The organism is Tenacibaculum crassostreae (genome assembly GCF_964512405.1).
In the GTDB taxonomy this organism is placed as follows: domain Bacteria; phylum Bacteroidota; class Bacteroidia; order Flavobacteriales; family Flavobacteriaceae; genus Polaribacter; species Polaribacter crassostreae.
This window is the reverse complement of record NZ_CAZELE010000003.1, coordinates 1-57,671: the sequence shown is the minus strand read 5'-3', so window position 1 is coordinate 57,671 and position 57,671 is coordinate 1. Positions and strand designations below refer to the sequence as shown.

General features: G+C 31.9%; 55 protein-coding genes and 2 tRNA genes (1 of these 57 running past the window's edge). 33 read left to right on the top strand and 24 right to left on the bottom strand.

Annotation, left to right across the window (positions count from 1 at the left end):
* Together pckA and ACKTST_RS02490 are read right to left on the bottom strand one after the other, a co-directional pair.
* Positions 1 to 161, bottom strand: partial view of a phosphoenolpyruvate carboxykinase (ATP) gene (gene pckA / locus ACKTST_RS02495; protein WP_408046220.1) — the start only. Its footprint begins 1,444 nt before the window's first position; only the first 161 of its 1,605 coding nucleotides appear in the window; the start codon lies at positions 159 to 161; the stop codon falls past the left edge of the window.
* A gap of 86 nt (positions 162 to 247) precedes the next feature.
* The gene (locus ACKTST_RS02490) at positions 248 to 628 is read right to left on the bottom strand and encodes a DUF423 domain-containing protein (protein ID WP_408046219.1); all 381 of its coding nucleotides are present in this window, start codon (positions 626 to 628) and stop codon (positions 248 to 250) included.
* A gap of 80 nt (positions 629 to 708) precedes the next feature.
* Between ACKTST_RS02490 and ACKTST_RS02485 the strand changes: the two genes are divergently transcribed.
* Both ACKTST_RS02485 and ACKTST_RS02480 read left to right on the top strand, forming a co-directional pair.
* Positions 709 to 2,079: a saccharopine dehydrogenase family protein gene (locus ACKTST_RS02485; protein ID WP_408046218.1), complete on the top strand. Its 1,371-nt coding sequence runs from the start codon at positions 709 to 711 to the stop codon at positions 2,077 to 2,079.
* A gap of 121 nt (positions 2,080 to 2,200) precedes the next feature.
* Complete coding sequence (locus tag ACKTST_RS02480; RefSeq protein ID WP_408046217.1) at positions 2,201 to 2,671, top strand: hypothetical protein; 471 nt, start codon at positions 2,201 to 2,203, stop codon at positions 2,669 to 2,671.
* 21 nt (positions 2,672 to 2,692) lie between these two features.
* Here ACKTST_RS02480 and ACKTST_RS02475 read toward each other — a convergent pair whose 3' ends face one another.
* From ACKTST_RS02475 to ACKTST_RS02465, 3 genes are all read right to left on the bottom strand, one after another.
* The gene (locus ACKTST_RS02475) at positions 2,693 to 3,412 is read right to left on the bottom strand and encodes a tRNA1(Val) (adenine(37)-N6)-methyltransferase (RefSeq protein WP_408046216.1); all 720 of its coding nucleotides are present in this window, start codon (positions 3,410 to 3,412) and stop codon (positions 2,693 to 2,695) included.
* Between the two features lie 180 nt (positions 3,413 to 3,592).
* On the bottom strand, positions 3,593 to 4,252 hold the full coding sequence (mnmD, locus tag ACKTST_RS02470; RefSeq protein ID WP_408046590.1) for a tRNA (5-methylaminomethyl-2-thiouridine)(34)-methyltransferase MnmD: 660 nt from the start codon (positions 4,250 to 4,252) through the stop codon (positions 3,593 to 3,595).
* A gap of 12 nt (positions 4,253 to 4,264) precedes the next feature.
* Positions 4,265 to 4,768 carry a DUF4920 domain-containing protein gene (locus ACKTST_RS02465; RefSeq protein WP_408046215.1) on the bottom strand — a complete coding sequence of 168 codons (504 nt, stop codon included), beginning with the start codon at positions 4,766 to 4,768 and terminating at the stop codon, positions 4,265 to 4,267.
* 121 nt (positions 4,769 to 4,889) lie between these two features.
* Here ACKTST_RS02465 and ACKTST_RS02460 point away from each other — a divergent pair, with 121 nt between their 5' ends.
* Together ACKTST_RS02460 and ACKTST_RS02455 are read left to right on the top strand one after the other, a co-directional pair.
* Entirely contained in the window at positions 4,890 to 5,939 is a 1,050-nt protein-coding gene (locus ACKTST_RS02460; RefSeq protein WP_408046214.1) for a branched-chain amino acid aminotransferase, read from the top strand.
* A 66-nt stretch (positions 5,940 to 6,005) separates the two neighbouring features.
* Positions 6,006 to 6,977 carry a TlpA family protein disulfide reductase gene (locus tag ACKTST_RS02455; RefSeq protein ID WP_408046213.1) on the top strand — a complete coding sequence of 324 codons (972 nt, stop codon included), beginning with the start codon at positions 6,006 to 6,008 and terminating at the stop codon, positions 6,975 to 6,977.
* A 49-nt stretch (positions 6,978 to 7,026) separates the two neighbouring features.
* Here the strand turns inward: ACKTST_RS02455 and ACKTST_RS02450 are convergent, their stop codons facing one another.
* Genes ACKTST_RS02450 through ACKTST_RS02440 form a run of 3 tightly spaced genes read right to left on the bottom strand, consistent with a single transcriptional unit; the run spans position 7,027 to position 8,832 of the window.
* Positions 7,027 to 7,413, bottom strand: a complete 387-nt coding sequence (locus tag ACKTST_RS02450) for a pyrophosphohydrolase domain-containing protein (protein ID WP_408046212.1) — start codon at positions 7,411 to 7,413, stop codon at positions 7,027 to 7,029.
* Positions 7,414 to 7,426: 13 nt separating this feature from the next.
* Positions 7,427 to 8,107, bottom strand: coding sequence for an HAD family hydrolase (locus ACKTST_RS02445; protein ID WP_408046211.1), 681 nt, complete (start codon positions 8,105 to 8,107; stop codon positions 7,427 to 7,429).
* On the bottom strand, positions 8,107 to 8,832 hold the full coding sequence (locus ACKTST_RS02440) for an SDR family NAD(P)-dependent oxidoreductase (protein ID WP_408046210.1): 726 nt from the start codon (positions 8,830 to 8,832) through the stop codon (positions 8,107 to 8,109). Before ACKTST_RS02440 ends, ACKTST_RS02445 begins: the two co-directional genes overlap by 1 nt.
* Positions 8,833 to 8,873: 41 nt before the next feature.
* Between ACKTST_RS02440 and ACKTST_RS02435 the strand changes: the two genes are divergently transcribed.
* Positions 8,874 to 9,089 carry a hypothetical protein gene (locus tag ACKTST_RS02435; protein ID WP_408046209.1) on the top strand — a complete coding sequence of 72 codons (216 nt, stop codon included), beginning with the start codon at positions 8,874 to 8,876 and terminating at the stop codon, positions 9,087 to 9,089.
* Here the strand turns inward: ACKTST_RS02435 and ACKTST_RS02430 are convergent.
* The 3 genes from ACKTST_RS02430 to ACKTST_RS02420 form a co-directional block, all read right to left on the bottom strand.
* Positions 9,086 to 10,006 carry an ion channel gene (locus ACKTST_RS02430; protein WP_408046208.1) on the bottom strand — a complete coding sequence of 307 codons (921 nt, stop codon included), beginning with the start codon at positions 10,004 to 10,006 and terminating at the stop codon, positions 9,086 to 9,088. The genes ACKTST_RS02435 and ACKTST_RS02430 overlap by 4 nt on opposite strands.
* Positions 10,007 to 10,125: 119 nt before the next feature.
* Positions 10,126 to 12,162, bottom strand: coding sequence for a dipeptidyl-peptidase 3 family protein (locus ACKTST_RS02425; RefSeq protein ID WP_408046207.1), 2,037 nt, complete (start codon positions 12,160 to 12,162; stop codon positions 10,126 to 10,128).
* 43 nt (positions 12,163 to 12,205) lie between these two features.
* On the bottom strand, positions 12,206 to 12,766 hold the full coding sequence (locus ACKTST_RS02420; RefSeq protein ID WP_408046206.1) for a DNA-3-methyladenine glycosylase I: 561 nt from the start codon (positions 12,764 to 12,766) through the stop codon (positions 12,206 to 12,208).
* A 100-nt stretch (positions 12,767 to 12,866) separates the two neighbouring features.
* Here ACKTST_RS02420 and ACKTST_RS02415 point away from each other — a divergent pair, with 100 nt between their 5' ends.
* The gene (locus tag ACKTST_RS02415) at positions 12,867 to 13,295 is read left to right on the top strand and encodes a DUF6146 family protein (RefSeq protein WP_408046205.1); all 429 of its coding nucleotides are present in this window, start codon (positions 12,867 to 12,869) and stop codon (positions 13,293 to 13,295) included.
* A gap of 63 nt (positions 13,296 to 13,358) precedes the next feature.
* A complete protein-coding gene (sppA, locus tag ACKTST_RS02410; RefSeq protein WP_408046204.1) occupies positions 13,359 to 15,104 on the top strand; it encodes a signal peptide peptidase SppA in 1,746 nt (581 codons plus the stop codon).
* A 60-nt stretch (positions 15,105 to 15,164) separates the two neighbouring features.
* Here the strand turns inward: sppA and metK are convergent, their stop codons facing one another.
* Positions 15,165 to 16,418 (bottom strand): methionine adenosyltransferase, encoded by a 1,254-nt coding sequence (gene metK / locus ACKTST_RS02405; protein WP_408046203.1) that lies wholly within the window; start codon positions 16,416 to 16,418, stop codon positions 15,165 to 15,167.
* 321 nt (positions 16,419 to 16,739) lie between these two features.
* On the opposite strand from metK, the gene trxA reads away from it, so the two are divergent.
* From trxA to ACKTST_RS02335, 14 genes are all read left to right on the top strand, one after another.
* Positions 16,740 to 17,057, top strand: coding sequence for a thioredoxin (trxA, locus tag ACKTST_RS02400; protein WP_408046202.1), 318 nt, complete (start codon positions 16,740 to 16,742; stop codon positions 17,055 to 17,057).
* 69 nt (positions 17,058 to 17,126) lie between these two features.
* Positions 17,127 to 18,050 carry a DUF58 domain-containing protein gene (locus ACKTST_RS02395; protein WP_408046201.1) on the top strand — a complete coding sequence of 308 codons (924 nt, stop codon included), beginning with the start codon at positions 17,127 to 17,129 and terminating at the stop codon, positions 18,048 to 18,050.
* A gap of 55 nt (positions 18,051 to 18,105) precedes the next feature.
* Positions 18,106 to 18,179: transfer RNA gene (locus ACKTST_RS02390), tRNA-Asp, on the top strand.
* 42 nt (positions 18,180 to 18,221) lie between these two features.
* Positions 18,222 to 18,295, top strand: a tRNA-Asp gene (locus ACKTST_RS02385).
* Between the two features lie 264 nt (positions 18,296 to 18,559).
* Positions 18,560 to 19,384 (top strand): prephenate dehydratase, encoded by an 825-nt coding sequence (locus ACKTST_RS02380; RefSeq protein ID WP_408046200.1) that lies wholly within the window; start codon positions 18,560 to 18,562, stop codon positions 19,382 to 19,384.
* Positions 19,381 to 20,523, top strand: coding sequence for a pyridoxal phosphate-dependent aminotransferase (locus ACKTST_RS02375; RefSeq protein WP_408046199.1), 1,143 nt, complete (start codon positions 19,381 to 19,383; stop codon positions 20,521 to 20,523). The genes ACKTST_RS02380 and ACKTST_RS02375 overlap by 4 nt, the downstream gene beginning before the upstream one ends.
* The gene (locus ACKTST_RS02370; RefSeq protein ID WP_408046198.1) at positions 20,523 to 21,389 is read left to right on the top strand and encodes a prephenate dehydrogenase; all 867 of its coding nucleotides are present in this window, start codon (positions 20,523 to 20,525) and stop codon (positions 21,387 to 21,389) included. The genes ACKTST_RS02375 and ACKTST_RS02370 overlap by 1 nt, the downstream gene beginning before the upstream one ends.
* Before the next feature lie 8 nt (positions 21,390 to 21,397).
* Complete coding sequence (locus ACKTST_RS02365) at positions 21,398 to 22,480, top strand: chorismate mutase (protein ID WP_408046197.1); 1,083 nt, start codon at positions 21,398 to 21,400, stop codon at positions 22,478 to 22,480.
* A 67-nt stretch (positions 22,481 to 22,547) separates the two neighbouring features.
* Complete coding sequence (locus ACKTST_RS02360; RefSeq protein ID WP_408046196.1) at positions 22,548 to 23,300, top strand: DUF5995 family protein; 753 nt, start codon at positions 22,548 to 22,550, stop codon at positions 23,298 to 23,300.
* A gap of 41 nt (positions 23,301 to 23,341) precedes the next feature.
* Positions 23,342 to 24,283 carry a ribosome small subunit-dependent GTPase A gene (rsgA, locus tag ACKTST_RS02355; RefSeq protein WP_408046195.1) on the top strand — a complete coding sequence of 314 codons (942 nt, stop codon included), beginning with the start codon at positions 23,342 to 23,344 and terminating at the stop codon, positions 24,281 to 24,283.
* A 44-nt stretch (positions 24,284 to 24,327) separates the two neighbouring features.
* Positions 24,328 to 24,780 carry a D-aminoacyl-tRNA deacylase gene (dtd, locus tag ACKTST_RS02350; protein WP_408046194.1) on the top strand — a complete coding sequence of 151 codons (453 nt, stop codon included), beginning with the start codon at positions 24,328 to 24,330 and terminating at the stop codon, positions 24,778 to 24,780.
* The gene (locus ACKTST_RS02345) at positions 24,781 to 25,425 is read left to right on the top strand and encodes a TatD family hydrolase (protein WP_408046193.1); all 645 of its coding nucleotides are present in this window, start codon (positions 24,781 to 24,783) and stop codon (positions 25,423 to 25,425) included.
* Positions 25,422 to 26,138: a tRNA threonylcarbamoyladenosine dehydratase gene (locus tag ACKTST_RS02340; RefSeq protein WP_408046192.1), complete on the top strand. Its 717-nt coding sequence runs from the start codon at positions 25,422 to 25,424 to the stop codon at positions 26,136 to 26,138. The genes ACKTST_RS02345 and ACKTST_RS02340 overlap by 4 nt, the downstream gene beginning before the upstream one ends.
* Before the next feature lie 56 nt (positions 26,139 to 26,194).
* Positions 26,195 to 26,839, top strand: a complete 645-nt coding sequence (locus tag ACKTST_RS02335) for a YceI family protein (protein WP_408046191.1) — start codon at positions 26,195 to 26,197, stop codon at positions 26,837 to 26,839.
* Between the two features lie 46 nt (positions 26,840 to 26,885).
* Here ACKTST_RS02335 and lipB read toward each other — a convergent pair whose 3' ends face one another.
* Positions 26,886 to 27,590, bottom strand: coding sequence for a lipoyl(octanoyl) transferase LipB (gene lipB, locus ACKTST_RS02330; RefSeq protein WP_408046190.1), 705 nt, complete (start codon positions 27,588 to 27,590; stop codon positions 26,886 to 26,888).
* An 83-nt stretch (positions 27,591 to 27,673) separates the two neighbouring features.
* On the opposite strand from lipB, the gene ACKTST_RS02325 reads away from it, so the two are divergent.
* Positions 27,674 to 30,613: a zinc-dependent metalloprotease gene (locus tag ACKTST_RS02325; RefSeq protein ID WP_408046189.1), complete on the top strand. Its 2,940-nt coding sequence runs from the start codon at positions 27,674 to 27,676 to the stop codon at positions 30,611 to 30,613.
* A gap of 58 nt (positions 30,614 to 30,671) precedes the next feature.
* Here ACKTST_RS02325 and ACKTST_RS02320 read toward each other — a convergent pair whose 3' ends face one another.
* The 3 genes from ACKTST_RS02320 to ACKTST_RS02310 form a co-directional block, all read right to left on the bottom strand.
* On the bottom strand, positions 30,672 to 33,458 hold the full coding sequence (locus ACKTST_RS02320) for a carboxypeptidase regulatory-like domain-containing protein (protein ID WP_408046188.1): 2,787 nt from the start codon (positions 33,456 to 33,458) through the stop codon (positions 30,672 to 30,674).
* Between the two features lie 34 nt (positions 33,459 to 33,492).
* Positions 33,493 to 34,353, bottom strand: coding sequence for a GLPGLI family protein (locus tag ACKTST_RS02315; RefSeq protein WP_408046187.1), 861 nt, complete (start codon positions 34,351 to 34,353; stop codon positions 33,493 to 33,495).
* 83 nt (positions 34,354 to 34,436) lie between these two features.
* On the bottom strand, positions 34,437 to 35,273 hold the full coding sequence (locus tag ACKTST_RS02310; protein ID WP_408046186.1) for a GLPGLI family protein: 837 nt from the start codon (positions 35,271 to 35,273) through the stop codon (positions 34,437 to 34,439).
* A gap of 121 nt (positions 35,274 to 35,394) precedes the next feature.
* Between ACKTST_RS02310 and ACKTST_RS02305 the strand changes: the two genes are divergently transcribed.
* From ACKTST_RS02305 to ACKTST_RS02295, 3 genes are all read left to right on the top strand, one after another.
* On the top strand, positions 35,395 to 36,990 hold the full coding sequence (locus ACKTST_RS02305) for a sensor histidine kinase (RefSeq protein ID WP_408046185.1): 1,596 nt from the start codon (positions 35,395 to 35,397) through the stop codon (positions 36,988 to 36,990).
* Positions 36,983 to 37,660 carry a response regulator transcription factor gene (locus tag ACKTST_RS02300; RefSeq protein ID WP_408046184.1) on the top strand — a complete coding sequence of 226 codons (678 nt, stop codon included), beginning with the start codon at positions 36,983 to 36,985 and terminating at the stop codon, positions 37,658 to 37,660. Before ACKTST_RS02305 ends, ACKTST_RS02300 begins: the two co-directional genes overlap by 8 nt.
* Positions 37,661 to 37,751: 91 nt before the next feature.
* Positions 37,752 to 38,366, top strand: a complete 615-nt coding sequence (locus ACKTST_RS02295) for a deoxynucleoside kinase (RefSeq protein ID WP_408046183.1) — start codon at positions 37,752 to 37,754, stop codon at positions 38,364 to 38,366.
* Here ACKTST_RS02295 and ACKTST_RS02290 read toward each other — a convergent pair.
* Positions 38,358 to 39,092 carry a TrmH family RNA methyltransferase gene (locus ACKTST_RS02290; protein WP_408046182.1) on the bottom strand — a complete coding sequence of 245 codons (735 nt, stop codon included), beginning with the start codon at positions 39,090 to 39,092 and terminating at the stop codon, positions 38,358 to 38,360. The genes ACKTST_RS02295 and ACKTST_RS02290 overlap by 9 nt on opposite strands.
* A gap of 71 nt (positions 39,093 to 39,163) precedes the next feature.
* Between ACKTST_RS02290 and tamL the strand changes: the two genes are divergently transcribed.
* The 6 genes from tamL to folK all read left to right on the top strand — a co-directional run bounded on the left by tamL (position 39,164) and on the right by folK (position 48,002).
* Positions 39,164 to 41,617 carry a translocation and assembly module lipoprotein TamL gene (tamL, locus tag ACKTST_RS02285; protein WP_408046181.1) on the top strand — a complete coding sequence of 818 codons (2,454 nt, stop codon included), beginning with the start codon at positions 39,164 to 39,166 and terminating at the stop codon, positions 41,615 to 41,617.
* Between the two features lie 72 nt (positions 41,618 to 41,689).
* On the top strand, positions 41,690 to 42,748 hold the full coding sequence (gene fbaA, locus ACKTST_RS02280) for a class II fructose-bisphosphate aldolase (protein ID WP_408046180.1): 1,059 nt from the start codon (positions 41,690 to 41,692) through the stop codon (positions 42,746 to 42,748).
* Between the two features lie 50 nt (positions 42,749 to 42,798).
* Positions 42,799 to 43,656 carry an acetyl-CoA carboxylase, carboxyltransferase subunit beta gene (gene accD, locus ACKTST_RS02275; protein WP_408046179.1) on the top strand — a complete coding sequence of 286 codons (858 nt, stop codon included), beginning with the start codon at positions 42,799 to 42,801 and terminating at the stop codon, positions 43,654 to 43,656.
* Between the two features lie 141 nt (positions 43,657 to 43,797).
* Entirely contained in the window at positions 43,798 to 44,067 is a 270-nt protein-coding gene (gene rpsO, locus ACKTST_RS02270; RefSeq protein WP_028892389.1) for a 30S ribosomal protein S15, read from the top strand.
* A gap of 186 nt (positions 44,068 to 44,253) precedes the next feature.
* On the top strand, positions 44,254 to 46,494 hold the full coding sequence (locus ACKTST_RS02265) for a polyribonucleotide nucleotidyltransferase (protein ID WP_408046178.1): 2,241 nt from the start codon (positions 44,254 to 44,256) through the stop codon (positions 46,492 to 46,494).
* A gap of 377 nt (positions 46,495 to 46,871) precedes the next feature.
* Entirely contained in the window at positions 46,872 to 48,002 is a 1,131-nt protein-coding gene (gene folK / locus ACKTST_RS02260) for a 2-amino-4-hydroxy-6-hydroxymethyldihydropteridine diphosphokinase (RefSeq protein WP_408046177.1), read from the top strand.
* 26 nt (positions 48,003 to 48,028) lie between these two features.
* On the opposite strand, the gene gldC is transcribed toward folK, so the two are convergent.
* Positions 48,029 to 48,367 (bottom strand): gliding motility protein GldC, encoded by a 339-nt coding sequence (gene gldC, locus ACKTST_RS02255; RefSeq protein WP_408046176.1) that lies wholly within the window; start codon positions 48,365 to 48,367, stop codon positions 48,029 to 48,031.
* Positions 48,367 to 49,329: a gliding motility lipoprotein GldB gene (gene gldB, locus ACKTST_RS02250; RefSeq protein ID WP_408046175.1), complete on the bottom strand. Its 963-nt coding sequence runs from the start codon at positions 49,327 to 49,329 to the stop codon at positions 48,367 to 48,369. Before gldB ends, gldC begins: the two co-directional genes overlap by 1 nt.
* Before the next feature lie 92 nt (positions 49,330 to 49,421).
* Here gldB and nadE point away from each other — a divergent pair, with 92 nt between their 5' ends.
* Positions 49,422 to 50,210 carry an NAD(+) synthase gene (gene nadE / locus ACKTST_RS02245; RefSeq protein WP_408046174.1) on the top strand — a complete coding sequence of 263 codons (789 nt, stop codon included), beginning with the start codon at positions 49,422 to 49,424 and terminating at the stop codon, positions 50,208 to 50,210.
* Positions 50,211 to 50,426: 216 nt separating this feature from the next.
* Here nadE and dnaG read toward each other — a convergent pair whose 3' ends face one another.
* Positions 50,427 to 52,436 (bottom strand): DNA primase, encoded by a 2,010-nt coding sequence (gene dnaG, locus ACKTST_RS02240; RefSeq protein WP_408046173.1) that lies wholly within the window; start codon positions 52,434 to 52,436, stop codon positions 50,427 to 50,429.
* A 131-nt stretch (positions 52,437 to 52,567) separates the two neighbouring features.
* Here dnaG and ACKTST_RS02235 point away from each other — a divergent pair, with 131 nt between their 5' ends.
* Entirely contained in the window at positions 52,568 to 53,419 is an 852-nt protein-coding gene (locus ACKTST_RS02235; protein ID WP_408046172.1) for a leucine-rich repeat domain-containing protein, read from the top strand.
* Between the two features lie 72 nt (positions 53,420 to 53,491).
* Here ACKTST_RS02235 and clpX read toward each other — a convergent pair whose 3' ends face one another.
* The 4 genes from clpX to ACKTST_RS02215 all read right to left on the bottom strand — a co-directional run bounded on the left by clpX (position 53,492) and on the right by ACKTST_RS02215 (position 57,366).
* Complete coding sequence (clpX, locus tag ACKTST_RS02230) at positions 53,492 to 54,730, bottom strand: ATP-dependent Clp protease ATP-binding subunit ClpX (RefSeq protein ID WP_408046171.1); 1,239 nt, start codon at positions 54,728 to 54,730, stop codon at positions 53,492 to 53,494.
* A 93-nt stretch (positions 54,731 to 54,823) separates the two neighbouring features.
* Positions 54,824 to 55,483, bottom strand: coding sequence for an ATP-dependent Clp endopeptidase proteolytic subunit ClpP (gene clpP, locus ACKTST_RS02225; RefSeq protein ID WP_408046170.1), 660 nt, complete (start codon positions 55,481 to 55,483; stop codon positions 54,824 to 54,826).
* 127 nt (positions 55,484 to 55,610) lie between these two features.
* A complete protein-coding gene (gene tig, locus ACKTST_RS02220) occupies positions 55,611 to 56,933 on the bottom strand; it encodes a trigger factor (protein WP_408046169.1) in 1,323 nt (440 codons plus the stop codon).
* Between the two features lie 85 nt (positions 56,934 to 57,018).
* Positions 57,019 to 57,366, bottom strand: coding sequence for a phage holin family protein (locus ACKTST_RS02215; RefSeq protein ID WP_408046168.1), 348 nt, complete (start codon positions 57,364 to 57,366; stop codon positions 57,019 to 57,021).
* Positions 57,367 to 57,671 lie beyond the last annotated feature (305 nt).

Sequence of the window (57,671 nt, the reverse complement as noted above, 5' to 3'; positions counted from 1 at the left end):
TCACCTGTATTAACAGCTAAAGCTCCGAAACTTGATTCTTTTCCTTGTCCCTTTTCAATAGTGATGTCGTGTAACTCGTCTGAAGTTAATTGATAACGAACCGTAGCGTCTTTTATGCCTAAGTTATCTAACGATATCGTTTTCGTATCAAGATTTGTCATCTTAAAAGATTTTAGTTGTGTTTAATTTTGGACAAAAATAGTTCTTTTTGATTAAACTGCTGCTGCATTAAAAGATTTTATCCCGTTTAATTTTTAACAATTCTTTTAAGAAAACTATACACTAACAAGCTCCATCCCACTATTAAGAGCACACCTCCTAACGGAGTTAAAAACCAAATAGACTTTACTGGTACTTGCACCAAATAAATTAAATAAATAGAACCTGAAAACATTAAAATACCTGTTATTAAAAAATAACTGATGCGATTTTTCTCTTTTATTGTTAGTTCTGAAAACATATTTACAAACAACAATAACAATACATGTATAAACTGATATCGTACAGCAGTTTGAAAACTCTCTAAGGCTTCTGGAGTTAATTTTGCTTTTAAAGCATGTGCCCCAAAGGCTCCTAAAATCACAGCTATTGCTCCTAAAACTGCTGTTATTGTTAAATTTTTATACATTTAATTGATTTTTGTTTAAATTTAAACTTTTTTAGCGATATTGTCGCCTGAAATTTAATAGACACAAAAATACATTATAAATGAGAAATATATTGATTATTGGTGCTGGTAGATCGAGCTCTTCACTTATAAAATATTTATTAGATAAATCTTCGCAAGAGAACTTACATATAACAATTGGTGATGTTTCGTTAGAAAGCGCACAATCAAAAGTTAACAATCATACAAACGCTTCGGCTATTCAATTAGATGTTTTTAATGCTGATGAACGCGCCAGCGCAATTCAAAAAGCTGACATTGTTATTTCAATGTTGCCTGCTAGTTTTCATATTGAAGTAGCGAAAGATTGTATTTCTTATGGTAAACACATGGTTACTGCTTCTTATATTTCAAATGAAATGAAAGCTTTAGACGAACAAGCTAAAGCTAAAGGACTGGTGTTTATGAATGAGATTGGTTTAGACCCAGGCATTGACCACATGAGTGCAATGCAAATTATTGACAGAATTAAAGATCAAGGTGGAAAAATGTTGTTGTTTGAATCTTTTTGTGGCGGATTGGTTGCTCCTGAAAGCGATACGAATTTATGGAACTACAAATTCACTTGGAATCCAAGAAATGTAGTATTAGCGGGTCAAGGTGGTGCTTCAATGTTTATACAAGAAGGAACGTATAAATACATTCCGTATCATAAATTATTTAGAAGAACTGAGTTTTTAACTATTAACGGTAGTGGTAAATTTGAAGCCTACGCAAACCGTGATTCTTTAAAATATCGCAGTATTTACGGTTTAGAAGATATTGACACTATGTACCGAGGAACCATTAGAAAAGTTGGTTTTTCTCGTGCTTGGAATGTTTTTGTTCAACTAGGAATGACAGACGACACCTATACTATTGAAGATTCTGAAAACATGAGCTACCGCGATTTTACCAATCTTTTCTTGGCATATTCTCCGTCTGATTCGGTTGAATTGAAATTCCGTTCGTACTTAAAAATAGACCAAGATGATTTGATGTGGGACAAATTTGTTGAGTTAGACATTTTTAATCCGAACAAAAAAGTAGGGTTGAAAAATGCTACTCCTGCTCAAATCTTACAAAAAATATTGATGGATTCTTGGACCTTAGAAAAAGACGATAAAGATATGATTGTAATGCATCATATTTTTGGTTATCAATACAAAGAAGAAAAACATCAAATAGAAAGTAGTATGGTTATTAATGGTGATGACCAAACTTTTACTGCGATGGCTAAAACCGTTGGTTTACCAGTAGCTATGGCAACTGTTCGTATTTTAAATGGAGAAATTACCACTCCTGGTGTACAATTACCTATTAACAAAGAAGTGTACGAGCCAATTTTAAAAGAATTAGAAGACTACGGAATTAATTTTATTGAAAAGGAAGTACCGTATTTAGGATATAACCCTGAAAGTGTGAAGGGATAAATTATATTAAACCTTTATTATAATATAATTATGAGGATGTTACATTTTTTTCTAGTAATATCCTCATTTTAACTTATAAAACTTACCAATTAGAGAACAAACATCTTCTTCGTGCAATGCTATGAATAAAAAAACTGAAATCAGAGAAGACTCAATAAAAAGAGTAATTATTAGAACCATAGGCTTAATCATTTCTATTTATCTAATTATAAATTTTAATGAAAACCCTAGTATTTATGGCATCTCTTTATTTATTGTTTCTTTTTATTTACTTGTAAAAGACGAGGTGTATACAATAAAATATGATAGCAGAGGTATTGAAATATCACATTCAAACCTTCTTAAAATATCAGCCTCAAAAAAATATATTCGACACTCTGAAATAAGTAACATTCTATTTATTCCTAGTAAATTCTCATTCACGATTTTTCTTCTCAACTCTATAATAAGATCAGGAGTAACTCCTAATAAAGACTCCCTACTAGTGATTCACAAAAAAAATGGTGAAACAATTGAAATGAAAGGTATAGGCACTCAGGAAGAAATAAATATTTTACAAAAACAGATTGACACAACTATCAATACGAATTAACAATAATTATCTAGCAAGACTTTACATCTTTAAATAAAAATCTTTGGTAAGATTAATATAGACATCAGTATACTGGTGCCTTTTTGTTTCAATAATTAATTCTTCTTCTTGAAGTGAAGTTTTAGTAAAAGAAAACTCCAACAAAATACGCTTAATCTCAGTAGTAGGTGTTCCTTTAACTCTACAAATTCTGTTTGGATATAACTGATAACTTTTAGCTAACTCAATAAAAGTTTCTTCTTCTTTAAACGGAATGATAGTAGAGAATTTTCCGTTTTTAGCTAAGATTTTACTTACGCCTTCTAACAATTCTTTAAAAGACAATGAAGAAGTAAATCGTGCTTTGTTACGAGCTTCATCGTTCGACTCAAAGGCATCGGTATAAAACGGTGGATTAGATACAATCACATCGTACTCTTCTTCCTCCTCTGCCATTTCTTCAGCAAATTCTACAAAAGAAGCATTATAACAAAACAATCGATCACCCCAATCGGATTGCTCAAAGTTTTCAACGGTTTGCTCATAGGCATTTTCATCAATCTCAACCGCATCAACAGTCATTGCATCACTGCGCTGCGCTAACATCAAAGCAATAACCCCTGTACCAGAACCCACATCTAACAAAGTATCAGGGTATTCTCCTAAATCACACCAAGCGCCTAACAAAACACCATCAGTACCAACTTTCATCGCTGTTTTATCTTGATGCACCGTAAATTCTTTAAACTGAAATGGCTTCATTTATAGAAATCTTTCTAAGATACTTTCTGCATTAAAAAACAAATACAGCACAATAATTAGCAAAACAACCAAGAACAATCCTTTTTTCGGATTTCCTTTTTTTCTATTACCAAAACGTCTTTTAAACTCCATTTACTATTTTATTTTTTTTGAATTCTTAGCTTTTAGCTATACTGAATATTACTTAGCAAGTTTCGTTGCTCGTAACATTTCTCTCTTTCCTGGAGGACCAGGTAAACGTTCCACCTCAAATCCTACCGATTGCATAGCACGTCGCACACTTCCTTTTGCCGAATATGTAACTAAAACTCCATCTACTTTTAACGCGTCAAACATAATTTTAAAAATGTCTTCTGTCCATAAATCAGGTTGAACTCTTGCGCCAAAAGCATCGAAATAAATCAAATCGAAACAATTCTTATCTGTTATTTCTGAGAAAAATTGTTTGCGTTTTGTTAATGAAAAATTAGAAGTTATTTCGTGCTTTTCTTCCCAAGAAACTTCATGAATTTTGTCAAACAAGTTTTGCTTGTTCTCAGCCTCTAATTCAACAACATAATTTAATTTTTCCACTTCTGCCTTAGCTACTGGATAGGCTTCTACCCCAACATAATCAATACTTTTATCAGCTTCTAGTAAAGTTATAAAACAATTAAGCCCAGTACCAAAACCAATCTCTAAAATAGATGCGGTTTTACCATCAACATACTTTAATCCGTTCTTAATAAATACGTGATAGGCTTCTTGTATAGCACCATGTTTAGAGTGGTATTGTTCGTTCCATTCAGGGAGATGAATGGTAGTTGAACCGTCGGAAGTTATGATTATTTCTCGTTTGATAGTCGTGCAGAATTACTTCATTAATACTCCGTGTGCAATAAAAGTATACTCTTTTTTAGATTCCGTAATTTGCTCGATTTCTTCTTTCGATTTTCCAGCATCTTCTGCATAGTGACGTAACTCTTCAACAGGAGTTTCATTAATAAAGGCTTTTCCTTCAACAATCACTTCTTTTTTATCACTGTCTAAAGGCATGAAAAATCCGTAATCTTTAAAACGCACCATTGATTCTGTTTCGTTTCCTAAATCTAACTTCATCCAACACCCTTTCTTCTTGCACACTTCATTAATTGTTGATGCAAACTTAACTGTTACTGTATCGCCAGCAGTTAAATTTTCAAATTTAGTTCGCATTTCATCTGCTGAAATTACCTCAACATCAGTAATTTCTTCTCCAAAAGAAGCATATGCTGTTTTTTGAGTTTGAACTTCTTTCTTAACAGCTTCTTTCTTTTCAGTTTTACAAGAAGTTGCAAATAAACTTACCGACACTACAAAAACTAGTATTCTTTTCATTTTCAAAAGATTAAATTTAACATACAACAAAGATAACCATAAATACCAAAGCCAGCTTATTTAACCCTAATTATCCCACTAGTTTTTGTATCTTCGTAGCACTTCTAAAAACAACAACACAATGAATATTGACATTGAACTTATACAAGATTCAAAATTAAATACAGTAGACTTTAATAACCTTGCTTTCGGTCGTATTTTTACCGACCATATGCTAGTTTGTGATTTTGCTAATGGCGAATGGAAAACTCCTAAAATTATGCCTTACGGACCAATGTTGTTCGAGCCTTCGGCAAGAGTTTTTCATTACGGACAAGCTGTTTTTGAAGGAATGAAAGCCTATAAGGATGATAACGACGATGTTTTTTTATTTCGCCCAGATGAAAACTTCAACAGAATTAACAAATCTGGAGAACGTTTAGCAATGCCTACTGTTCCTGAAGATGTATTTTTCGAAGGATTAAAAAAATTATTAGAAGTTGATAATGCTTGGATAAAAAAAGGAGAAGGAAATTCATTATACATTCGTCCGTTTATTATAGCCTCTGAAGGAGCTATTTCTGCTTCTCCTGCCGAAGAATATAAATTTATCATTATATGTTCGCCTGCTCAGTCGTATTATGCAGGTGAAGTACGTGTTATTTTCGCTGAAAAATACAGTCGTTCTGCTGATGGTGGAGTTGGTTTTGCAAAAGCAGCGGGTAATTATGCAGCACAATTTTACCCAACAAGTTTAGCGCACAAAGAAGGTTACCAACAAATTGTTTGGACCGATGCCAGCACTCACGAATTTCTTGAAGAAGCGGGTACCATGAATGTATTTTTTAGAATTGGTGATAAACTAGTTACTGCACCTACTAGCGATAGAATTTTAGACGGGGTTACTCGTAAATCAATCGTTCAGCTTGCAAAAGATTTTAATATTGATATTGAAGTTAGAAGAGTATCGGTAACCGAAATAAAAGAAGCTGCTAAAAAAGGCGAGTTAAAAGAAATGTTTGGTTCTGGTACAGCTGCGGTAATCAATCCTATTAAAGGATTCAAACATCAAAATGACACTTTTGAATTACCAGAAATAAGCGACTCTTACGCTTCATTTTTTAAAGAAAAACTATTAGGAATTCAGTATAACAAACTGGAAGACAAACACAACTGGAGAGTTAAATTATAATCATTTCGTATAAAAAAGCTATATTAGTAATTCAAAATCAAGTTTTTTAAAGAAAATCTTAACAAAATGAGAGATATTGTATCAGCATTATTATCTATTGGTATTGGTTTTGCTATTTCATTTTTTGGTTTAACAAGTTACTCGAATCCAACTTCGAACGAACCTGTTTTAACCACTAATGAAACGGTTGCTAGTCAAGAAGAAACACAAACTCCTATTGCAGAAGTTAAAGAAGAAGAAAACATACCTGAAGACACTTCTACAGAGGATGAAAACACTACTGAAGAAGAAACCAACGATACTCCTAAAGAAGAATTAACTGTAGAAGACACATCTACTACTTCAACTTCTGTTGATGCGAATAATATTCAGAAAAGTTTTGAAAACTGGGATGCTTATACAAAGGAAAATATCGATTTAATGTCGACTTTCATTCCTTTAGACGATATGGGGGCAGTTATGGAAAAAGGAATTTTCTTGATTTCATTACGTACAGGTGCTTATATTCCTGTTAAATCTGAAAAAGATGGAAAAACTCAATACCAACTTACAAGTATAGACGCTTCTTCCGATGAAAAAATAAAAAAATCTATTATTAGTAAAGCTGCTATCGCTCATCAATATTTTAAAATGGAAGGAAAAAAACTTCCTAACTATGATTTTGTTGATTTAAAAGGAAAAGCGCACAACAAAGCAGACACAAAAGGAAAGTTACTAGTTATTAAATGTTGGTTTATTACTTGTAAAGTTTGCGTAGAAGAGTTTCCTCAGTTAAACGAGTTAGTAGATAAATATAAAGACGACAAGATTGAGTTTGTGAGTTTAGCTTTTGATAAAAAAGACGAGCTTGTAAAGTTCTTAGAAACTAAAGAATTTAAATACCCAACGATTCCTGAGCAAAAAGATTATATGGCAAAAAAACTGAAAGTTAAACAGTACCCAACCCATTTAATTGTTGATGCTAACGGAATTATCATGAAAATGGTTAACAATGTTAACACACTTACTTCGGAATTAGAAAGAATTACGGGTAAATAAGAAAGAAAATAAAATGAAAAAAAGCTCCTGAATAGGAGCTTTTTTTATGTTACTTATCTAAAATTTCTTTAATGTTCGGTTTAAAATAATTTGGTCCTTTTAACACCTTACCATCTTCTCTATAAATTGGCTTTCCATCTTCACCTAACTTGCTCATGTTACTTCGCTGAATTTCATTAAAAACTTCTTCAATTTTATGTTGCATACCGTGTTCGATAATGGTTCCGCATAAAATATATAACATATCTCCTAAAGCATCAGCAACCTCAACTAAATCGTTGTTTTTAGCCGCTTCTAAATATTCTTCATTCTCTTCTTTCATTAACTCATACCTCAACACTTTTCTTTCTTCTGGGATTGATGTAGTGGGTTCATTTTGAACGTTTAGTTTAAATGCTGTATGAAATTCGTGTACTGCGTTTATCTTGTTCTTCATTTTTCTATTGTCTTTATATAATTCCTAGTTCTGTTTGTACTTTATTAAAATCAAATGAATTCCAATCTTCAATATGACTTTTAATTCCTTCTGCTTTGAAATCTGATAAATTCTTATTTCTGATTCCTAAAAAATGAATTCCTAAATTCTTAGCAGTTCGCAAATCCCAAATCCCATCGCCAACTGAAATAATATTGTCAAAATTTTCTACTCCGAAATATTTCTTCGCTTTATTCATTGCAGAAGTTACGATTTCTTCTCTTGTATAAAATTTACTTGCGGTTTCAACAACATTAGGAATAAAATTGATATTAGCTTGTTGTAATTTTATTAAAGCTGGCTCTAACAACGAACCTGTAGCAAAGCAAATAGCATAATCTGTTTTTCTCATAAAGTAATTTACAACTTCGCCTGCGCCATTTATTTCCGAAGTTTTAGGTAAACTCAGTAAATGTTCAGTCATTTTTTCTTCAAACTTTGACATAAATGAACAGTCAAACTCTTTATTAAAATTACGTTCATAGTTTTTCTTTAGAATATAACTATCTGTCATATTTTTATAAGATTTCCAGTCTTTATTTATATCAGAAATCCCTAAACTAACCATTGCTTCTACAAACGCTGTTTGATGTTGATTTTCGCTTTTTGTAAGCGTATCATCTATATCAAAAACAATTAAATTTTTCTTTTTCATTATGTCGCCATTTTTAACATCCAAGAAGGCACTAATTTTAACACCCAAGCAATGAGTCTCCATCGTTTTGATATATACGCTACTCTCCTTTTATTTTTTACTGCTGTGTAAATTTGTTTTGCTGCTTTTTCTAACGGAACCATCCAGAAAATACCGTCACCTAATGCCATCGCTGTATCAACAAAACCTGGGCGTATATCTGTTATACATACATTTTTAGCAGTTTTTGTTTTTATATACAAGCTTTCTAAATAGGCTTTTTGATATGCTTTGGAAGCAAAATACGCTGGAGCAGCTCTATTTCCTCTTAAAGAAGCGATAGAAGAAATTCCGACTAAATGCCCAAATTTTTGCTTTCTAAATAGGTTGTATGCTAAATCGTACAGTTTGGTAACTCCAACCACATTGGTTTGTATGGTTTCATTTTCTTTGTCCCAAGCAAGTTCAGAATTTACAAATCCAACTCCTGATGATTGAATAATTAAATCTATTGTTTCAAACTCTTCAACAATTTCATTAAACACTTTTTCTACCTCATCTACTTGTTGAATATCATTCTGTTTTACCACTATTTGATTTGGAAATTTTTCTTTAAGACCTTCTAATTTTTCTAATCTACGACCCGTTACTGCAACTTTATAATTGTCTTTAATTAATAATTCGGTTAAGGCTTTTCCTATCCCAGAGGTAGCTCCAAACACAATAGCAGTTTTAGTTTTCTTCATTATAAAATTGTTGTTTAACTTTGCTTAAAAATATAAAAATTATGTTTACGCTTATTGCTGCTAAAATGTTTACTACTGGCAGAATTATTTTTGCAAGTATATTTGTAATCGCTTTTATTGCTCTGATGTTTTTTAGCTATAAAAAAGATGCTAAAAACAACAAAAAACACTATCAAAACGGAGCATTGTATGTGGCTATCGGAATTTTAGCAGTTATAGGATTGTTATTTTTATCTAAATTTTTAATAAAGGGTTAACCCATTTTTTCTACTTCATTTAGTTTATCATGATCTAAAATCATATAACCTTCTTCATCAAAAGAAAAAGACGATTTATACTTAACTTCCGTTTTTAGCTGAGAGAAATTATAAGAAGTAATTTGATATACTTTTTGTCCGAAAGATTCTTCGTGATACTGAATTAACACATACAACTCTGCTTCTAGCTTTTCAATTTCTGTATTTGTATATTTAAAAAGCGGACTTTCCTTATCTATTTCATGCACAATAGTCCAAACAGTTGGTAAGTACATTATTTTATCACGTTCTAATTTTAGTCGATAAAATTCTCTTTTATATTCCCCATCTTTATTCTTTTCATTTACTGATAGTGTAACGGTAATTTCAGGCTCAATCATAACCGTTTTTCTGCTATTCATCAAACGAAACATTATTGCTCTGTGTTCTTTAAAATCTCTCAAAATTAAATTATCACTAAAATGAATAGCTGCCTTTGCTTTTGAGAATCGACCGTACAACAACCCTGTAATAAATGAAAAACTTAACAAACCTATCATAGCTTCAAAAGCTGCTATCATATTGGCTGTTATTCCTTGTGGTGCGATTCCTCCATATCCTACGGTTGTTAACGTTTGTGCACTAAAAAAGAATCCGTTTAAAAAATCATCTAAAAAATTTCCTTTTGATGGCGTAATTTCCTCGATACCTATTGCCATGTATACAAATCCGAATACAACATTTAACAAGGTATATCCTAACAAAACAAATAGAAAAAATTGCCACCAGGTTAGCTCAATAAAAAAGGTATATAAATCGTCTAGATTGAACTTTTTATTTACATGAATTACATTTGAACTTCCGTCTTTATTAACGATTCCTTTACTATTCTTTTTGGAATTGTATCCTAATCCTGGATCTTTAATTTTTTTTGCCATTGTATATACTTTCTGCCTTAAAAATACAAAAAACCGACACTTAGTAAGTATCGGTCTTCGTTTGTATTTAGTATGTGATTCTGAAATAAATTCAGAATGGCATATTTACATTTTAAAACTTAGTTCTTTGTTGGTAAGAAACTATAGTTTTTAGCGTAAAACTTCATTTGTTCTTCAAATGTTTTAGGTTGTGCAATCGTAATATCTGTAATATTACCATCAGCATCTACAACTGGCTCTAAAACTGGATTTACAAATCCGCTATAAGGTGCCGAAGTAAACTGCGCGTTACGATCTAACACTTCTTTATGAATTGCTTGATCTACTTTTACACCATAGCCTTCTACTAAAGCTTTCGCTGCTTCGAAATCACCTTCTGATTTTATTCTTTGTGTTTCTTTTAATAAACGCCCGAAAATCTCACGTAACTTCGCATAATCATTTACTACAAAATATGTTTTTCCGTCTTTAACTACTTTTTCAATTACGTTATCTTTCTTTCCTTGCTCAAAAGACCAAGCTGAAACCCACTGACGGTTCACCATGTGATCTTCTTCGATATCATCTCCTAAATTAATACGAATTAACTGTGTCATTAATCCGTTTCTAATGTACCCATCATAAGCTGCTTTACCAACTTTTTCCCAATCGTCAACTAATCCTAATTCTTGTAATTTTGGATCCATTAAATAGTACAACCCAACTAAATCTGCTCTACCTTCTTCCATAGTAGAAGCGTAGTTCTTTAAGGTTTCTTTTGGCTGACCAATTCCGTCATTAATTTTTCCTGAAGCATGCCCGATTACTTCATGTAAAGCGGTGTGCAACTTATCAGCTAACTTTCCGTATTTGATTTCTAAATCAATTTCTTCTTGATCGTGAGCAAACTCTTTTAAACGTCCTGTTCCACCTGCATTGTTATACGAACCTATAATGTTTCCTAATGATACTGACTTTGATCCGTGCTCTTGACGAATCCAGTTATTGTTTGGTAAGTTTACTCCGATTGGTGTACTTGGTGATGCATCACCCGCTTCTCCTGCAACATTTACCGTTTTATAAGAAACTCCTACCACATTTTCTTTTTTGTGTGCAGCATCTAAAGGAGAATTATCTTCGAACCATTGTGCGTTGTCTGATAATACTTTCATCTTTTTAGACATGTCAAAATCTTTAATTTCAACAATTGTCTCATAAGAACCTCTATATCCTTTAGGGTCGTTATATACTTCAATGAATCCGTTAATCCAATCGATATTTCCTTCGGTAGATTCAACCCAAGCAATTGCGTATTGATCCCACGTATCTAAACTTCCCGTTTTGTAGTATTCAATTAATAAACCTAAAGCCTTAGCTTGCTTTTCGTTTTCAGCAACTCCTTGTGCTTTTTCTAACCATTCGATAATTTTATCGATAGCTGCACCGTACATTCCTCCAGACTTCCAAACTTTTTCTACAAGTTTTCCGTCTTCTTTAACTAATTTAGAGTTCAATCCTGCTTCAACTGGCTTTCCTTCTGGACCTTTGTATGCTGTAGCATAAAATGTATCTACATCTTCACTTGTAATATCTGGCCCGTAAAAGTTCACTGCTGATGCTAATACGTTATCAACTCCTGCTTTTTTGTTTACCTTTTTGCTGTCTTCGGCATTAAAAATTACCGCTAACGCTTCAGCAGATAATTCTGTAGCGGTTTCTTTTAATAGACTTTCTAAATATTCTTTCGAAAATTCCGCTTTAATTTTATCGTTTGAATAGTGGTGGTGAATTCCGTTTGAAAACCAAACACGCTTTAAATAGGTAGTAAAGTTTTTAAAATCTTCTGAATTTCTATCTCCTTTAAACTCATCATTTACTTTTTCTAAAGCTCTTCTAATTTCTAAGTTATGACGGTAGTTTTGATCCCACATAATATCACGACCCGCTAAACCAGCTTGCGTTAAGTAGTACACTAACTTTTTTTCTTTTAGTGTTAACTCCTCAAACCCTGGAATTTGATAACGTAATACTTTAATATCAGCAAACTGTTCTACTTCGTATTCAAAAGCTTTTTCTGTTTTTGTTTCTGTAACTTGTGGTTCTTTTTTATTTTCAGTTCCACAAGAAACTAATAAGCTTGCTGCAATTGCAGTACAAAGCATATATTTTAATTTCATTGTATAAATATTTAAATTGATTTATTGAGGCTAAAGGTACAAATTATACTTCGTTATAACGGAAACAATCAGTTGTGTGGTCGTTTACCATACCCGTAGCTTGCATATGTGCATATATTACTGTTGACCCTACAAATTTAAATCCTCGCTTTTTTAAGTCTTTTGATATTTGGTCAGACAATTCGGTGGTTGCAGGCACATCTTCTCTTTTTTTAAACGAGTTTTTAATGGGTTTACCATTGGTAAAACTCCATATGTATTTAGAAAACGAGCCAAATTCTTCTTGCACTTTCATAAAAGCTTGTGCATTGGTAATGGTCGCTTTAATCTTCAATTTATTTCTGATGATTCCAGCATTTTGTAATAATTCTTCAAACTTCTCTTCGCTATACTTCGCTATTTTTTGATAATCGAAATTATCTAAAGCCTCTCTAAAGTTTTCTCGTTTTTTTAAAATGGTAATCCAACTTAATCCAGCTTGAAACGTTTCTAAAATTAAAAACTCAAACAATCTATCATCGTCATAAACAGGAACACCCCATTCATTATCGTGATACTCTATATACAGAGGATCATCACTAACCCAAAAACATCTTTTCTTCATTTTTATCTATTTAATGCTGAAAATTACTGTTAAACAAGTTAAAAATCAATGAAAAACGGAATAATTTTTGCAACTTTATAAATACTAAATTTTACTGATTATGAAAAGGTTACAATATCTATTAGCTTTATTAATTTCTGGTTTACTATTATGGGCTTGTGCTTCTTCACCAAGTAAAACAACTTCTTCAGAAAAAGAAGAACCCGTTGTAATTGCCAATGACAGTTTAGAATATGAAATCATTATCATTGACCCTGGTTTTACAGCTTATCTTAATTCGATTGCTAAACCCGAAGGATTTTATTCTCAATCCTACTTAGAAAACAAAAATCAATTATATGTAGTTAATTGGAATTATAGAGCACAAAATCCACTTCAATTCAATCCAAACATTTACGAAAATGTAATTGATTATAGTCCGCATATTAATTACGGTTACGAGGTAAACTATAAACTTTTTAATTATTTCGAATTTGCGCAGCAAAAATACCGTATGAGTTTGGGAGGAATCAATCGTTGGAGTAGGTAATTGAGCGTAAAAAACACATCTTTTTAAAAACAGTATATTTGCGCAAAAAATTAACCACTTAACATGAAGTTTTTAAGAAATTTACTTGCCTCTATACTTGGCTTTTTTATTGCCTTATTTTTAATTTTTGTATTCTTTTTTATTATTGCTGCTATTGCTGGTGATGGAGATAAAGTTGTTGTAAAAGAAAATTCTGTTTTAGAATTAGATTTATCTACTCCAATTAAGGATTACGCTCCTAAAGAAGACAACCCTATTGCTGAAGCTTTAGAATTAACGGAAGAAAAATTAGCATTGAATAAAATTATCAATGCAATAGAGAATGCTAAAACTGACACTAAAATTAAAGGAATTAGTATTAAAACTACTTTTGTAAATGCAGGTATTGCACAAACACAAGCAATTAGAAACAAATTAGAAGAATTTAAAGAAAGTGGAAAATTTGTGTATGCGTATAACGATGTATATTCTCAAAAAAACTACTACTTAAGCTCAGTTGCAGACAGTTTATTTTTAAATCCTGTTGGAGCGATTGACTTTAAAGGATTGTCAACAGAAATTTTATATTTCAAAGATTTTGAAGATAAATACGGAATTAAAATGGAAGTGATTCGCCATGGAAAATACAAAAGTGCTGTTGAACCATTTTTAGAAAACCAAATGAGTGAAGCAAATCGCGAACAAACCACCTCATTCTTAAAATCTATTTGGTCAGAAATAATTGAAGATGTAAGTAAAAGCAGAAATATTTCTATTGAAGAGTTAAATATTATTGCTGATAATTCTAACGGAAGAAATGCTGAAACTGCTTTAAAAAGCAACCTTATTGATGCTTCAATTTATGAAGATGAGTACAAAGAAAAGTTAGCTTCGGTTACCAATGATAAATTCAAAACTATCTCTCTTGAAGATTATATAAAGTCAGGAAAAGGACGTGTTTCTTCTACTTCAAAAGATAAAATTGCTGTGATTTATGCGCAAGGTGACATTATGTACGGTGAAGGAAGTGAAGATTACATCGGACAAGGAATTATCAACAAAGCAATCATAAAAGCGAAAGAAGACAACAATGTAAAGGCTATCGTTTTACGTGTAAATTCTCCAGGAGGTAGCGCCTTAGCTTCTGAATTAATTTGGAGAGAATTAGAATTAGCTAAACAAGAAAAACCTTTGGTTGTTTCTATGGGTAATTTAGCTGCTTCTGGCGGATACTATATTGCTTGTAATGCTGATAAAATTATTGCTGAACCAACAACAATTACAGGTTCAATAGGTGTTTTTGGCGCAATACCTAACTTTAGCCAATTTGCAGGTAATATTGGTATTAATGCAGAACAAGTTCACACAAACAACAGTGCAACATACAGTGTTTTTGAACCAATGAATCAGAAGTTTTACGACATAACAAAAGAAGGTGTCGAGCAAATTTACACCACCTTTGTAAATCGAGTTTCAACAGGTCGTAATATGACTTTTGAACAAGTAAACGAAGTTGCACAAGGTAGAGTTTGGACAGGTAAAGAAGCTATTGAAAAAGGATTAGTTGATCAATTAGGTAGTTTAGAAGATGCTATTAAAGTAGCAGCTGAATTAGCCGAAATTGAAACTTACAAAGTTCGTAACTTTCCTAATTACAAAACAGATTTAAAAGACGCTTTACAGCTTTCACCTTTCGGAAAAGCTTCAAAAGAAGAAATCTTGAAAGAAGCTATGGGCGATGAAAATTACCAATTATACTACAACATTAATAGAATGAAAAACCTAAAAGGAATTCAAGCTAGGATGCCTTTTACTTTTCAAATAAAGTAATTACTAAAAAAGCCTCGACAATGTCGAGGCTTTTTTTAGTTTTAATAATTATTGTTTTTATTACAAACTAAAGCTTTCTTTTACTTTAGAAACATAATCTAACTTTTCCCAAGTAAATAACTCAACATCTAATGTTTTACTCTCTCCGTTAGGTTGCGTAAATGTTTTTGTAACAACCTCGTTTGTTCTTCCCATATGCCCGTAAGCAGCAGTTTCGCTATACATTGGGTTACGTAATTTTAAACGAGTTTCAATAGCATGAGGACGCATATCAAAAATTTCAGAAACTTTTTGAGCAATTTCTCCATCAGTTAAATTAACTTTTGAAGTTCCGTACGTATCAACAAAAATTCCCATCGGCTCTACTACTCCAATCGCATACGACACTTGAACTAAAACTTCATCAGCTACACCTGCAGCCACTAAGTTTTTAGCGATATGACGTGTAGCATACGCAGCAGAACGATCTACTTTAGAAGGATCTTTTCCTGAGAAAGCTCCACCACCGTGAGCTCCTTTCCCTCCGTATGTATCTACAATAATTTTACGTCCTGTTAAACCAGTATCCCCGTGTGGGCCACCAATTACAAACTTACCCGTTGGATTGATATGGTACTTAATATCATCGTTAAACAACGCTTGAATTTCAGGAGTTAATTGTGCTTTAACTCTAGGAATTAAAATTTCAACAATGTCTTTTCTAATTTTTGCTAACATTGTTTCATCATCCGCAAAATCATCATGCTGTGTAGAAACTACAATCGCTTCAATACGTTGTGGTGTATTATCATCAGAATACTCAATTGTTACCTGACTTTTAGCATCTGGTCGCAAATACGTAATTTCCTTATTTTCTCTACGAATTACCGCCAACTCCTTTAAAATTAAGTGCGATAAATCCAACGCTAAAGGCATATAGTGCTCAGTTTCATTCGTAGCGTACCCAAACATCATTCCTTGATCACCAGCTCCTTGTTCTTCTTTACTAGCTCTATCTACACCTCTGTTAATGTCATCTGATTGTTCATGAATTGCTGATAAAACTCCACATGAATTACCATCAAACATATATTCACCTTTGGTATAACCAATTTTGTTAATTACCTCACGGGCAATTTTTTGAACATCAAGGTAGGTTGATGATTTCACCTCTCCTGCCAACACTACTTGACCAGTGGTTACTAAGGTTTCACAAGCTACTTTAGACTCTGGATCAAACGCTAAAAAATTATCTATTAAAGCATCAGAAATTTGATCTGCTACTTTATCTGGATGTCCTTCAGAAACACTTTCTGAAGTAAAAAAATATGACATAAAAACTTCTTTTATAAATTAACTGTAAGGAAAACTTGAATTGCTAAGTCGCTAAAAGGAGTAGAAATTTACTGCTTTAGCATTTTTGTTTTGAACCTTAGTTCAAATGAGGTTGCAATCAGTCAAATTTTTCCTCAAAAAAATATGCGGCAAAGTTACAATTATTTTACTTACATAAAAACAAACTAATCTTTAAATAAATAGAAAGTATTGATACTATGATAATAAAAAGTAATTTTAGTAAAATTGTATTGGTAAAATATTTGTTTACTTTTGTAAGGTACAACATAAGGTAATAACTTATATAAAAACATAAATAAAATGGCATTAGAAATTACAGATGCTTCTTTTGAGGAAGTAGTATTAAAATCTGACAAACCAGTATTAGTAGACTTTTGGGCAGCTTGGTGTGGACCATGTAGAATGGTATCTCCTATCGTTGATGAAATTAGCAACGAATATGAAGGAAAAGCTGTTGTAGGTAAAGTTGATGTTGATGCAAACCAAGAATTTGCTGCTAAATATGGTGTAAGAAACATTCCTACTGTATTAATTTTCAAAAACGGAGAAGTTGTTGATAAGCAAGTAGGTGCTGCTCCTAAAAAAGCGTATACTGATAAAATTGACGCTGCTTTATAAAAATATTTTAACTGAATATTGTAAAAAAGGTTTGGCTATCGCTAAACCTTTTTTTATTTTCGGTACTGTATGATTAATTTAAGTTCCATTTCTTCAAAAATTAACAATCTAGAATTACTTGCCAAACAAGTAGTAGAAGGTTTTATTACTGGAATGCATAAAAGTCCGTTTCACGGATTTTCGGTAGAATTTTCTGAACATAAACTTTATAATAAAGGGGAAAGTACGCGTCATATCGACTGGAAACTATTTGCTAAAACTGAAAAATTATACACCAAAAAATACGAAGAAGAAACCAATCTCCGATGTCATTTAATTATTGACAATTCTGCTTCAATGCATTACCCTATCAGTAAAAACCAAACTATTGATTCTTTAAACAAAATAGGTTTTACCACGGTAGCAGCCGCTTCTTTAATGGAAATTTTAAAGCGTCAGCGCGATGCTGTAGGATTAAGCGTTTACTCAAATACTTACGAGTATTATGCTCCAGAAAAAGGAAGCGAGCGTCATCGTAAAATGTTACTAAATAAACTTGAAGAATTATTATCTTCAGAAAAATCAACTTCAACTACAGAAACCTATCAGTATCTTCATGAAATAGCGGAGAAAATCCACAGGCGTTCTTTAATTTTTTTATTTACAGATATGTTTCAAACTTCAACAAATGAAGAAGAGCTTTTCGATGCTTTACGTCACTTAAAGTTTAATAAACATGAAGTTGTTTTGTTTCACACTTATGATAAAAAAACAGAGTTTTTGTTTGATTTTGACAATGCTCCAAAAAAATTTGTAGACGTTGAAACAGGCGAAGAAATAAATTTATATGCCGAAAATGTGCAGCAAAAATACCAAGAGTTGAGCTCCAATTTCTTCAACAATCTAAAAAACAAATGCTTACAATATAAGATAGATTATGTTCCGGTAGACATAAATGAAGGCTATGATAAAGTACTTACCTCATATCTTATCAGTAGACAGAATTTTTTATAAAATAACTCTTTTTTATTTAAAAAAAGGTTATATATTTGCATCCGCTTAGAGCAACGGTCTGGTAGTTCAGCTGGTTAGAATACATGCCTGTCACGCATGGGGTCGCGGGTTCGAGTCCCGTCCAGACCGCTAAAGTTTCTCTAAAACACATAACATATTGCTTCAAGCAACGGTCTGGTAGTTCAGCTGGTTAGAATACATGCCTGTCACGCATGGGGTCGCGGGTTCGAGTCCCGTCCAGACCGCGAAAAGCTTCTCAATTTTTGAGGAGCTTTTTTCTTTTTCACACTTTTTTAAAAAAAAGTTTGGTTTAATAAAATTTATTTCCAAGATTTGTCCCGTACAACAAACACAGATATAATGATGTTACAAAACGTATGGCAAGGTTTCTATTTTTACTTTTACTTTTTTAGTAAGAGCTGAGACTTTGTACCATATTGTTAAACTAACAAAAAATAATATAACCAATCAAAGTCTCGAATTTATCGAGGCTTTTTTTTTGATGTAAAATGAAAAAAATAGCCATTCAAGGAATACAAGGAAGCAACCATCATATTGTTGCAAACAACTACTACGGGAACAATATAACTCTAGATGAGTGCTTGTCTTTTGATGTATTGGTTGATAGTCTTATCAATTCAAGAAGTGAGCAAGCAATTATGGCTTTAGAAAACACCATCGCAGGTTCAATTATACCAAACTATGCGTTGATTGACAAACATAATTTGCATATTTCTGGTGAGTATTATTTACCAATCCACCATCATTTAATGGCATTAGCAAACCAGCAAATTAAAGACATTACCGAGGTTTGCTCCCACCCAATGGCTTTACTACAGTGTAAAGAGTTTTTTAAACAACATAAACACATCAAGTTAGTTGAAGATGTTGATACTTCAGCAGTTGCAAAAAGAATTGCAGATCAACAGTTAAAAGGAATTGCAGCAATTGCACCCAAAATGGCAGCAGATATTTTTGGACTTTCTATCATTGAAGATGAAATTCAAACGATAAAAAACAACGCTACTCGTTTTGTTATTTTACAAACAAATATTCCTGAAAATGGTAAAAATGAAATTAATAAAGCTTCATTAAAATTTGAATTAGATCATAAAAGAGGAAGTTTAGCCACTGTTTTAAATGTTATGAGTGATTGCAAACTAAACCTTACCAAAATACAATCATTACCAAAAATTGAAACTCCTTGGAAGTATGCTTTTTTTGTTGATGTAACTTTTGATGATTACAAAGACTATGATAAAGCAAAAGCTATTTTACAAATTATGGCTGAAGAATTTAAAATATTAGGCGAATACAAAAACGGAAGATTATGATACAGTTTGCCAATCGTTTACAAACCGTGCAAGAGTACTACTTCTCTAAAAAATTACAAGAAGTACGTCAATTAATTTCAGAAGGAAAACCAATTATAAATATTGGAATTGGAAGTCCAGATTTACAACCTCCAGCATCAGTTTTAAAAGCTATGCAGGATAGTCTTTTTGATACTGGAGCGCATAGTTATCAAAGTTACCAAGGGTTACCGGAATTCAGACAAGCTGTTGCAAACTTTTATCACAATAATTATGAAGTTGCCATAAATCCCAACAACGAAGTACTTCCTTTAATGGGAAGTAAGGAGGGAATTATGCATATTTCGCTAGCTTTTTTAAATGAAGGAGATCAGGTGTTAATTCCAAATCCGGGGTATCCGACTTATAGTTCAGTAACCAATTTATTAGGAGCTGAACCTATTTTTTATAATTTGGAAGAAGCTACTAATTGGCAACCAAATTTTGAAGCTTTAGAAAAACTCGACACCTCTAAAATAAAATTGATGTGGGTAAACTATCCACATATGCCAACAGGAGCTGATGCAACCAAAGAAACTTTTCAAAAATTAATTGACTTTGGGAAGAAGCACAATATTGTTATTGTGAATGACAATCCGTATAGCTTTATATTGAATGAACATCCGCAGAGTATTTTACAAATTGAAGATGCAAAAGATATCGCATTAGAATTAAATTCGGTTAGTAAATCTTTCAACATGGCAGGTTGGCGTGTTGGAATGTTATTAGGAAAACCTGAATTCTTAACAGAAGTTTTAAAAGTAAAAACTCAAATGGATTCTGGAATGTTTTATGGAATTCAAAAAGGAACTACAAAAGCTTTAGAGTTAGACAAGAATTGGTTTACACAATTAAACAACACCTATAAAAAAAGACAAAAGTTAGTGTTTCAACTAGCAGAAAAATTAGGGTGTACTTATGACAAAAACACATCAGGAATGTTTGTTTGGTGTAAGACTCCAGAAGGAAAAACATCTGAAGAAATGATTGACGAGTTATTATATAACAAGCACATTTTTGTTGCTCCTGGAAGTATTTTTGGTAGCCAAGGTGAAGGATATATTCGTTTCTCATTATGTGTGTCGGAAGAAAAAATTAACGAAGCAATTAGCAGAATATAATGAACGTATTTATCATAGGGTTAGGATTAATCGGTGGAAGCTTCTCCCTAGACATTCAGCAAGAATTTGAGAATGCTACTATCTACGGAATAGACTCCAACGAAGAGCATAATGACCTTGCTTTAGAGAAAGGGATTATCCATCAAAAAGCGACTTTTTCAGAATTGAAAAATGCAGACATTGCTATAATTGCAATTCCTGTAGATGCTTCTCAAGAAGTAATTTTAAAAACATTGGATAATATCTCTGATGATTGTTTGGTCTTCGATGTAGGCTCGACTAAAGAACTAATTTGTGATGCTGTTAAAAATCATCCGAAAAGAAGAAATTTTTTAGCAACACACCCTATTGCTGGAACAGAATTTTCAGGACCAAATGCTGCGTTGACGAATTTATTTAAAAATAAAACCAATATTATCTGCGAAGTAGAAAAAACCGCATTCAAATTACAAGAAAAAGCGTTGGGTATTTTTTCTAAATTAAGAATGCGCATTCGCTATATGGACCCTAAATCGCACGATAAACACATTGCTTATGTCTCACATTTATCACATATTAGCTCTTTTATGCTAGGTAAAACAGTGATTGAAAAAGAAAAAAACGAACGTGATATTTTTGATATGGCAGGTAGTGGATTTGCATCCACAGTACGATTGGCGAAAAGCTCACCTGCAATGTGGACACCCATTTTCAAACAAAATAAAGAAAATGTAATTGAGTCTTTAAATGAATATATCCTTAACTTACAACAATTCAAAAACTTACTAGAACAAGATGATTTTCCAGAGATCTATACCGAAATGGAAAACACCAATCATATAAAACAAATTTTAAACGGAATTTTAGAGGTTTCACCTCAACAATAAAAACTAAAATGGAGAATACAAAAGAGTTAAGAACATGGTTAGATGCTTTCGGATTAGAGCATCCCTTAGTAATAGCAGGACCTTGTAGTGCAGAAACAGAAGAACAAGTATTAAAGATTGCACACGAATTAAAAGACACCGATGCTACTGTGTTAAGAGCTGGTATATGGAAACCTCGAACCAGACCTGGCAATTTTGAGGGTGTTGGTGCTTTAGGGCTAAAATGGCTACAAAAAGCAAAACAAGAAACGGGTATGTTAATTGCTACTGAAGTTGCCAACAAAGATCACGTAAAGCTTGCAATTGAACACGACGTAGACATCTTATGGATTGGTGCCCGTACTACCGTAAGTCCTTTTATTGTTCAAGAAATTGCAGATGCTTTAGAAGGAACTGATAAAATTGTTTTAGTAAAAAACCCTGTAAACCCCGATTTACCTTTATGGTTAGGTGCGATAGAACGTTTATACGCCAAAAACATTAAAAAACTGGGGGTAATCCATAGAGGTTTCTCTACCTATGAGAAAACTAGATATAGAAATAATCCGGAATGGCAAATTCCTATTGAATTACAAAATCGCTTTCCTGATTTACCGCTAATTTGTGATCCGTCACATATTGCTGGTCGTCGCGATATTATTTTTGATATTTGTCAAACAGCTTTAGACTTAAATTTTGATGGATTGATGGTAGAAACTCATTATGATCCTGATAATGCTTGGAGTGATGCTGCGCAACAAATCACACCAAAAACATTAATTCAAATGATGATTGATTTAAAAGTTAGGAAAGCCACTGATACCGAAGCAGATTACCGAAATGCACTAAATACATTACGTACTCAAATAGATGTGGTTGATCATCAATTAATTGAAATGCTAGGGAAACGCATGAAGATTGCAGACTCTATTGGTGAATTGAAAAAAGAGAAAAACGTTGCAATTTTACAAACCAAACGTTGGAACGAGATTCTAGGAAAGATGATTTTAGAAGGACAAGAAAAAGGATTAAGCGAAGAGTTTGTTCTTAAAATGTTTAAAGCAATACATCAAGAAAGTATCAATCATCAAGAAAAAATTATTAACTCATAAAAAAAGCGCCAATTGGCGCTTTTTTATTCCATTTATTGTATTTTCATTCTACCAAACTTTTAACTAAATGAAACCTATTCATACAATAGATGATGTGATAATTGTCTTACAAGATATTATTAACGAATCAATAGAAAACAAAAGTCCGTTAGGATATTTTGCTGCTTTATATCAAAAAGTAACCATTAAAGTAAAAGAAGGCATACAAAATAACTACTTTGATGATAACCAACGAATGGAAAAGCTAGATGTTATTTTTGCGAAAAGATATATTGACGCTTACTACGGTTATAAAAACAACACACCTATCTCTTCTTCTTGGAAAAAAGCTTTTAGTATTTCCAACAATTATTGGTATATCGTTTTACAGCATTTATTAGTCGGCATGAATGCACATATCAATTTAGATTTAGGAATAGCAGCTGCAGTAGTTTCTAAAGAACAAAACATTCAAAATTTACACAACGACTTCAATAAAATAAATGAAATTTTATCATCTTTGGTTAATGAAGTTGAAGATGATTTATCTAAAGTGTATCCTTTTTTAAAAAAAATTCTTAAATTGACTCGTAAAGTTGATGATTTTTTAATTGATTTTAGCATGGAATTAGCTCGTAATGGTGCATGGAGTTTTGCTGTAGAATTAGCAAATACTTCAGAAAGTAATTATGAAAAATTCATAGAAAAAAGAGATAAAATTATTACTGAAAAAGCTGACTTAATTATTTCTCCTGGATTAATTCCTCAATTAATTTTTATGATTATACGAATTTCTGAAAGAGGAACGGTAGCTCAGAAAATTGAAGATTTAACCAATTAAACAATACCCTAACATTCAATTTTTATTCTCATCTTTGTTTTATGACAGGAACGGTTTATAAATCTACAGGAAGTTGGTATTGGGTAAAGTCTAAAGGCGAACTATATAAGTGTCGTATTAAAGGAAAATTCCGTATTAAAGGAATTAAAAGCACCAACCCGATTTCGGTTGGCGATACAGTTGATTTTTCTTTAGAAACCAAAAACGATGAAGAAACTGGATTGATTACCAATATTCATGAACGAAAGAATTATATTGTTCGTAAATCGGTAAACCTTTCAAAGCAAACTCATGTAATTGCTTCTAATATCGATCAAGTTTTTCTGTTAATTACCATAAACAACCCTCCTACTTTCACCACATTTATCGATCGTTTTTTAGTTACTGCCGAAGCGTATTCTATCAAAACAATTTTGGTGTTTAATAAAATCGATTCGTACGAAATAGAACAGCGCGCTGAAATTATGTATCTAAAAGATATTTACGAAGCTATCGGATATGAATGTATTGAAACATCAGCGATTGAAAACACCAATATTGACAAAATAAAAGAGTTGATGACTGGTAAAGTAAGCATGTTTGCTGGTCATTCAGGAGTTGGTAAAACTACGCTTGTTAACGCTATTGAACCTTCTTTAGATTTAAAAACCAAAGAAATCTCTGAACAACACAAACAAGGACAACACACCACCACTTTTGCAGAAATGTTCGATTTAAGTTTTGATGCACAAATTATCGATACTCCAGGGATTAAAGGTTTTGGAGTTGTTGACATGGATAAAGATGAGTTAGGTGATTATTTTCCTGAATTTTTCGCTTTAAAACCAGATTGCAAATTCAATAATTGTATTCATGTAAACGAACCACAATGTGCTGTTAAAGATGCTTTAGAAAAAGAAGAAATTGCTTGGTCTCGATACAAAAGCTATTTGCAAATTTTAGAAGGGGAAGACGAGCATTATCGAACGGATATTTGGGAATAAAGACAACTTTTTAGCTTTTAGAGCTACATCAATTAATCTAATAAATGAAAGCAGTAATTCAACGTGTATCAAAAGCTAGTGTTAGTATTGAAGGTAAGAAAGTAGCCAACATCCATCAAGGGCTATTAATTCTACTGGGTATTGTTGATGAAGATACACAAGAAGATATTACTTGGCTCACAAAAAAAATTGCCAATCTTCGTATTTTCAATGATGAAGAAGGCATAATGAATACATCATTACTAGATGTTAATGGAGAAGCAATCGTAGTAAGTCAATTTACCTTGCATGCTTCAACAAAAAAAGGAAATCGACCTAGTTATATTAAAGCTGCAAAACCTGATGTTGCGATTCCGTTATACGAAAGTTTTGTTCAACAGTTTGAAGTAGAATTAGGTAAAAAAGTCCAAACAGGAGAATTTGGAGCTGATATGAAAGTTGAGTTGTTAAATGACGGACCTGTAACTATTATTATTGATACTAAAGACAAAGTGTAATTGTTATTTATTGATGTACATACACACAGTTCATCTACTCAAAAAGATGTTTTTTCGATTGAAAATAAGTACCCTAGCTCAACTGATTTTAGCCAACCATTTTCTATCGGAATCCATCCATGGTACATTACCCAAAATACTATACAAGACGAATTAAATTTTATTGAACAACAACTTGTTTCTGAAAACTGCTACGCGATAGGTGAATGTGGTTTGGACAAAGTAACAGAGGTAGATTTTTCACTTCAATTAGAAGTTTTTAAACAACAGATTCAGCTTTCAGAAAAACACAAAAAACCATTAATCATTCATTGTGTTAAAGCTTTTCAAGAAATTATTCAATTAAAAAAAGAAATAAAACCAAAACAATCTTGGATTGTTCACGGATTCAATAAAAATCACCAAATTGCGCTCGATTTAATTCGACATGAAATATGTTTGTCTTTTGGAAGAAGTTTACTAAAAAACAAAAAGTTACAAGAAACATTTCCTAAACTTCCGTTAGCGTTTGTTTTTTTTGAAACTGATACATCCGAAGAACATATTGAAGATATTTACAACATTGCTACTGAACAAAGAAAAACTAAAAAAGAAGAAATAATAAATACAATAAAACACAATTTTAATAGAATTTTTAAAAGATGAGTTGGTTAGAGCGTACCGAGTTATTGGTTCAAAAAGAAGGGTTAGAAAAAATTAAAAAAGCCAACGTTTTAGTTGTTGGACTAGGTGGAGTTGGATCGTTTGCAGCAGAATTTATTGCACGTGCAGGTGTAAAAAAAATGACAATTGTTGATGGTGATGTTTTTGACAAAACAAACATCAATCGTCAATTACCTGCATTGCATAGCACTATTGGAAAATCAAAGGCAACTATTTTAGCTGACAGACTTAAAGACATCAATCCAGAAATTGAATTAACTGTCATAGAAGAGTTTTTATCACCAGAAAGAGCTTTCGAAATTGTAACTCCTGATTTTGACTATGTACTAGATTGTATTGATAGTATTAGCCCAAAAATCAACCTAATTGTTGCAGCTCGTAGAAAAAAAGTAAAGGTTGTTAGCTCAATGGGAGCTGGAGGTAAACTAGATGCTTCTAAAGTTAAAGTGAAAGATATTAGCAAAACCAAACATTGCAAAATGGCAAGAGCCATTCGTAAACGTTTAAAAGAATTAAAAGTTGATAAAGGCGTTAGAGCTGTTTATTCTGAAGAAATTCAAATTCCAGAAAGTTTAAAATTAACTGATGGGAAAAACTTTAAAAAATCGTATTACGGAACTATAAGCTACATGCCTGCTGCATTTGGGTTACAAGCTGCTTCGTGTGTTGTAAATCACATCTTAACAAAAAAATAATTTCCACGGAATCTATTTTTAACTATATTTGTTTCAAATTATTAAAAACTAAAAAAATGAAAAAATCAATTTTAGCTATTGCTTTTATAGCATTAACAGCTGTTGCATGTAAAACTGAAAAGAATAAAGCAGAAACAGGAGAGGAAGTAAAAGAAGTTGAAAAGGTAGAAAACGTAATCAATTCTTATAAAGCTAACGTAAGCGAATCTACTGTTTCTTGGACAGGTAGCAAGCCAACTGGTTCTCATAACGGAAAAGTAAGCTTACAAAACGGAGTTTTTGATATTGAAAACGGAACTTTAAAAGCTGGTGAATTTACAATTGATATGACTACCATTTCTAACGAAGATTTAGAAGCTGGTAAAGGAAAAGAAAACTTAGAAAAGCACTTAAAGTCTGGAGATTTCTTTGATGTTGAAAAATTTCCAACTGCAAAATTTGTAGTTGCTAGTTCTGAAGAAAAAGACGGAAAATTATTCGTTACTGGTAATTTAACTTTAAGAGATGTTACTAAGAGTATTTCTATTCCTGTTACAATTTCTGAAAACGGAGAAGAAGCTACGTTAACTAGTGAAACTTTTAGCATTGATAGAACTGAGTTCGGAGTTACTTACAAGTCTAAGAAAATTGATGCTGCTTTAAAAGACAAGTTCATTAACGATTTAATGGAGCTTTCTTTTGAAATTAAAGCTAAAAAATAAGCTTAGTTATAAACTAAAAAAAGGGTTGACTTTGTCAACCCTTTTTTTATGCTTTTATAAATTCTTCAACTTCAAACAATGTTTTAAAGTGTTTTAAAATTTTTTGTTTTACTTCTTCTTCTGATATTTTTTCACCCAATTCAGCTTCCATAGAAGTCACTGCTTTTCCTCTAATTCCACAAGGAATAATATTATCAAAATATCCTAAATTTACATTTACATTCAGTGCAAAACCATGCATAGTAACCCATCTGCTTGCACGAATACCCATTGCACAAATCTTTCTAGCAAAAGGAGTTCCAACATCTAACCAAACACCAGTTTCGCCTTCACTTCTTACTCCTTTAAGACCATATTCAGCAATTGTTAAAATGATAGATTCTTCTAACAAACGTAAATATTTATGAATGTCAGTGAAAAAATTTTCAAGATCTAAGATTGGATAACCAACAATTTGTCCCGGTCCGTGATATGTAATATCTCCTCCTCTATTAATTTTATAAAAAGTAGCTTCTTTTTCCTTCAGCTTCTCTTCGTTTAATAATAAATTATTGATGTCTCCTGATTTTCCTAAAGTATATACATGTGGATGCTCGACAAACAAAAAGTGATTTGGTGTTTCTATTTCATCAGTTCCATTTCTTCTTTCTTTTTTTAAGGAAACTATTTCATCTAACAAACTAGTTTGATAATCCCATGTTTCTTTGTAATCTTTTCTACCTAGATCACTGATTCTTATTTTTTTATTCATAAATTAGGCGTCTAAAAACCCCTGCAAAGGTAGGGAAAATTAACTTTTTACTGTTATAAGTAAGACTAATCAATACTTAAATTATGTCTAAAAGAAACTCCCTTCTCCTATTCTGTATTCTATTTCTTTCAGCAACTAGTTTGTTCTCTCAACAGTTTTGGACGAAGACATATAAAGAGGCTATTCAGCAACAAAAAAAAGAAATTCTTTCTTCTAAAACATCTCCTAAACAATACACTTTAATGAGATTAGATGTTGAAGGGTTTAAAAATGCGCTACCAAATATTGCAGCGAAAAATTCTGACACAAAAATTATAGAATTACCAAACGCTAATGGTGAGTTAAAAAGGTTTGCTGTAAAAGAAACTCCATATTTAGCTCCTAAATTAGCAGAAAAATTTCCTATGATAAAATCTTTTTCTGCTCAAGGAATTGATGAACCGAGTGCTACCGCTAAAATAAGTATTGGAGAAGACGGAGTACACGCAATTGTGTTTTCAGTAAATGAAAGTACTTTGTATATTGATCCTTACACAAAAGACAAAAAAGAATATATTGTTTTTAATAAAAGTAATCTTTCTGATTACAAAGATGAATTTGAGTGTCGCGTTAATGATGCTGTTTCAGAAAACACCTCAACTTCACAGCAAAGAAAAAATGCAAATGATGGGCAGTTAAGAACTTACCGTATGGCTATTGCTTGTACTGGCGAGTACTCTCAGTTTCACTTAAATAGAAATGGAACACCAGCCTCAGCAACTGAAGCTGAAAAAAAAGCAGTTGTTTTATCTGCTATGAACACAACAATTACCCGTATAAACGAGGTATTTGAAAAAGACTTAGCTGTTAGAATGGTAATTGTTGGCAACAATGAAAATTTGATTTTTCTTGACCCTAATACAGACGATTTAACCAATGATAATGCTGATCTTTTAATAGACGAAAGCCAACAAAAATGTGATAGCGTTATTGGAGATTCTAATTACGATATAGGACACACATTTAGTACTGGAGGTGGTGGACTAGCTACATTAAACTCAGTATGTATATCTGGATCTAAAGCAGAAGGAATTACTGGACGTAGCCAACCTGTTGGTGATTCATTTGATGTTGATTATGTTGCTCATGAAATTGGACATCAATTTGGTGCAACTCACACGTTCAACAACTCATGTAGTAGTAATAGAACCAATGAAACTGCAGTTGAACCTGGGAGTGGCTCAACAATTATGTCTTATGCTGGTATCTGTTCTCCTGATGTGCAAAATGCTGTGGATGACTATTTCCATGTAGTTAGTATCAATCAAATGTGGAATCATATTCAAGGGAACGGAAATTGCGCAACAACATCTAACACCGGTAATAATGCTCCAACTGCAAATGCTGGCAATGATGTTAGTATTCCTAAATCTACTCCTTTTGTTTTAAAAGGGCAAGCTACCGATGCAAACGGAACTAATACTTTAACATACACTTGGGAGCAAATTGATAATGAAATTGCTGTAATGACTCCTTTATCAACCAATACAGGGGGACCATTGTTTAGGTCATTATCTCCTTCAAGTTCTCCTAACAGATATTTTCCTGCTCTTCCTACAGTAATAAGCGGAAATACATCTACTACTTGGGAAGTTTTACCTTCGGTTGCCAGAGAATTAAATTTTGCTTTTGTTGTGAGAGACAATCACTCTGGGGGTGGTAGTTCTGCAAAAGATGAGGTTAAAATAACCATTGAAGATATACAACCTTTTATTGTTACCAATCAGTCTGCATGGGCTCCTAACACTACCAGAGATATAAAATGGTTAGTTGGAGAAACCAATGTTTCTCCTGTAAACTGTCAAAATGTAAACATTAAATTATCAACAAATGGAGGTACCTCTTTCGATATCATTCTTGCGGAAAACACTCCGAACGATGGTACGGAAACCATTACACTTCCTAACTTACCCGCTACAAAAGAAGCTATATTAATGATTGAAGCTGCAGATAATATTTTTTATAATATCACTCCAAAATTCGAAATAGGTTCTTCTCCTGATTTTTCTTTATCTAATCTTAGTGGTGATATTGCTATTTGCGGTACGGTTTCAAATACTCTTGATTTTGAGTTAGATTTTGTAACTTCGAATGGATTTAGTGATAATGTTACTTTTTCAGCTACAGATGTCCCTAATAATTCATCTATTACATTTGATAAAAACACAGTTAATAATAACTCAAAAATTATTGCTACTCTTAGCAACATTAATAGTTTAACAACTGGAGATTATATCATTAAAATAACAGGATCTTCTAGTTCAATAACTAAAACAATTAACCTCTATCTTAATAAAAACAACAATATATGCAGATCTTCAGGAACAACTGAATCTCAACTAAGCATTACCAATGTAACTTTTAATAGCATTAATAATAATTCTAATAAAACAACAGGTTATTCTAATTTTACTTCCTTAAGCACACAAGTATCCAAAGGTCTTAGTTATGATTTAACAACTACTATTAATACTGATGGCAATAACAATATTAAAACTTTTGCTTGGATAGACTGGAATCAAGATTGTGTTTTAGACATAACTGAATCTTATGAACTAATAACTAACACAGTAAAAATTTCTGTTCCTGAAAATGCTTCTTTAGGCTCAACAAGAATGAGAATAACCACAAAATTAAACACTAATCCTGATTCATGTGAGTTAGGACTGAACGGTGAAGTAGAAGATTATACTATTACAGTTGAGGAAAGTTTTGCAACAAGCAACACATTATTTGATGATTTGCAAATTTATCCTGTCCCTACAGATGGTAAACTTACCGTTAGCTTTAAGGTAAAAGATAAAAACTCAACCATTATTAGACTGTTTGATTTTAGAGGAAGACTTCTTGATACTCAGAAATTCTCAACCATTTCTAGTGCTTTTAATAGAGAAGTTCAGCTTAAAAACACTTCTTCAGGATTATATCTGATGCAAGTAGAAAATGCTGACAAACAAGTCACCAAAAAAATAGTAATTAGATAATAAGAAAGGCGAGCTAAATAGCTCGCCTTTCTTATTACACAATTTACACAACTAATCTTTATAAATTATACTTTACAGTAAACATTGCTATTCTTGGTTGAATTACGTACGTTGAATTACTCACAAAAATATCATTACTACTGTTTTGGTTCAATCCTGTTGAGTTTAACAAGTTAGTAACTCCAACTTTGTATTCCCATTTACTATCTTTCTTTTGATATGTTAAATCCGCCCTTAAAAAACCATAACTATCAATCGTTCTTCCATCGTTCAACACTTTATTATAAGTATACTTAGATGTAAAGATGAATTCTTTTAAGAAAAAAGCATCAAAATTGATATATGGACTATGAGTTGTAAAAGTATTTTCTACACCACCTATATTTGAATTGTTAATCGACACGTTATAACCAACATCTACATTTGGAGCATTTTTAAAGTTCGTACTAAACTTAGATGTATACGAGTGTGAGAAAGTTTTTGCTAATCGATTTCTTACTTCATTGGTTTGTCTGTCAGTTAACAAACTATTTGATTTTGCATACGTAACATTTCCGCCAACTCTAACCTTAAACTTTCTAAAGCTCTTTTGAAAATTAGCTCTTGCTGAAATAGTCTCATCTGGAAAAGCAGAGTTTATCGAAGTTCTAACTTGGTTTACATCAATAAACGCAGTGTTACTCTTAATTTCATCAATACGTTTGCTATAATTTATCGATCCAAAAACATTGGTATAGTTAAACATATTAAAACTAAAATAGTTCAAGTTTATATTGTGATATAAAGAATTTTCGAGTTCTCTATTTCCTGAATACACGCTGTTGTAATTGTTAAAAACGAATCCTTCTGCTAACTGATTTACATCCGTAAAACTGGTTTGCATAGCATAACTTAAACGCAATGTTTCAGATTTTTTCAAACTTATTTTTACTGAAGCATCTGGTAATAGTTTTGTGAAATCATTTTTATAAACTGAACCTAACTGCGTGTTCTTTGACACATAGTTATGCAATGTAAATCCTTGATTGAAGGTGAAAATTCCTGTGATAAATTTATAGTGTAAGCCTAAGTATAAATCGTTAAAAGAAAAATCAACGTCATTAATTGTTGATGAAGCAACTATATTGTTTTTATTACCCTCTAAAATTTCAAAAATGTTAGAGTTAAACTGCTGATTACTTAAAGTGCTTCCTAAAGTAACATTTAAATTACTCTTAGGGTTTATCACATAATAATAGTCTAATTTCGCATCAAACTTGTTGGTTTTAATTCTTTTGTTTTGACTTACATCAAACAAATTACTATCTCCTGCGTTTGGATTTACATTCGTCAATGACAACAAATTATAAAACGATAACTTTTCTAACTCTGCATTGTAAAACGGATCTTCATCTTGCCATAAATGTTGCGCTTCTAAAGCGAAAATATTCTTATCATTTAACGTATAATAATAATTTAAGTTTTGATTGATAGAAAACGGGCTCTGCTCTGAAACTTGATTAATCGGCACTACTTCATCATCTGCATTTAAATAGGTTCTTGTTGATAAAGTTGACTGTAATTGTTGTTGTTTAGAGACTTTTGCAAAAATGTCATAATCTAACTGATTGTTAACATTCGCCTTGTAACTTGAACTTAACTTAAACAATCCTAAATCACTTTTTTGATTAGTTATATCTTGAGTTTCTTCTGTATCAATAAATTTTCTTGAAGATGGGTCATTAGCATCGTACTGAGGTAAATTATCTTTATCTACACCAGCGTTTGAGTACACTCTGTTTGTTGCTTCTTCCATATCGGTTTTATTCCCTGAATAGATTGCAAACCCGCTGATATCCCAATTCTTTTTTGGAGAATAACTAAAGTTTAGGGCTCCAAATTTCGATTCTATTTCTTTAGCTCGGTTATTTCTTAAAGTTAAGAAAGCTATATCGTTTGATCCAACATTAAAATTGGTTCCATTGCCGTCTCCAAACTGTCTAAAACCTCCTGTAAATTTAAAATAGTCGCGCATCGTAAAAGGAACCTCACCAATATTATTCACATCAGTAATAATGTTTAAACTATACTTCGGACTATAATAAAATAATTTTGGATGCGCCAAATAACGACTGTCGTTCATCCCCATTCCTAAGCCTGCAGAAACTTCACCAAACCAAAAATTCTTTTTCCCTTCTTTTAATTTGATATTGATAACAACATTATCTTCATTATCAGTCACACGACTCATTTGCCCTACTTCACTATGGTTTTTCAGCACTTGAACTTTATCAATTGCATTGGCAGGAATATTTTTGGTAGCAATTTTAGAATCACCATCAAAAAAATCTTTTCCTTCAACCATAACTTTTTTAACTGTTTTTCCTTCAACTTCAATTTCACCATCGTCATTTACCTCAACACCAGGTAATTTATTAAGTACATCTCCCAGCTTTTTTTCTGTACCGCTTTTAAAACTATCGGCATCATATACAATTGTATCTCCTTTAACGGTTACTGGCATTTTATAGGTAATATTTACCTCGTCTAAACTATCGTCTCCTTCTAACGAAATGTCTTTTGTTAAGTTGTTTTCTTGAGTTTCTACAACCAATTCAGTAGTTTTTAAACCAATGTAACTTGCCTGAATTTTATACGTTGAATTTTGAGTAAGATTTAATTTATAATTCCCTTTTGAATCTGTAAAACCGTACGAATCTAACTTTTTTGTAGTTTGATTTATGGCAATGACATTTGCCATTTCTAACGGATTTCCTATGCTGTCTTTAACAACTCCTTTTAGTGTAATTTGAGCATTAATTGCTAATGTAGCCATGAGAATGGCTAGAAAAAGTAGTTTTTTCATTGTGTGATTTTACTTAGTTTGGTGCGCAGATATTTTAATGAAAGCCTCTTCCGCCTCTATCATTTCCTCCTCTTCTACTTCTAAATCGCTCTCTCATTTCTTCCATTTTCTCTTTTACAACCTTATTGTATTCTTCTCTTGTAATTTCTTTTCCTTTAGTAGGCTCATCTATCGCTACTTTTTCAGAAGGATTCATAGTAATTTCAGAACATAATATAGTAGTTCTACCTTCGTTAACTTCTAAAATTAGCCCTGGTAATCCCCAATATTTTCCTGGACCGTTGCTTACCGGAATTTGTGGAGTGTACCACGCAGTAACTACAATTTCTTTAGGAAGTTCTAGCTCTTCTGAAACTTTTTTAACTTTAGAGGAATCTTTTTTCTCTTCAGAATCTCTATTCCTTCTGCGCATATTTCTCCAATCTAAAGCATTTGTTTTCTTAACTAAAGTAGCTTTAAAACAAGTATAATTACCAATCTGTTTTGTTTCGCTACCAAGTTCCCATTTTGGTTTCTCAGCGTTTTCGGTAATCAAAAATTTCTTCCCAAAAAATTCGGTAGATTCTAACAATCTAGCATCTTTTACATTTTTGTACATGGTTCCGCCTCCTGCAAATCCTCCAAATCTAAAACCTCCTCTAGAACCTGGAGTTTCTAACTTTTCTTCTTCTTTATATAACGATTCTTCTTTAGTAAAACTTAGAACGTATGTTTTTTCTAACATGTTTTTCATACGTTCTAAAATTTGCTTTTTTCTTTCTTCTGATAATTGTCTTCCTCCAAAATTTGTATCAACAGTTGTTTTTGATTGATAAACTGCTTTTCCTTGAAAATTGGCTTGAGAAAAAACGGTAACTGTGATACTTAAAAGAAAACCTGTGATTAAACGCTTCATTGCTTTATTTTTTAAATTATAACTCTACATTGATAATGAGAGTTAGACTCTAAAAAAGTTAAAAGGTTTAATGCAACAAAAAATTACCCTCTAATTTCTATACTAAAAGAATTACCTTCGTTACTTTTTCGTTTGTTTCTAAAACGTTCCATCATTTCTTTTGAGTGATCGTCCATGATTTTATCAAACTCTTCTTGGGTAACTTTTTTTCCTTTTTTAGGTTCTTCAATTTCAACTTTTTCTGAAGGATTTAACACAATTTCTGAACAAACAATGGTAAGATTTCCGTCTTGAACTTCTAAAATTAATCCTGGTAACCCCCAAAATTGTTCAGGACCATTACTTATAGGTATCTGCGGTGTGTACCATGCTACAGTTTCAACAGTAACGGTTTCTTTTTTCTCTTCTTTTTCACCGTCTGTCATCGAAAAAGAAACTCTTTCTTCATCTCTTTTTCTTGTCGCTTTGTAACAAGTATAATTACCAATGTTCTTTGTTTCACCTGTTGTTTCCCAACCGTAATCTTCTAGTTTGTCTTTAATTAAAAAACGTTTTCCACTGATTTCTGTTTTGTTTACATAACGTTTGTCTGTAATGTTTTTATACACAATATCGGTTCCCCCACCACTTCCCATAATTTGAATTTGCATTCCACCAGTTTGTACTTGTGGTGATGACAATTCTTCGTTTTGCTTATAGGTAGATTCTGACTTGTTAAAATTTAATGTATATGTTTTTTGAAACTGCTTCATTAACTGAGCTTGAAGCTTTTTTTGCATATCGCTATTAGGAGCTCCCTTACCATCGTCTATTTTAAAATCCATTTTACGATGCGTTTTGTAAGTCGCTTTTCCTGTAAAGTTTTGCGCATATCCTCCTACACTGAAAACAAACGCTAATAGTATTATTACCTTGTTCATGTTAATTTGATTTATAATTCGACACTACAAATATGATTAGAGAATAATTCTTTTTGAGTTAATGAGTGTTAACGAGTGTTAACCGACGTTTTTTTTCGTTGTAACATTTTATCTTTGAAGTATGAATACGCAAAAATATCGTTGGGTTTTATATTTAATCAGCACTACTATTATGGCAACTATTGCCATTCAGTTGTATTGGAACTACAAGAACTACCAACAAAACAAGCAACGTGTTATTAATGAAATTCAACAAAGTTTAGATGATGCTGTAGAAATTTATTTTTCTGAGTTAACTAAGAAAAACTTTTTTACGATAGTTAAATCCGACTCTTTACCTCAGAAAAATGATATTAACATTTGGAACTCTATTTTTTCAAATGAAAAACGAAGTAACGACTCAATAGAGCATAAACAAGAAGTAAATATTACATCCTTAAGTTTTAATACTAATAGTGATCGTGATTTTAAAGAAATGGACTCTATTTTCTTTCAAAAAATTGTTGCAGACACTAAAAAACAGTTAAAATCAGACACATTAAAACCTGAGTTCAAAATAAAGCAGATAACTCAGTTTGGCAACGACAAAAAACACGGTGTACACTTTAACTCCCCAAATCACATTGAAGAAGTTCAAGTTTTTCATGGTAAAAAAGCTTCTGACAGTTTAAAACTTATAAAAAACCTAAATACTATAATTATTTCGATTCAAAATGATTCGTTAAAACTGAATCAACTAGACTCTATTTTAAAAACACAACTTGTCACTAAAAAAATTAAAACCGATTTTAACATAAATCATTTTAAAGGTGATTCTTTATTCAACTCTTCTAAAAACATTTATAGAGATATTGTTTTCCTAAAAAGTAAAGCAAACCCAACCTATTTAAAAGAAAATGAACAGGTTTTTATTGAATATACAAACCCCACTTATGAAATTCTAAAACGAAGCTTAACTGGGATTTTACTTTCATTGCTGTTATCAATTGCAGTTGTATCTAGTTTGTTTTATTTGTTAAAAATCATCAATCAACAAAAAGAGTTGGCAGAAATTAAAAATGATTTAATCAGTAATATTACACACGAATTTAAAACTCCTATAACAACTGTATCTACTGCATTAGAAGCCATAAACAATTTTAATGCTATTGATGATAAGGAAAAGACAAAGAAATACATTTCAATGTCATCTGTTCAAATTGAAAAGTTACACTTAATGGTTGAAAAACTATTAGAAACTGCAACACTAGACAGTGAAAAATTACTACTAAAAAAAGAAGCAATAAATTTAGTTGAACTTATTGAAAGTAACACTAAAAAACATCAATTTACCAATTCAGAAAAAATAATTCATTTTTCTACTAACAAAGCTCAAATAGCTGTAAATATTGATGCTTTTCATTTTGAAAACGCAATATCTAACCTGCTTGACAATGCTATAAAATATGGCGGAAATACAATTGAAGTACACGTTAATCAAGTTTTAAATCATATTGAAATTACCGTTGCAGATAACGGAAAAGGAATTGATAAAAATCAACAAGAAAAAATATTTGATAAATTCTATCGAATTCCTAAAGGAAATACACACGATGTTAAAGGATTTGGTATCGGTTTATATTACACTAAGAAGATTATTGAAAAACACGGAGGTTCTATCTCGTTAACCTCAAAACCCAATAACACTCTGTTTAAAATTGTTTTGAATCATGAATAATATAAAAGTTTTATTAGCCGAAGACGAACCAAGTTTAGGACAAATCGTAAAAGAAAGTTTAGAAACTAGAAACTTTGAAGTATATCATGCTCAAAATGGTGAAGAAGCTTATAAAGTTTATAAAGGCAATTCTCCAGATATATTGGTGCTTGATGTGATGATGCCTAAAAAAGACGGATTTACTTTAGCTAAAGAAATACGACAAGAAAACAAACACATTCCTATTATATTTTTAACTGCAAAATCGCAACCCAAAGATGTAGTTGAAGGTTTTGAACATGGCGGAAACGACTATTTAAAAAAACCGTTTTCTATGGAAGAATTAATCGTTCGTATTCATGCTTTGTTAGATAGAATTAGTTTGAAAAAAAACAATGAAAATATAAAAATTGGCAATTACATTTTTAATCACACCAAACAGCTATTACAATTAAACAACAATGAAGAATTGCTAACCCACCGAGAATCTGAATTGTTATTTTATTTATCTCAACAAAAAAACGAGGTTTTAGACAGAACTTTTATACTAAACAAATTGTGGGGCGATGACGATTTTTTTAATGCTAGAAGTATGGATGTGTTTATTTCTAAACTTAGAAAAAAACTAAAAAATGATGAAAATATTCAAATTATAAACGTTAGAGGTTACGGATATAAATTGATTTGTTAAACTTGCTTCTGAATTCCTTTTTTTGTGTAATTTTACCGTCCTTGATCTGGCAACGCCAGTGATATTAAAAACCATTATTACACAAATAATTATGCACGTAGCTATTGCCGGAAACATTGGAGCAGGAAAAACCACACTAACCAAATTATTAGCAAAACACTATAACTGGGAACCTCATTTCGAATCTGTAGATGAAAACCCATACTTAGATGATTTTTATGGTGAAATGGAGCGTTGGTCTTTCAATCTTCAAGTTTATTTCTTAAACAGTCGTTTCCGTCAAGTATTAGAATTGCGTCAATCAGGTAAAAAAATAATTCAAGACAGAACCATTTACGAAGACGCTCATATTTTCGCTCCTAACTTACACGCTATGGGCTTGATGACGAATAGAGATTTCAGTAATTATTCTTCGTTATTTGAATTGATGGAAAATTTAGTAACTCCACCAGACCTACTTATTTATTTACGTGCTGATATTTCTACTTTGGTTGGTCAAATTCACAAACGTGGTAGAGAATATGAAAACTCTATTAGTATTGATTATTTAAGCAGGTTGAACGAACGCTACGAAGCTTGGATAAGCACTTACAACAAAGGAAAATTATTAATTATTGATGTTGATAATTTAGATTTTGTTGATAATCAAGAAGACTTAGGCTATATTATCGACAGAATAGATTCTCAAATAAACGGATTATTTTAATCCTCTTTTAAATTCACTTAATAAAATAGCTGTAGCAGTTGCTACATTTAAACTCTCAGTTTGTTGTAAATCACCAAACCTTGGGATTGTTAATGCGTATTTTACTGTTTCAGCAATTTCAGGTGAAATACCATTAGCTTCATTACCCATTACTAAAATAGCTTTTTGTGGTAACGATGTAGAGTACACATTTTCACCATCCATATCTGCTGTAAAAACAGGCAGCTTACTATTTGATAAAAACTCTTGTAAATCTACATATGAAATATTTACTCTAGTTAAAGACCCCATAGTAGATTGCACCACTTTTTGATTATAACAATCAACCGTATTCTTAGAACAAATCAATTCCGTTACACCAAACCAATCACATAAACGAATGATGGTTCCTAAATTACCAGGGTCATTAACTCCGTCTAAAGCCACAATAAAACCATCTTGATTGATTTCTAGTTCTTCAGGAATTTTAAACAAGCCTAAAACCTTATTCGGACTTTTTAGCGTGCTTATTTTTTTCAATTCACTTTCAGAAATCAAAGTTACAGCATGTGTTAAGGGTAAGTCAAATTCTTCATCTGTAATAAATAATTGTTCAACTTCTAAAAATGATGCCAATAATTCATTTACAACTTTTATACCTTCAGCAACAAATAATTTATGCTTTTGTCGATACTTTTTTTGCTGCAAACTAGTTATAAGTTTTATGTTGCTTTTAGATAAACTCATTAAATTATTTTTAACACTCTAAAACCACTAAAAAATAGTATTTTTGATTCTTAATACGAGGCGTAAAGTTAATGAAAAAACTTTCTTTCTTCTTTTTATTAGTAGTCTTATTCAGTTCGTGTAGTACGATTAAATATGTTAAAGAAAACGAGTTATTGCTAGCGAAAAACACTGTTTATATTGATAGTGTAAAAAACTCTAGCGAAAACATTTCTGAATTGTTGATGCAACGTCCTAACGCTAAGGCTTTGGGGATGCCTTTATCTTTATATTTTTACAACTTAGGAAATCCTGATGCTCCAAAAACTCCGAGTGAATGGGGTAAGAAAAACCCAAAAACCTACAACTTTTTTGCTGATGTTTTTTCTGAAAAACAAAGTATTTCGGTCGCTAAAACCTTTATTGGTTTTAATAATTGGTTTTTAAATAGTGGTGAAGCTCCTGTAATTATTGATGATAAAAAGACTAAAAGAACTGTAGACAATCTTAAAGCATACTATATAACGGAGGGATATTTTAGAGCTGAAGTATTTTCTAAAAAAGACACTATTGGAAAGAAAAAAGGAGCCATAAGTTATTATGTTTCTAAAGGTAACCCCTCTTTTTTAGACACTATAAAAACCTTTATTACTTCACCAGTTTTAGATTCTTTATATCAATCGACAAAAGAAAAGAGCTTTATAAAATCTGAAGATCATTATAAGGATAACAACTTTATAAAAGAAGCAAATAGACTTGTAAAACTTTTTAGAAACAAAGGAATATACCACTTCAATGAAAACTACATTTCTTTTGCTATTGACACATTAAAAAACTACCAAACATCAAAAGTTGATATAAATATTTCAGATAGAGCTATTCCTTTTCAAATTCAAAAAATCAAAAAAGTAAACGTTTTTACAGACTACACTTATAACAAAAGAAATTCTGTTCATAAAGACACTACTAACTACGAAGGAATTAACTTTTACGCACATAACAAACTAAAATACAATCCAAAATATTTATCTCAGTCACTATTTATTAGACCAAACGATGTTTACACAGACTCGCTTAGAAACTTAACACGTCTTCATTTAAGGGGATTAAAAAATTTCAAAGCTACTTCTATACGATATAATGAACTAAGCGAAGACGAATTGGAAGCCAATATCTATTTAACTCCTATTGAAAAGTACACCTTAGGTTTTGAGTCGGAATTATCTCGTTCTAACATTCGTAATTTTGATGTTTCTTTAAAATTCTCATTAACCAACAGAAACACTTTTAAAGGAATGGAAATTTTTAAATTTTCAACTTTTGGTTCATACTTCACTTCAAACAATGGTCCTGGTTGGGAAGTTGGTTCTGATATTTCTTTAGAAGTACCACGCTTTATGGCTCCATTCGGGCTTCATAAATTGGTTCCAAAAAGAATGTTTCCGCGTACAAAGTTTTATTCTGGGATAGGATTTCAAAAAAACATTGGTTTAGACAAACAAAATATTTCGGTTGGTGTAGATTATAAATGGGATTTTGATAGCAAAAAGTCAATTCAGCTTGAGTTGTTAAACGCTCAATATATTAGAAACTTAAATGTTGATAATTATTTTTCAATTTACAACTCTGAATACCGAAAATTAAACCAAGTTGCAGAAGCTTTCGATCCTCCAAGAAATTTACCAAACAATACTGCTGAAAATTTCAACGGAATTGTAAGTTTTATGAGAGAAGTTTTGTCTGATAATTCTTTTGCAGCTTCAAATCCTAATGAATATCAAAGTGTACTTAATATTTTAAACAGATTTAACATTGTTACTTCAGATTTCTTAATTCCTGAAATCGCTTACAGTTACACATACAACAATCAAGAAAGTATTAAAGATCAAAGTTTTTCTTTTTTAAGATTTAGAATTGCAAATTCTGGAAATGTTATGGGACTTCTATCTAAAAAGAAAAACAGTTTAGGTCAAAGTACTGTATTTGAAATACCTGTTGCTCAATACTTCAAAACAGACATTGAATACAAAAAGTATTGGAAATTAGGCGATAATAATGTTCTTGCTCACAGAACTTTTTTAGGAGCTATATTCACTTATAACAATTCTGATATTCCTTTTTCACGAAGCTATTTTGCAGGAGGATCAAATGATATAAGAGCATGGAGAACTTACGATTTAGGTCCAGGCACAAGACAACCTGTACTTGAATACAATATTGGAAGTTTAAAGTTTTTAACTAGTTTTGAATATAGATTTGATGTTTTCGGATCTTTAAAATCTGCTCTTTTTGTAGATGCAGGAAATATTTGGGATATCACAAATTCAGAATTTGTAGATGACCCTGCTAAGTTTAATGGTTTTAAATCGTTACAGGATATCGCAGTTGGTGCTGGTTTTGGTTTACGATATGACTTTAAATTTTTAATTGCTCGATTAGATTTAGGCTTTAAAGCACACGAACCTTACCTATCAGATAACCGATGGTTTCAAAACTTCAATTTTGCTAACTCGGTCTTAAATATTGGAATTAATTACCCATTTTAACAAGCTACTTTCTGTTAAAAATGTGTAGATTTGTTCCGTAATTTATGTAACACACCACTAAAAAACTATAAAATGATTAAACCTGGAGTTGCCACCGGAAAGGAAGTTCAAGAGATTTTTAAACTAGCTAAGCAAAAAGGTTTTGCTTTACCGGCTGTTAACGTTGTTGGATCAAACACAGTTAACACTGTTTTAGAAGCTGCCAAAGAACTTAACTCACCTGTAATTATTCAGTTCTCAAATGGAGGAGCTCAATTCAATGCAGGAAAAGGATTATCAAACGAAAATGAAAAAGCTGCTATTGCTGGTGGAGTTGCAGGTGCAAAACATATTCATTTATTAGCTGAAGCTTATGGCGTTCCTGTAATTTTGCATACCGACCATGCTGCTAAAAAATTATTACCTTGGATTGATGGTTTATTAGATGCCAGCGAAAAACATTTTGCTGAAACAGGAAAACCTTTATACAGTTCTCACATGATCGACTTAAGTGAAGAACCACTTGAAGAAAACATTGAAATCTGTAAAGAATATTTAGCTCGTATGAGTAAAATGGGTATGACTTTAGAAATTGAATTAGGAATTACCGGAGGTGAAGAAGATGGAGTTGACAATTCTGATGTAGATGTTTCTAAATTATATACACAACCAGAAGAAGTAGCTTACGCTTATGAAGAGTTAATGAAAGTAAGCGACCAATTTACTATCGCTGCTGCTTTTGGTAATGTACACGGAGTTTACAAACCAGGAAATGTAAAACTAACTCCAAAAATCTTAAAAAATTCTCAAGAATACATTTCTGAAAAATACAATGTTCCTCACAATACAATTGATTTTGTTTTCCATGGAGGATCAGGTTCTACATTAGAAGAAATTCGTGAAGCAATTAGTTACGGAGTCATCAAAATGAATATCGACACCGATTTACAATATGCATTTACCGAAGGTGTTCGCGATTACATGAAAGAAAAATCTGCATATTTGCAATCTCAAATCGGTAACCCAGAAGGAGATGATGTTCCTAACAAAAAACATTACGACCCTCGTAAATGGTTACGCGAAGGAGAATTAACTTTTAAAGCTCGATTAAAGAAAGCTTTTGAAGATTTAAACAATGTAAATACACTATAATATTCTTTGAAAAAGAAAAACCAAACAACTAAAGATTAAAAGACTAAATTATGGCTTGGTTTAAACGTACAGACAAAGGGATTCAAACCCCTACAGAAGAAAAGAAAGACACACCAAAAGGCTTGTGGTATAAAACCCCAAGTGGAAAGATAATTGACACTGACGAACTAAAGAAAAACCTTTACGTAAGTCCTGAAGATGGGTACCACGTACGCATAGGAAGTAGAGAATATTTCGAAATATTTTTTGACGATAATAAGTTTAAAGAGTTAGACGCTAAATTAGCTGCTAAAGATCCTTTAAAGTTTGAAGACACTAAAAAGTATCCAGATCGTTTAAAAGAAGCTCAAAAGAAAACCAGTTTAAAAGATGCAGTTCGTACTGCCGTTGGTAAATCAAACGGAAAAGATTTAGTTATTGCTTCTATGGATTTTGCTTTTATCGGTGGATCAATGGGAAGTGTGGTTGGAGAAAAAATAGCACGCGCTATTGATTATTCAATTCAAAACAAAATTCCTTTTTTGATGATTTCAAAATCTGGAGGTGCACGTATGCAAGAAGCTTCTTTATCGTTAATGCAATTAGCAAAAACTTCAGCTAAACTAGCTCAATTAGCAGATTCTAAAGTACCATACATTTCTTTATGTACCGATCCTACTACAGGAGGAACTACCGCTTCTTTTGCGATGTTAGGAGACATCAATATCGCTGAACCAAATGCATTAATTGCCTTTGCAGGACCTCGTGTAGTTAAAGACACCACAGGTAAAGATCTACCAGAAGGCTTCCAACGTTCAGAATTTTTATTAGAGCACGGTTTCCTAGATGCAATTTACGAGCGAAAAAACTTAAAAAAACAGGTAAACTTGTATTTAGATTTAATACAAAACCAACCTGTAAGAGCATAACAAAAAAGCTAGCGTTTGCTAGCTTTTTTGCTTTGTATTATTTTAGATAATTTACAAGTTATCAATCAAAAAAATAATTGTACATTTGCAACTTCAATGTAAAAGCATTGAGTACATAATAATCATTTAAATAATATTGGCATGTATTTAACAAAAGAAGTTAAAGAACAAATCTTCGCAAAACACGGTAAAGGAGCAAATGATACTGGTACTGCTGAAGGACAAATCGCGTTATTCACGCACAGAATTAACCACTTAACTGAGCACTTAAAAAGAAATCGTAAAGATTTTAACACTGAGCGTTCATTAGTAAAAATGGTAGGTAAGCGTAGAAGCTTGTTAGATTATCTAAAGAAAAAAGAAATCAACAGATACCGTGCGATTATTAAAGAATTAGGAATTAGAAAATAATTCTACAAAAAAGAGGCTCTATAAACGTGCCTCTTTTTTATTTTTACATAAAATTCATTTCTGACTAACAAACAGAAATTTATATATAAAAAACTCAAAATTAGGTATTCTAATTTTGATTTTCCATTGGAACAGCAACAACACAACAACAAACAAAACGAATTAAAAATTTAGAAGAATTAATTTATGATTCCAAAAGTATTTAACCAAGTCATAGAACTTGGAGATGGAAGAACCATCACATTAGAAACAGGAAAATTAGCGAAACAAGCAGATGGTTCTGTTGTTGTAAGAATGGGAGATACAATGTTATTAGCAACAGTTGTATCAGCAAGAACTGCAAATCCTGGTATTGACTTTTTACCATTAACAGTAGATTATCGTGAAAAATTTGCTGCTGCTGGTCGTTATCCAGGTGGATTTATGAAGCGTGAAGCACGTCCTTCAAATGAAGAAATTTTAACCATGCGTTTGGTTGACCGTGTATTACGTCCATTATTCCCAAAAGATTATCACGCAGAAACTCAAGTGATGATCCAATTAATGTCTCACGATGAAAATGTAATGCCTGATGCCTTAGCAGGTTTAGCAGCATCAGCAGCAATTCAATTATCAGACATTCCTTTTGAGGCACCAATTTCTGAAGTACGTGTAGCTCGTATTAACGGTGAATTTATCATTAACCCAAGCGCAACTCAATTAGCAGAAGCGGATATGGATTTAATGGTTGGAGCTTCTAAAGATTTCGTTGCCATGGTTGAGGGTGAAATGGATGAAGTTTCTGAAGAAGAAATGGCAGATGCAATTAAAGTTGCTCACGATGCGATTAAAGTGCAATGTGATGCTCAAATCGCTTTAGCAGAAGCTTTCGGTAAAAAAGAAATACGTGAGTATGAAGCTGAAAACACAAATGAAGAATTAGCTCAAAGAATTCACGATGCTGCTTATCAAAAGTGTTATGATATTGCTAAAAAAGGAACTTCAAAACAAGAAAGAGGTTTAGCTTTTTCTGAAGTAAAAGATGAAGTTATCGCAATGTTCACCGAAGAAGAGTTAGAGGAATATGGAGATTTAGTTGGAAAATACTTCGGAAAAGCACATAAAGCTGCGGTTAGAGACTTAACGTTAAATGAAGGTTTACGTTTAGACGGACGTACAACTACCGATATTAGACCTATTTGGTGTGAAGTAGATTATTTACCAAGAACTCATGGTTCTTCAATCTTTACACGTGGTGAAACTCAAGCATTAGCTACAGTTACTTTAGGTACCTCTAGAGATGCTAACATGATAGATTCTCCTACTATACAAGGTGAAGAAAAATTCTATTTACACTATAACTTCCCTCCTTTTTCAACAGGTGAAGCTCGTCCTTTAAGAGGAACTTCTCGTCGTGAAATTGGACACGGAAACTTAGCTCAAAGAGCTTTAAAAGGAATGATTCCTGCAGATTGCCCTTACACAGTTCGTGTGGTTTCTGAAGTATTAGAATCTAACGGATCTTCTTCAATGGCTACAGTTTGTTCTGGTACTATGGCATTAATGGATGCTGGTGTTCAAATGAAAAAACCAGTTTCTGGTATTGCAATGGGATTAATTTCTGACGGTGATCGTTATGCAGTATTATCTGATATTTTAGGTGATGAAGATCACTTAGGAGATATGGATTTTAAAGTAACTGGTACTGCTGATGGTATCACTGCTTGTCAAATGGACATTAAGATTAAAGGATTATCATATGAAATCTTAGTAAAAGCCTTAAAACAAGCTCGTGATGGTCGTTTACACATCTTAGAGAAATTAACTGACACTATTGCTACTCCAAATGCAGATGTGAAGCCACATGCTCCTAAGATGGTTACTAGAATAATTCCTAATGATTTAATTGGTGCCTTTATTGGTCCTGGAGGAAAACACATTCAAGAATTACAAAAAGAAACAGAAACTACAATCGTTATTAACGAAGACCCTGTTACTGAAGAAGGAATTGTTGAAATTTTAGGAACAAACCAAGAAGGAATTGACAAAGTAATCGCTCGTATTGAGTCTATGATGTTTAAACCTGAAAAAGGTTCTGTTTACGAAGTAAAAGTAATAAAGTTATTAGATTTTGGTGCTGTTGTAGAATATACAGAAGCTCCTGGAAACGAAGTTTTATTACACGTTAGCGAATTAGCTTGGGAACGCACAAATAATGTTACCGATGTTGTAAATATTGGCGATGTTATTGATGTAAAATACTTTGGTGTAGATCCTAAAACTCGCAAAGAAAAAGTATCTCGTAAAGCTTTATTACCAAAACCTGAAGGTTATGTAGCTAGACCACCTAGAGACAACAATAAAGACAATAGAGGACGTGGAGACAATCGTAATCGTGATAATCGTCGCGACGATAGAAAACCAAGACAAGAAAATAAAGAATCTTAAAATTCTTTTATTTATAAATAAAAAGGCAACCAAATGGTTGCCTTTTTTTGTGATTAAAATCTTTTAAACATCATTCTTTTTCTTAAACGAAATTTCAATTTCAATCCAATAACTAATTTTTCAATAATAAAACAATCTAGTTAGTATTTACCCTACTAAAAAAAGAAAGGCTACTAAAATTAGTAGCCTTATCAACTTAGAGTTGTTGTTTTAGATCATTCCCCAATAATCATATAAAAATCTTACTCTATAAAGAAATCCAAAACTAAAACAGTTCAAACACAAAACACCCTACCTTTTTTTGAAAAAAAATTAAAATAAAAAATCTTTTTTTTGACGTATGTTTTTTAAGTTTTATTTTTCTTTGCATTCTACTCATGAAAATACAACGAATCACATACATTTCAATAGGTACCAACCAAGGAAACAAACTTGAAAACATGCAACAAGCAATTAATTTAATTGCAGATAAAGTGGGTGCAGTTTTAAAAGTGGCTTCGGTTTATGAAACAGCTTCATGGGGGTTTGAAAGTGATAATTTTTATAACACTTGTATAAAAGTTTCTACCTATTTACCGCCTGAGCAATTAATTGTAAAGCTTCTCTCAATTGAAAAAGAATTAGGTAGAACTAGAAAAAATGTAGACGGGTATTCTGATAGAGTAATTGACTTGGATGTTTTATTATTTGATGATGAAATTATTTTTTCAAAAACTTTAATTGTTCCTCACCCAAGGATGTTAGAGCGTAAATTTGCCTTAGTTCCTTTGGTTGAGATCGCACGTAATGTAATTCATCCAATAGAAAAAAAACATCTATACATCTGTTTAGAAAATTGTTCTGATTCTACTGAAATCACCAAAATTGACAAGAATTTAAAAAGACCTATCCCTATTACCGAAAAGTATAATTACATAGCTATTGAAGGCAATATTGGTGCAGGAAAAACATCTTTGGCTAATATGATGTCTGACGAATTTAATGCAAAAATTGTTTTAGAACGTTTTGCTGACAATCCGTTTTTACCAAAATTTTACAACGATAATGAGCGCTATGCATTTCCTTTGGAAATGAGTTTTTTAGCAGATCGTTATCAGCAGTTATCAGACGACTTAGCACAATTCGATTTGTTTAAAAACTTTATTGTTTCAGATTATTATATTTTTAAATCACTAATTTTTGCACAAGTAACGCTACATAGTGACGAATATAAACTGTACAGAAAAATGTTTGATTTGATGTACAAAGAAATTACAAAACCCGACTTATACGTGTATTTGTATCAAAACACAGAACGTTTGTTAGAAAACATAAAAAAACGCGGACGTGAATACGAGCAAAATATAGAGGCTAGTTACTTACAAAAAATTCATGATGGATATAGTAATTTCATCAAAACTCAACCCGATTTGAATATTTTAATTATTGATGTTTCTGAAATGGATTTTGTAAATAATCCTGATGATTATGAAACAATCATCAATAAAATAAAAAATTACAACGCATAAAAAAAGCAGCTTTTAAGCTGCTTTTTTTATTTCTGAATTAACTCAAGCTTTTCAGCAAAGTAATCGCAAAAATCACGCATTGTTGCACTCATCTTTTCATCATTCGTTGCTCTCTCAAATGAATTTGCCATAGATACTAAGGTTTGATGAAAAAACTGCTTCATCTCGTCTACAGGCATATCTTTCGTCCATAAATCCATTCGTAAAGTATCTTTTTGTTTGTGGTCCCAAACAGATAACATAATTGCTTTTGAAGGTTCATTATTTATACCTCCATCTTCTGCATTCCATGAAATTTGCTCTGGAATTCTGTTTTCGTCTAATCCTACTTTAAATGTAATTTCTGATGTATGTTTAACCGCCATTATCTCTTTGGTTTGTATCCTGATTTTTTGAAGATTTCCTCTTCATTTGTTTGTAATAATTGATGCAAAGATACATCATTCTTTTGCATATATGAGCGTACAATTTGCCAACCAATCCACTCTCCTATTCTTCCTGGTGATTGACTATCTTCTTCTATATAAAACTTAGAAAAAGGAGCTAAATCTAAAAAACGTTTATCAACATCTTTTCCTGTGTTATACAACAAATCTTTTTCTATAAAAAACCTCCAAATTTGTTCTTCATTGCCCTTAGCCCAGTCTAGTTTTTTTTGAGAATACCCTATTTTAAATGCATCAGGAATTTGAGGCAAGTAAGCATCTAACAAATACATTTTTTTACCTCGATATATCATTTTATCTACAAAACTTCTAGCTCTATTAGGTAGCATCTGCTTTCCTACAATAGCTTTTGCTACATCAACAACAATATGATTTTTAGTGTTGTTTTGTTTTACATAAGCAGGATATTCGTTATAAAATTCATGCTTGCTTCCTAAATAAGCATCTAAAGAAATAAGCAATAAACTATCAGTATAAACAATTCTGTTATTATAATCGATATTTGTTAACATAGTAATTACCTTAGGACTCACAAACTTCGGATTATAATATGTTACATGCTTAAACAAAGAGGTTAACTGTTCCTTTTCGTCAGAAATGTCAGTAAAAACTTTTTGTGTTTCTATAAATAATTCTTGTTCATCTTTGTTGTTGATTTTATTCACCCAAACACTATCTGGTTGAGGCGGAAAAAGCATCGGATACTTTTCTTTTGTCTTAAAAAGCTCTTCTGGTTTCGTAGTATAAAAATCAACATCAAAACGGTCTATTTCAATACTTACATCGATACTAGAAACATCAACATCTAATTTATTATTTTCTTCATTCTTACACGAAGCGTTTATAAAAACTAAGATAACTAGTGCTAAAATTATTCTCATGAACTTTAGTATATTTACGTTCTAAATTACAACGTCGAAATTACTAAATTAGTTTTTATCGCTTAACGATAAACTCTTAAAATATCTTAAAAATGAACACTCCTAAAGTTGCTGAACATATTGTAAATTGGTTAAAAGAATACGCTACAAACGCCAAAGTAAATGGTTTTGTTGTAGGTATTTCTGGAGGTATAGACAGTGCAGTTACCTCAACTTTATGTGCAAAAACGGGGTTACCTACTTTGTGTGTTGAGCTACCTATTCACCAAGCTGCAAGTCAAGTAAACAGAGCTAACGAGCATATTAAACAATTAAGAGAACGTTTTAGTAATGTTAATGAAGTAGAAGTGAACCTAACCTCTACTTTTGAGGATTTTAAAACTGTTGTTCCTCAAATAGAAACCTCAGCAAAAGTTGATTTAGCTTTAGCCAACACTCGTGCTCGCTTACGTATGACTACTTTGTATTATTTTGCAGGATTACACGGTTTATTAGTTGCTGGAACTGGAAATAAAGTAGAAGATTTTGGAGTTGGTTTCTTTACAAAATATGGTGATGGCGGTGTTGATTTAAGTCCTATTGCAGATTTGGTAAAGTCGGAAGTATATGAATTAGCAAAGTATTTAGAAGTACCAGCTTCTATTCAAAAAGCGCAACCTACCGACGGGTTATTTGGAGATAGTAGAACTGATGAAGATCAAATTGGAGCTTCATACGATGAGCTTGAATGGGCTATGAAAATGCAAGACGCTGGTAAAACTACAGCTGATTTTTCAGGTAGAGAGTTAGAAGTGTATAAAATATACACTCGCCTTAACCGAATTAATCAGCATAAAATGGTTCCGATACCAATCTGTGAAATTCCTAAAGAATTAAAGTAGGTTTACAGACATCATTTGTCGCTTAACTTTTTGATAAGCGTGTTTTTTTTGTCCGTTAGAAATTTGAAATGGTAATAAAATAAGCAATCTTATTAGCTCAAGTATTTGAAGCAATTTTCTCATTATTCAATAGTTTTTCTAGTTCTTTTCGACACTAAAATTACAAATTTGTCACCAAAAAACAATAAAAAAATAAAAAATACTAAGAGTTAAGTATTAAACTACACGGTTTAATTTCTCAAAAAGTCGCTTTTTAAGCCCAGTATAATTAGCAATTTCTTCTAAATTTGGAGTCGCATTCTGCTCTTGACTCTCACTCATAATTTCTTTGATTTTCTCTTCAATTAAAACTCTACGTAAGTTTAGTATCGCATCAGAAACCAATTTAGGAAGTACTTTTACTGTTTCGGTAACAAAAACTTCTTTTCGTTCCCAATCACTTAAATTGTACTTTTCTTCATCCATCAAAATATTGGTTACTAAGTTTGATATTTGAGGATTTTCATGCATCACCAAATGATCTACACTAATTTTTTCATTTTGATTTAATTGATGAATCAATTCATAATAAGTTAACCTGAAAATATCATTGGTAAATTCAATTTCATCTTCTTGTAAATTTAAATACAACTCATTAGAAACTGAATTTTGGTATTCATCTTTCTCTAAAACTACTCTACCTCGTTCATCAACAACCTCAACCCAATTGATAAAATCAACAATCTCATTACCATACAACAACAAAATTCTAATAATTTCTTTTTCAAGAATATTTAATTGGTTGATGCTTTTTTGTAGTTTTCCATTACCTCCTTTTACAAGCTCCATCGAAGCTTGCTCTTGCTCATAAAAATATTCTGGAGGTGGTTGATTTAAATCCTGACCAGCATTTGTTCTTTTATTAGTAACAGCTCCTTTTTTAAGCAATTGCGCCAATTCACTAAACAAAACACGTTCAGAAATATCCATGATGCGTGCACATTCTTGCACGTATACTTCTCGCTGAATTCCGTCAGGGATTTTAGAAATACTAGTAACAATATCACGAATTAAACCTGCTTTTTTTACAGGATCATTCGCAGCTTCTTCCATCAATAAAGACACTTTAAACTCAATAAAATCTTGTGCTTTATCTACTAAATATTGCTTTAATTCGGTATTTGAATGTGCTTTTGCAAAACTATCAGGATCTTCTCCTTCTGGGAATGTAACCACTTTTACGTTCATTCCTTGTTCAAGAATTAAATCAATTCCACGAAGTGAAGCTCTAATTCCAGCAGCATCACCATCAAAAAGCACTGTAATATTTTTAGTTAAACGGTTAACTAGTCGGATTTGATCGGGTGTTAATGCTGTACCTGAGGAAGCAACTACATTTTCTATTCCTGATTGGTGAAACGAAATTACATCGGTATATCCTTCAACTAAAAAGCAATTATCTTCTTTGGCTATTTCTTTTTTTGCTTGATATAATCCGTAGAGAATTTTACTTTTATGATAAATTTCACTCTCAGGTGAATTAAGATATTTTGCTGCTTTTTTATCGTTGGTTAGTATACGACCTCCAAAACCTAAAACACGCCCAGACATACTGTGAATTGGGAACATAACACGACCTTTAAAACGATCGAACATTTTATCTTCCGTTCCTCCTTCTTTAACAATGGTAAGTCCTGTAGATTTTAGATACTTTAAATCAAAACCTTTAGCTAACGCCGCTTTGGTAAAATTATCCCATTCGTCTTTACAGTATCCTAAATCGAATTTTTCAATTGTGTCTTCTCTAAATCCACGTTCTTTAAAATATGACAACCCAATTGCTCTACCATTTTGAGTATTCATTAACACATCGTGAAAGTATTCTTTGGCAAATTTTGAAACCAAAAACATACTTTCTCGCTCATTCATCTGCTCTTTTTGCTCATCAGATTGCTCGGTTTCTTCAATTTCGATATTGTATTTATTTGCCAACCATCGAATTGCTTCAGGATACGTATAATGCTCATGTTCCATTAAAAAAGAAATCGCATTCCCACCTTTACCCGTACTAAAATCTTTCCAAATTTGTTTTACTGGCGAAACCATAAAAGACGGAGTGCGCTCATCAGTAAACGGACTTAACCCTTTAAAGTTACTTCCCGCTTTTTTTAACTGCACAAACTCTCCTATCACCTCCTCTACTCGGGCGCTTTCAAAAACTTTATCAATGGTTTGTTGGGTAATCATACTTTATCTAAATAGCAAACAAATATAGGAGTTTTAAAAAGTTCTTTTTTATTGCTTATAAAAAACTCTTAACATATTTAATTTGCTAAAAAGATATAAATATATAATTTTGGCAAAAATTCCCCTATTAAATGAAAACAATTACCCCTTTTTGTTTTGCATTGTTGCTTTCATTCAATGCTTTTTCGCAAGAAACTATTCGAATTCCTGATATTGGCTTAGAAGAATGTTTGGTTAATTTAAAAATTGACTCAAACGGTTTAAACGGAAGTATTACCATTAGTGATGCCGAATATGTTACAAACTTAAACGTAGACAATCCTATCACCAATAAGGACTTACCTTATGTATATTCAAAAATTAAGGATTTAAGTGGTTTAGAAAGTTTTCCTAATCTTAAACGTTTGGATTGCTACGATAATGAAATTACTAAAATTGATTTATCGAAAAGTTCGTCTATAAGCTTTTTAAATTGTAGCCAAAATAAAATTGAGCGTTTAGATGTGAGTAAAAATCCGAACCTAAATTATATTAGTTGTGATTATAATAAACTTCACACATTAATTTTAGGTGAAAACTCAAATCTTGAAAGTTTGTATGCTAGTTTTAACAAACTAACTACCTTAGATGTTTCTAATTGCCCAAACCTTGTTAGTATGGATGTTACAGGCAATAAGATTAAAACAATTATTGTTAGTGAAGAGCAACTAGCAAATATTCCTCAAGGATGGTTTAAAGACAAAACCACCACCTACGCAACGAGTGCTGGTGAAGTTATTGAAAAAAATACTCCTGAAGAAAAACCTACAGTTGTTACTGAGCAACCTAAAACGTACGACGAAAGCTTAAAACAATCGGTAGTTTTAGAATACGAGAAGTTTTTACAACAGAAAAAAGAAGAACTTATCAATAAATATAAAATTGACAAAGAGCAATTAAACGACTGGATTGTTAAGTACAGTAACACCCCTAAATCACAATAATTAGGTAACATAATAATAAAAAAGCCATCAAATTATTGATGGCTTTTTTATTTAGTAAACTTTTTTTTAGTCTTAAGAAGCTGCTCTTAATTTTTTTAATGCAGATTTTGTCAACTTAGCTTCAGCATATTCTTTAGTTACCTTAAATTCATTTTCATCAGAACTAGGCATATCAAACATTGCATCGGTTAAAATTGCTTCACATAACGAGCGTAAACCACGTGCGCCTAATTTATATTCTATTGCTTTATCAACAATAAATTGCAATGCTTCTTCAGTTATTGAAAACTCAACATCATCCATAGCAAACAATTTTGTGTACTGCTTTATTATAGAATTTTTAGGTTCTGTTAAAATAGCACGCAATGTTTTTGCATCTAACGGATTCATGTAACTCAACACTGGTAAACGACCAATAATTTCAGGAATCAATCCAAAAGATTTTAAATCTAACGGAGTAATGTATTGTAATAAATTATCCTGATCTATTTTATCTTCCTCAACAGAAGCACTATAACCCACTGCTTGCATATTTAAACGCTTACTGATAATTCTGTCAATTCCTGAAAACGCTCCCCCTGCTATAAATAAAATATCTTTGGTATTTACCTCGATAAACTTTTGCTCTGGATGCTTTCTTCCTCCTTTAGGTGCCACATTTACCACTGCACCTTCTAACAACTTTAACAAAGCTTGTTGAACACCTTCACCAGAAACATCTCGTGTAATAGACGGATTATCGCCTTTACGAGCAATCTTATCTATTTCATCAATAAACACAATACCTCTTTCAGCTTTTTCCACATCGTAATCAGCTGCTTGTAACAAGCGACTTAAAATACTTTCTACATCTTCACCTACGTAACCTGCTTGTGTTAAAACAGTAGCATCTACAATAGAAAATGGTACGTTTAACATTCTTGCAATAGTACGCGCCACTAATGTTTTACCTGTTCCTGTCTCTCCTACTAAAACAATGTTCGATTTTTCAATTTCAACCTCATCTTCATCTCCTCTGGTTTGTAATAACCTCTTGTAGTGATTATATACAGCAACCGACATTGCTTTTTTAGTTTCATCTTGACCGATGATATACTCATCTAAAAAAGCTTTGATTTCTTTCGGCTTTTTTAATGTTAAGTCTTTTGATAAATCACTTGTTTTAGCCTCAGCTATTTCCTCCTCTACAATTCCATGGGCTTGCTCTATACATTTATCACATATATGAGCATCTAAACCTGCGATTAATAAATCGGTTTCAGGTTTTTTACGACCACAAAAGGAACATTGTAAATTTTCTTCTTTCGACATTATTCTTGCTTTTTGCTGATGTCATTACGAAAAGAAATAGACGAAGTAACCTTGAAAAATTACTTCATTTCATTCGCAATGACGTATAAAAATCTATTTTCTAGTTAAAATTTCATCTACCATTCCGTAAGCTTTCGCTTCATCGGCTTTCATCCAATAATCACGGTCTGAATCGTGGTGTACTTTATCAAATGGCTGCCCTGAATGGTTAGCGATAATTTGATACAACTCATCTTTTAATTTTAAAATTTCACGAGCTGTAATTTCAATATCAGATGCTTGTCCTTGTGCACCTCCTAAAGGCTGGTGAATCATAATACGAGAGTGAGGTAATGCTGAACGTTTTCCTTTTTCTCCTGCACACATTAACACTGCTCCCATTGATGCTGCCATACCTGTACAAATAGTTGCTACATCTGGTTTTATAAACTGCATGGTATCGTAAATACCTAAACCAGCATAAACCCCACCTCCTGGTGAATTGATATAAATTGAAATATCTTTAGACGCATCAACACTTTCTAAGAATAATAATTGCGCTTGAATTACATTAGCTACTTGGTCGTTAATACCTGTACCTAAAAAGATAATTCTATCCATCATTAAACGAGAAAAAACGTCCATTTGAGTAATGTTCATTTGACGTTCTTCCATAATATATGGGGTTAAGCTACTTGTTATTTTACCCAAGTAGTTACTATTTATTCCGTGGTGCTTAGTTGCGTATTTTTCGAACTCTTTTCCGTAATCCATTTTTAAAATGTTTTTGGGTTATAAAGATGTAAATATAAGAACTATTTCGTTAGTATTTTGTTACAGTTTATGGCTAAAAAAACCTGAATGTACATTCAGGTTTTTTATTCTTATCAGTTATAAACTGTTATTTGTAAACTTCTTTAATAAAGTCTTCAAAAGAAACTTCTTTTGTATCAAAACTCATGTTTTCTTTATAAAAAGCTAATAATTTTTGAGAAATTAATTGCTCTTGTAAACGACGAGCTTCGTCTTGGTTTTGTAAGATTCTACCAGCGATATCTTCTAACTCTTTTTCTTCTGGGTTCATGTTACCAAATTGAGCCATTTGCGCACGGATAAATCCTTTAGCATAATCTACTAACTCAGCATAGTCTAATTTGATATCGTTATCTTTCATAATCTTTCCTTCGATTAATTGGTAACGTAATCCTTTTTCAGACTTTTTGTACTCTTCAACAGCTTCTTCAGCAGTTAATTCTTTTTCTCCAGCAGTTTGTAACCACTTTTGTAAGAATTCAGCTGGTAAATCAAATTTAGTATTCTCTACTAAGTTTTCAGTAATTGCGTTTAACAATTGTTGATCTGCTTGTTGTTGGAATTGCTTTTCTGCGTCTTCTTTAATTTTATTTTTTAAATCTGTTACAGTTTTTACGCTTCCGTCAGCAAATAACTTATCAAATAATTCTTGATCTAATTCTGCTGGTTCTATTTCAGTAATTTCTTCAATAGTAAATGTTACAGCGATATCTAAACCGTGAACCTCATCGTGAGACACACCTAAAGCTCCTTGTAACTTATGCTCGTCTTCAAATAAGCTTTTAGTTTTTAACTCTAAAACGTCTCCTACTTTAGCACCTACAAACTTTTTTAAGTTTGTTTTTCCTTTAATATCTTTTACAGAAATTGTAGATTTTTTGTTGATTTCTTTCTCTTCGTTTACGAAAGTACCAGTTACATTAGTTTCTTCAGTAGCTTCTTCTTTAGCAGACATTTTTCCGTAACGAGATTGAATATTTTCTACTTCTTTCTCGATTAACTCATCAGTAGCAACAATGTTGTATTGCGTTACTTTGTTTTTTGGCTGTAAGTTTACATCGAACTCAGGAGCTAATCCTAACTCGAACTCAAAAGAGAATTTATCAGCATCCCAATTAAAATCGTCTTGTACTCTTGGTAAAGGATTACCTAAAATATCTAACTTTTCTTCAACTAAGAATTTGTTTAACGATTCTTGTAAAAGCTTGTTTACCTCATCAATCATTACTGATTTTCCGTACTGCTTTTTAACCATTCCCATTGGTACTTGACCTTTTCTAAATCCTGGAATGTTCGCTGTTTTACGGTAATCGTTTAATACTTTTGTTACTTTATCTTGATAATCTTCTGCAACAATATCAACTTTTACAACTGCATTTAATGCATCTACGTTTTCTTTTGTAATATTCATCTTAAAAATCTGTTTCTTAAAAAATCGGGTGCAAAATTAGTGTTTTTTTACTATTCTACAAAAGGTTTAACTCTTTCGTTTTCAGTTATTTTTTATCTTCTTTTAATAGCGAGAATAAGAACGACCTAAATATTGATAATAAGACACTAAACAACAGTGCTGTGAAAAATCCGCTGACAGCAAAACCTGAGACCAACTTACTCGCTAACAATATAATTATCGCGTTAATCACAAATAAAAACAACCCTAAAGTTACTATGGTTGCTGGTAATGTAAAAAACACCAATAACGGACGCACAAACATATTTAGCAAGGAAATTACCACCGCCACAATAACTGCGGTTACATAATTAGTTACAAGTACTCCTGGTAAAATGTTTGCTAATACAATTACCGCTAATGCGGTTAGTAATAATTTTAAAAATATTTTCATGTATTTGGTTTTTAATTATCGTGATTACAGATGAAGGCAATCAAAAAATTCTGTTTGTAAACCTTAAAGGTTGCTTCGTTTCACTCGCAATGACGGATTATATTGTACGATAACCGTACCAAATTGAAAAACAGGAAATTTTGGCAGATTATGCTAAAATTTAGTTTGATTCTTAAACTTTAAAACGATAACTTCGCTATCGGACGATATCAATCATTAAAACGACAGATATCTTAACCGTTAGCAATAATTAAAAAAAACACTCATGAAAAAAATTATTTTTATAATCTTTATTTCTTTTCTAT

What these genes read in the sequence shown, in the direction of transcription:
- ACKTST_RS02490 (WP_408046219.1), bottom strand. Translation starts at nt 628, where the DNA reads ATGTATAAAAATTTAACAATAACAGCAGTTTTAGGAGCAATAGCTGTG.
- ACKTST_RS02485 (WP_408046218.1), top strand. Translation starts at nt 709, where the DNA reads ATGAGAAATATATTGATTATTGGTGCTGGTAGATCGAGCTCTTCACTT.
- ACKTST_RS02480 (WP_408046217.1), top strand. Translation starts at nt 2,201, where the DNA reads ATGAATAAAAAAACTGAAATCAGAGAAGACTCAATAAAAAGAGTAATT.
- ACKTST_RS02475 (WP_408046216.1), bottom strand. Translation starts at nt 3,412, where the DNA reads ATGAAGCCATTTCAGTTTAAAGAATTTACGGTGCATCAAGATAAAACA.
- ACKTST_RS02465 (WP_408046215.1), bottom strand. Translation starts at nt 4,768, where the DNA reads ATGAAAAGAATACTAGTTTTTGTAGTGTCGGTAAGTTTATTTGCAACT.
- ACKTST_RS02460 (WP_408046214.1), top strand. Translation starts at nt 4,890, where the DNA reads ATGAATATTGACATTGAACTTATACAAGATTCAAAATTAAATACAGTA.
- ACKTST_RS02455 (WP_408046213.1), top strand. Translation starts at nt 6,006, where the DNA reads ATGAGAGATATTGTATCAGCATTATTATCTATTGGTATTGGTTTTGCT.
- ACKTST_RS02450 (WP_408046212.1), bottom strand. Translation starts at nt 7,413, where the DNA reads ATGAAGAACAAGATAAACGCAGTACACGAATTTCATACAGCATTTAAA.
- ACKTST_RS02445 (WP_408046211.1), bottom strand. Translation starts at nt 8,107, where the DNA reads ATGAAAAAGAAAAATTTAATTGTTTTTGATATAGATGATACGCTTACA.
- ACKTST_RS02440 (WP_408046210.1), bottom strand. Translation starts at nt 8,832, where the DNA reads ATGAAGAAAACTAAAACTGCTATTGTGTTTGGAGCTACCTCTGGGATA.
- ACKTST_RS02435 (WP_408046209.1), top strand. Translation starts at nt 8,874, where the DNA reads ATGTTTACGCTTATTGCTGCTAAAATGTTTACTACTGGCAGAATTATT.
- ACKTST_RS02430 (WP_408046208.1), bottom strand. Translation starts at nt 10,006, where the DNA reads ATGGCAAAAAAAATTAAAGATCCAGGATTAGGATACAATTCCAAAAAG.
- ACKTST_RS02425 (WP_408046207.1), bottom strand. Translation starts at nt 12,162, where the DNA reads ATGAAATTAAAATATATGCTTTGTACTGCAATTGCAGCAAGCTTATTA.
- ACKTST_RS02420 (WP_408046206.1), bottom strand. Translation starts at nt 12,766, where the DNA reads ATGAAGAAAAGATGTTTTTGGGTTAGTGATGATCCTCTGTATATAGAG.
- ACKTST_RS02415 (WP_408046205.1), top strand. Translation starts at nt 12,867, where the DNA reads ATGAAAAGGTTACAATATCTATTAGCTTTATTAATTTCTGGTTTACTA.
- sppA (WP_408046204.1), top strand. Translation starts at nt 13,359, where the DNA reads ATGAAGTTTTTAAGAAATTTACTTGCCTCTATACTTGGCTTTTTTATT.
- metK (WP_408046203.1), bottom strand. Translation starts at nt 16,418, where the DNA reads ATGTCATATTTTTTTACTTCAGAAAGTGTTTCTGAAGGACATCCAGAT.
- trxA (WP_408046202.1), top strand. Translation starts at nt 16,740, where the DNA reads ATGGCATTAGAAATTACAGATGCTTCTTTTGAGGAAGTAGTATTAAAA.
- ACKTST_RS02395 (WP_408046201.1), top strand. Translation starts at nt 17,127, where the DNA reads ATGATTAATTTAAGTTCCATTTCTTCAAAAATTAACAATCTAGAATTA.
- ACKTST_RS02380 (WP_408046200.1), top strand. Translation starts at nt 18,560, where the DNA reads ATGAAAAAAATAGCCATTCAAGGAATACAAGGAAGCAACCATCATATT.
- ACKTST_RS02375 (WP_408046199.1), top strand. Translation starts at nt 19,381, where the DNA reads ATGATACAGTTTGCCAATCGTTTACAAACCGTGCAAGAGTACTACTTC.
- ACKTST_RS02370 (WP_408046198.1), top strand. Translation starts at nt 20,523, where the DNA reads ATGAACGTATTTATCATAGGGTTAGGATTAATCGGTGGAAGCTTCTCC.
- ACKTST_RS02365 (WP_408046197.1), top strand. Translation starts at nt 21,398, where the DNA reads ATGGAGAATACAAAAGAGTTAAGAACATGGTTAGATGCTTTCGGATTA.
- ACKTST_RS02360 (WP_408046196.1), top strand. Translation starts at nt 22,548, where the DNA reads ATGAAACCTATTCATACAATAGATGATGTGATAATTGTCTTACAAGAT.
- rsgA (WP_408046195.1), top strand. Translation starts at nt 23,342, where the DNA reads ATGACAGGAACGGTTTATAAATCTACAGGAAGTTGGTATTGGGTAAAG.
- dtd (WP_408046194.1), top strand. Translation starts at nt 24,328, where the DNA reads ATGAAAGCAGTAATTCAACGTGTATCAAAAGCTAGTGTTAGTATTGAA.
- ACKTST_RS02340 (WP_408046192.1), top strand. Translation starts at nt 25,422, where the DNA reads ATGAGTTGGTTAGAGCGTACCGAGTTATTGGTTCAAAAAGAAGGGTTA.
- ACKTST_RS02335 (WP_408046191.1), top strand. Translation starts at nt 26,195, where the DNA reads ATGAAAAAATCAATTTTAGCTATTGCTTTTATAGCATTAACAGCTGTT.
- lipB (WP_408046190.1), bottom strand. Translation starts at nt 27,590, where the DNA reads ATGAATAAAAAAATAAGAATCAGTGATCTAGGTAGAAAAGATTACAAA.
- ACKTST_RS02325 (WP_408046189.1), top strand. Translation starts at nt 27,674, where the DNA reads ATGTCTAAAAGAAACTCCCTTCTCCTATTCTGTATTCTATTTCTTTCA.
- ACKTST_RS02320 (WP_408046188.1), bottom strand. Translation starts at nt 33,458, where the DNA reads ATGAAAAAACTACTTTTTCTAGCCATTCTCATGGCTACATTAGCAATT.
- ACKTST_RS02315 (WP_408046187.1), bottom strand. Translation starts at nt 34,353, where the DNA reads ATGAAGCGTTTAATCACAGGTTTTCTTTTAAGTATCACAGTTACCGTT.
- ACKTST_RS02310 (WP_408046186.1), bottom strand. Translation starts at nt 35,273, where the DNA reads ATGAACAAGGTAATAATACTATTAGCGTTTGTTTTCAGTGTAGGAGGA.
- ACKTST_RS02305 (WP_408046185.1), top strand. Translation starts at nt 35,395, where the DNA reads ATGAATACGCAAAAATATCGTTGGGTTTTATATTTAATCAGCACTACT.
- ACKTST_RS02300 (WP_408046184.1), top strand. Translation starts at nt 36,983, where the DNA reads ATGAATAATATAAAAGTTTTATTAGCCGAAGACGAACCAAGTTTAGGA.
- ACKTST_RS02295 (WP_408046183.1), top strand. Translation starts at nt 37,752, where the DNA reads ATGCACGTAGCTATTGCCGGAAACATTGGAGCAGGAAAAACCACACTA.
- ACKTST_RS02290 (WP_408046182.1), bottom strand. Translation starts at nt 39,092, where the DNA reads ATGAGTTTATCTAAAAGCAACATAAAACTTATAACTAGTTTGCAGCAA.
- tamL (WP_408046181.1), top strand. Translation starts at nt 39,164, where the DNA reads ATGAAAAAACTTTCTTTCTTCTTTTTATTAGTAGTCTTATTCAGTTCG.
- fbaA (WP_408046180.1), top strand. Translation starts at nt 41,690, where the DNA reads ATGATTAAACCTGGAGTTGCCACCGGAAAGGAAGTTCAAGAGATTTTT.
- accD (WP_408046179.1), top strand. Translation starts at nt 42,799, where the DNA reads ATGGCTTGGTTTAAACGTACAGACAAAGGGATTCAAACCCCTACAGAA.
- rpsO (WP_028892389.1), top strand. Translation starts at nt 43,798, where the DNA reads ATGTATTTAACAAAAGAAGTTAAAGAACAAATCTTCGCAAAACACGGT.
- ACKTST_RS02265 (WP_408046178.1), top strand. Translation starts at nt 44,254, where the DNA reads ATGATTCCAAAAGTATTTAACCAAGTCATAGAACTTGGAGATGGAAGA.
- folK (WP_408046177.1), top strand. Translation starts at nt 46,872, where the DNA reads ATGAAAATACAACGAATCACATACATTTCAATAGGTACCAACCAAGGA.
- gldC (WP_408046176.1), bottom strand. Translation starts at nt 48,367, where the DNA reads ATGGCGGTTAAACATACATCAGAAATTACATTTAAAGTAGGATTAGAC.
- gldB (WP_408046175.1), bottom strand. Translation starts at nt 49,329, where the DNA reads ATGAGAATAATTTTAGCACTAGTTATCTTAGTTTTTATAAACGCTTCG.
- nadE (WP_408046174.1), top strand. Translation starts at nt 49,422, where the DNA reads ATGAACACTCCTAAAGTTGCTGAACATATTGTAAATTGGTTAAAAGAA.
- dnaG (WP_408046173.1), bottom strand. Translation starts at nt 52,436, where the DNA reads ATGATTACCCAACAAACCATTGATAAAGTTTTTGAAAGCGCCCGAGTA.
- ACKTST_RS02235 (WP_408046172.1), top strand. Translation starts at nt 52,568, where the DNA reads ATGAAAACAATTACCCCTTTTTGTTTTGCATTGTTGCTTTCATTCAAT.
- clpX (WP_408046171.1), bottom strand. Translation starts at nt 54,730, where the DNA reads ATGTCGAAAGAAGAAAATTTACAATGTTCCTTTTGTGGTCGTAAAAAA.
- clpP (WP_408046170.1), bottom strand. Translation starts at nt 55,483, where the DNA reads ATGGATTACGGAAAAGAGTTCGAAAAATACGCAACTAAGCACCACGGA.
- tig (WP_408046169.1), bottom strand. Translation starts at nt 56,933, where the DNA reads ATGAATATTACAAAAGAAAACGTAGATGCATTAAATGCAGTTGTAAAA.
- ACKTST_RS02215 (WP_408046168.1), bottom strand. Translation starts at nt 57,366, where the DNA reads ATGAAAATATTTTTAAAATTATTACTAACCGCATTAGCGGTAATTGTA.